The 57505-nt window shown below is 71.7% G+C and carries 50 protein-coding genes (2 of these 50 only partly in view); 31 read left to right on the top strand and 19 right to left on the bottom strand.

The annotated features are described in order from the left end of the window. The 10 genes from ACGFI9_RS30905 to ACGFI9_RS30860 form a co-directional block, all read right to left on the bottom strand. Positions 1-352 carry the 5' end (the start) of an ABC transporter substrate-binding protein gene (locus ACGFI9_RS30905; RefSeq protein ID WP_393183554.1) on the bottom strand. It extends 995 nt beyond the left edge of the window, so the window shows 352 of its 1347 coding nt (coding positions 1-352); the start codon lies at positions 350-352; its stop codon lies beyond the left edge, outside the window. Positions 353-492: 140 nt separating this feature from the next. Next, a complete protein-coding gene (locus ACGFI9_RS30900; protein WP_393183552.1) occupies positions 493-1512 on the bottom strand; it encodes an acyltransferase domain-containing protein in 1020 nt (339 codons plus the stop codon). Between the two features lie 123 nt (positions 1513-1635). Beyond that, positions 1636-2505 carry a discoidin domain-containing protein gene (locus ACGFI9_RS30895; RefSeq protein ID WP_393183551.1) on the bottom strand — a complete coding sequence of 290 codons (870 nt, stop codon included), beginning with the start codon at positions 2503-2505 and terminating at the stop codon, positions 1636-1638. A gap of 51 nt (positions 2506-2556) precedes the next feature. Next, the gene (locus tag ACGFI9_RS30890; protein WP_393183549.1) at positions 2557-4149 is read right to left on the bottom strand and encodes an alkaline phosphatase D family protein; all 1593 of its coding nucleotides are present in this window, start codon (positions 4147-4149) and stop codon (positions 2557-2559) included. Between the two features lie 413 nt (positions 4150-4562). Then, positions 4563-7691, bottom strand: coding sequence for a hypothetical protein (locus tag ACGFI9_RS30885; protein WP_393183548.1), 3129 nt, complete (start codon positions 7689-7691; stop codon positions 4563-4565). 36 nt (positions 7692-7727) lie between these two features. Continuing rightward, positions 7728-8384, bottom strand: coding sequence for a bifunctional 4-hydroxy-2-oxoglutarate aldolase/2-dehydro-3-deoxy-phosphogluconate aldolase (locus tag ACGFI9_RS30880; RefSeq protein ID WP_393183546.1), 657 nt, complete (start codon positions 8382-8384; stop codon positions 7728-7730). Next, positions 8381-9703 (bottom strand): ABC transporter substrate-binding protein, encoded by a 1323-nt coding sequence (locus ACGFI9_RS30875; protein ID WP_393183544.1) that lies wholly within the window; start codon positions 9701-9703, stop codon positions 8381-8383. The genes ACGFI9_RS30880 and ACGFI9_RS30875 overlap by 4 nt, the downstream gene beginning before the upstream one ends. A gap of 58 nt (positions 9704-9761) precedes the next feature. Next, the gene (locus tag ACGFI9_RS30870; protein ID WP_393183543.1) at positions 9762-10655 is read right to left on the bottom strand and encodes a carbohydrate ABC transporter permease; all 894 of its coding nucleotides are present in this window, start codon (positions 10653-10655) and stop codon (positions 9762-9764) included. Next, positions 10652-11560 carry a carbohydrate ABC transporter permease gene (locus ACGFI9_RS30865; protein WP_393183541.1) on the bottom strand — a complete coding sequence of 303 codons (909 nt, stop codon included), beginning with the start codon at positions 11558-11560 and terminating at the stop codon, positions 10652-10654. Before ACGFI9_RS30865 ends, ACGFI9_RS30870 begins: the two co-directional genes overlap by 4 nt. Beyond that, a complete protein-coding gene (locus ACGFI9_RS30860; RefSeq protein ID WP_393183539.1) occupies positions 11557-12378 on the bottom strand; it encodes an IclR family transcriptional regulator in 822 nt (273 codons plus the stop codon). Before ACGFI9_RS30860 ends, ACGFI9_RS30865 begins: the two co-directional genes overlap by 4 nt. Before the next feature lie 83 nt (positions 12379-12461). On the opposite strand from ACGFI9_RS30860, the gene ACGFI9_RS30855 reads away from it, so the two are divergent. The 4 genes from ACGFI9_RS30855 to ACGFI9_RS30840 are packed head-to-tail and all read left to right on the top strand — an operon-like array spanning position 12462 to position 16217. Beyond that, entirely contained in the window at positions 12462-13610 is a 1149-nt protein-coding gene (locus ACGFI9_RS30855; protein ID WP_393183537.1) for a mandelate racemase/muconate lactonizing enzyme family protein, read from the top strand. Then, complete coding sequence (locus ACGFI9_RS30850) at positions 13607-14503, top strand: dihydrodipicolinate synthase family protein (RefSeq protein ID WP_393183535.1); 897 nt, start codon at positions 13607-13609, stop codon at positions 14501-14503. The genes ACGFI9_RS30855 and ACGFI9_RS30850 overlap by 4 nt, the downstream gene beginning before the upstream one ends. Continuing rightward, positions 14500-15216, top strand: a complete 717-nt coding sequence (locus ACGFI9_RS30845) for an SDR family NAD(P)-dependent oxidoreductase (protein ID WP_393183533.1) — start codon at positions 14500-14502, stop codon at positions 15214-15216. The genes ACGFI9_RS30850 and ACGFI9_RS30845 overlap by 4 nt, the downstream gene beginning before the upstream one ends. Then, positions 15204-16217 carry a sugar kinase gene (locus tag ACGFI9_RS30840; protein WP_393183532.1) on the top strand — a complete coding sequence of 338 codons (1014 nt, stop codon included), beginning with the start codon at positions 15204-15206 and terminating at the stop codon, positions 16215-16217. Before ACGFI9_RS30845 ends, ACGFI9_RS30840 begins: the two co-directional genes overlap by 13 nt. 74 nt (positions 16218-16291) lie before the next feature. Here ACGFI9_RS30840 and ACGFI9_RS30835 read toward each other — a convergent pair whose 3' ends face one another. Beyond that, positions 16292-19165, bottom strand: coding sequence for a hypothetical protein (locus ACGFI9_RS30835; RefSeq protein ID WP_393183530.1), 2874 nt, complete (start codon positions 19163-19165; stop codon positions 16292-16294). A 378-nt stretch (positions 19166-19543) separates the two neighbouring features. Here ACGFI9_RS30835 and ACGFI9_RS30830 point away from each other — a divergent pair, with 378 nt between their 5' ends. Both ACGFI9_RS30830 and ACGFI9_RS30825 read left to right on the top strand, forming a co-directional pair. Then, the gene (locus tag ACGFI9_RS30830) at positions 19544-21691 is read left to right on the top strand and encodes a sialate O-acetylesterase (RefSeq protein WP_393183528.1); all 2148 of its coding nucleotides are present in this window, start codon (positions 19544-19546) and stop codon (positions 21689-21691) included. Positions 21692-21886: 195 nt separating this feature from the next. Continuing rightward, complete coding sequence (locus ACGFI9_RS30825) at positions 21887-22741, top strand: SMP-30/gluconolactonase/LRE family protein (RefSeq protein ID WP_393183526.1); 855 nt, start codon at positions 21887-21889, stop codon at positions 22739-22741. 58 nt (positions 22742-22799) lie between these two features. Here ACGFI9_RS30825 and ACGFI9_RS30820 read toward each other — a convergent pair whose 3' ends face one another. Further along, on the bottom strand, positions 22800-23621 hold the full coding sequence (locus tag ACGFI9_RS30820) for a hypothetical protein (RefSeq protein WP_393183524.1): 822 nt from the start codon (positions 23619-23621) through the stop codon (positions 22800-22802). A gap of 132 nt (positions 23622-23753) precedes the next feature. On the opposite strand from ACGFI9_RS30820, the gene ACGFI9_RS30815 reads away from it, so the two are divergent. Then, positions 23754-24164, top strand: a complete 411-nt coding sequence (locus ACGFI9_RS30815) for an NUDIX domain-containing protein (protein ID WP_393183522.1) — start codon at positions 23754-23756, stop codon at positions 24162-24164. 5 nt (positions 24165-24169) lie between these two features. Here ACGFI9_RS30815 and ACGFI9_RS30810 read toward each other — a convergent pair whose 3' ends face one another. Together ACGFI9_RS30810 and ACGFI9_RS30805 are read right to left on the bottom strand one after the other, a co-directional pair. Continuing rightward, positions 24170-25660: a CoA-acylating methylmalonate-semialdehyde dehydrogenase gene (locus ACGFI9_RS30810; RefSeq protein ID WP_393183521.1), complete on the bottom strand. Its 1491-nt coding sequence runs from the start codon at positions 25658-25660 to the stop codon at positions 24170-24172. Beyond that, positions 25657-26961 (bottom strand): aspartate aminotransferase family protein, encoded by a 1305-nt coding sequence (locus ACGFI9_RS30805; RefSeq protein ID WP_393183519.1) that lies wholly within the window; start codon positions 26959-26961, stop codon positions 25657-25659. The genes ACGFI9_RS30810 and ACGFI9_RS30805 overlap by 4 nt, the downstream gene beginning before the upstream one ends. Before the next feature lie 128 nt (positions 26962-27089). Between ACGFI9_RS30805 and ACGFI9_RS30800 the strand changes: the two genes are divergently transcribed. The 5 genes from ACGFI9_RS30800 (at position 27090) to ACGFI9_RS30780 (ending at position 33737) form a co-directional block, all read left to right on the top strand. Then, on the top strand, positions 27090-28694 hold the full coding sequence (locus ACGFI9_RS30800; RefSeq protein WP_393183517.1) for a PucR family transcriptional regulator: 1605 nt from the start codon (positions 27090-27092) through the stop codon (positions 28692-28694). 241 nt (positions 28695-28935) lie between these two features. Further along, the gene (locus tag ACGFI9_RS30795) at positions 28936-30489 is read left to right on the top strand and encodes an NCS1 family nucleobase:cation symporter-1 (RefSeq protein ID WP_393183516.1); all 1554 of its coding nucleotides are present in this window, start codon (positions 28936-28938) and stop codon (positions 30487-30489) included. After that, positions 30489-31331: a nitrilase-related carbon-nitrogen hydrolase gene (locus ACGFI9_RS30790; protein WP_393183515.1), complete on the top strand. Its 843-nt coding sequence runs from the start codon at positions 30489-30491 to the stop codon at positions 31329-31331. The genes ACGFI9_RS30795 and ACGFI9_RS30790 overlap by 1 nt, the downstream gene beginning before the upstream one ends. After that, the gene (gene hydA / locus ACGFI9_RS30785; RefSeq protein WP_393183514.1) at positions 31328-32731 is read left to right on the top strand and encodes a dihydropyrimidinase; all 1404 of its coding nucleotides are present in this window, start codon (positions 31328-31330) and stop codon (positions 32729-32731) included. The genes ACGFI9_RS30790 and hydA overlap by 4 nt, the downstream gene beginning before the upstream one ends. 13 nt (positions 32732-32744) lie before the next feature. Further along, a complete protein-coding gene (locus tag ACGFI9_RS30780; protein ID WP_393183512.1) occupies positions 32745-33737 on the top strand; it encodes a TIGR03842 family LLM class F420-dependent oxidoreductase in 993 nt (330 codons plus the stop codon). 99 nt (positions 33738-33836) lie between these two features. Here the strand turns inward: ACGFI9_RS30780 and ACGFI9_RS30775 are convergent, their stop codons facing one another. Then, positions 33837-34400 carry a CGNR zinc finger domain-containing protein gene (locus ACGFI9_RS30775; RefSeq protein ID WP_393183510.1) on the bottom strand — a complete coding sequence of 188 codons (564 nt, stop codon included), beginning with the start codon at positions 34398-34400 and terminating at the stop codon, positions 33837-33839. Between the two features lie 86 nt (positions 34401-34486). Here ACGFI9_RS30775 and ACGFI9_RS30770 point away from each other — a divergent pair, with 86 nt between their 5' ends. Together ACGFI9_RS30770 and ACGFI9_RS30765 are read left to right on the top strand one after the other, a co-directional pair. Then, complete coding sequence (locus ACGFI9_RS30770; RefSeq protein WP_393183508.1) at positions 34487-35410, top strand: ketopantoate reductase family protein; 924 nt, start codon at positions 34487-34489, stop codon at positions 35408-35410. Between the two features lie 208 nt (positions 35411-35618). Next, entirely contained in the window at positions 35619-36104 is a 486-nt protein-coding gene (locus tag ACGFI9_RS30765) for a carboxymuconolactone decarboxylase family protein (RefSeq protein WP_393183506.1), read from the top strand. Positions 36105-36186: 82 nt separating this feature from the next. On the opposite strand, the gene ACGFI9_RS30760 is transcribed toward ACGFI9_RS30765, so the two are convergent. Then, a complete protein-coding gene (locus tag ACGFI9_RS30760) occupies positions 36187-36630 on the bottom strand; it encodes an OsmC family protein (RefSeq protein ID WP_393183504.1) in 444 nt (147 codons plus the stop codon). A gap of 243 nt (positions 36631-36873) precedes the next feature. Here ACGFI9_RS30760 and ACGFI9_RS30755 point away from each other — a divergent pair, with 243 nt between their 5' ends. The 3 genes from ACGFI9_RS30755 to ACGFI9_RS30745 all read left to right on the top strand — a co-directional run bounded on the left by ACGFI9_RS30755 (position 36874) and on the right by ACGFI9_RS30745 (position 39769). Further along, positions 36874-37599 carry an SDR family oxidoreductase gene (locus tag ACGFI9_RS30755; RefSeq protein WP_393183502.1) on the top strand — a complete coding sequence of 242 codons (726 nt, stop codon included), beginning with the start codon at positions 36874-36876 and terminating at the stop codon, positions 37597-37599. A gap of 529 nt (positions 37600-38128) precedes the next feature. Continuing rightward, positions 38129-38953: an SAM-dependent methyltransferase gene (locus ACGFI9_RS30750; RefSeq protein WP_393183500.1), complete on the top strand. Its 825-nt coding sequence runs from the start codon at positions 38129-38131 to the stop codon at positions 38951-38953. Positions 38954-39364: 411 nt separating this feature from the next. Next, positions 39365-39769 (top strand): CGNR zinc finger domain-containing protein, encoded by a 405-nt coding sequence (locus ACGFI9_RS30745; protein WP_393183498.1) that lies wholly within the window; start codon positions 39365-39367, stop codon positions 39767-39769. A 142-nt stretch (positions 39770-39911) separates the two neighbouring features. Here the strand turns inward: ACGFI9_RS30745 and ACGFI9_RS30740 are convergent, their stop codons facing one another. Then, a complete protein-coding gene (locus tag ACGFI9_RS30740; RefSeq protein WP_393183497.1) occupies positions 39912-41270 on the bottom strand; it encodes a hypothetical protein in 1359 nt (452 codons plus the stop codon). Between the two features lie 399 nt (positions 41271-41669). Between ACGFI9_RS30740 and ACGFI9_RS30735 the strand changes: the two genes are divergently transcribed. Genes ACGFI9_RS30735 through ACGFI9_RS30700 form a run of 8 tightly spaced genes read left to right on the top strand, consistent with a single transcriptional unit; the run spans position 41670 to position 50709 of the window. Further along, complete coding sequence (locus ACGFI9_RS30735; protein WP_393183495.1) at positions 41670-42716, top strand: LacI family DNA-binding transcriptional regulator; 1047 nt, start codon at positions 41670-41672, stop codon at positions 42714-42716. 39 nt (positions 42717-42755) lie between these two features. After that, on the top strand, positions 42756-44351 hold the full coding sequence (locus ACGFI9_RS30730; RefSeq protein WP_393183494.1) for an FAD-dependent oxidoreductase: 1596 nt from the start codon (positions 42756-42758) through the stop codon (positions 44349-44351). A 22-nt stretch (positions 44352-44373) separates the two neighbouring features. Then, the gene (locus tag ACGFI9_RS30725) at positions 44374-45654 is read left to right on the top strand and encodes an ABC transporter substrate-binding protein (RefSeq protein ID WP_393183493.1); all 1281 of its coding nucleotides are present in this window, start codon (positions 44374-44376) and stop codon (positions 45652-45654) included. Positions 45655-45665: 11 nt separating this feature from the next. Then, positions 45666-46613, top strand: a complete 948-nt coding sequence (locus ACGFI9_RS30720) for a carbohydrate ABC transporter permease (protein ID WP_393183491.1) — start codon at positions 45666-45668, stop codon at positions 46611-46613. After that, positions 46603-47445: a carbohydrate ABC transporter permease gene (locus tag ACGFI9_RS30715; protein WP_393183490.1), complete on the top strand. Its 843-nt coding sequence runs from the start codon at positions 46603-46605 to the stop codon at positions 47443-47445. The genes ACGFI9_RS30720 and ACGFI9_RS30715 overlap by 11 nt, the downstream gene beginning before the upstream one ends. 8 nt (positions 47446-47453) lie before the next feature. After that, positions 47454-48362 (top strand): ROK family protein, encoded by a 909-nt coding sequence (locus tag ACGFI9_RS30710; protein ID WP_393183489.1) that lies wholly within the window; start codon positions 47454-47456, stop codon positions 48360-48362. Next, positions 48359-49072 (top strand): N-acetylmannosamine-6-phosphate 2-epimerase, encoded by a 714-nt coding sequence (locus ACGFI9_RS30705; RefSeq protein WP_393183487.1) that lies wholly within the window; start codon positions 48359-48361, stop codon positions 49070-49072. The genes ACGFI9_RS30710 and ACGFI9_RS30705 overlap by 4 nt, the downstream gene beginning before the upstream one ends. Continuing rightward, complete coding sequence (locus tag ACGFI9_RS30700) at positions 49069-50709, top strand: DUF4127 family protein (protein WP_393183485.1); 1641 nt, start codon at positions 49069-49071, stop codon at positions 50707-50709. The genes ACGFI9_RS30705 and ACGFI9_RS30700 overlap by 4 nt, the downstream gene beginning before the upstream one ends. Positions 50710-50751: 42 nt before the next feature. On the opposite strand, the gene ACGFI9_RS30695 is transcribed toward ACGFI9_RS30700, so the two are convergent. Further along, positions 50752-51417, bottom strand: a complete 666-nt coding sequence (locus tag ACGFI9_RS30695) for a response regulator (protein ID WP_393183483.1) — start codon at positions 51415-51417, stop codon at positions 50752-50754. Then, positions 51414-52757 (bottom strand): sensor histidine kinase, encoded by a 1344-nt coding sequence (locus tag ACGFI9_RS30690; RefSeq protein ID WP_393183481.1) that lies wholly within the window; start codon positions 52755-52757, stop codon positions 51414-51416. The genes ACGFI9_RS30695 and ACGFI9_RS30690 overlap by 4 nt, the downstream gene beginning before the upstream one ends. 128 nt (positions 52758-52885) lie before the next feature. Here ACGFI9_RS30690 and ACGFI9_RS30685 point away from each other — a divergent pair, with 128 nt between their 5' ends. The 6 genes from ACGFI9_RS30685 to ACGFI9_RS30660 all read left to right on the top strand — a co-directional run. Continuing rightward, positions 52886-53455 (top strand): hypothetical protein, encoded by a 570-nt coding sequence (locus ACGFI9_RS30685; RefSeq protein WP_393183480.1) that lies wholly within the window; start codon positions 52886-52888, stop codon positions 53453-53455. Positions 53456-53478: 23 nt separating this feature from the next. Beyond that, entirely contained in the window at positions 53479-54555 is a 1077-nt protein-coding gene (locus tag ACGFI9_RS30680; RefSeq protein WP_393183478.1) for an efflux RND transporter periplasmic adaptor subunit, read from the top strand. Continuing rightward, positions 54552-55238 carry an ABC transporter ATP-binding protein gene (locus ACGFI9_RS30675; protein WP_393183476.1) on the top strand — a complete coding sequence of 229 codons (687 nt, stop codon included), beginning with the start codon at positions 54552-54554 and terminating at the stop codon, positions 55236-55238. The genes ACGFI9_RS30680 and ACGFI9_RS30675 overlap by 4 nt, the downstream gene beginning before the upstream one ends. Next, complete coding sequence (locus ACGFI9_RS30670) at positions 55235-56419, top strand: ABC transporter permease (protein WP_393183474.1); 1185 nt, start codon at positions 55235-55237, stop codon at positions 56417-56419. The genes ACGFI9_RS30675 and ACGFI9_RS30670 overlap by 4 nt, the downstream gene beginning before the upstream one ends. A 164-nt stretch (positions 56420-56583) precedes the next feature. Continuing rightward, entirely contained in the window at positions 56584-57030 is a 447-nt protein-coding gene (locus tag ACGFI9_RS30665; RefSeq protein WP_393183472.1) for a hypothetical protein, read from the top strand. A gap of 61 nt (positions 57031-57091) precedes the next feature. Then, positions 57092-57505 carry the beginning of an MFS transporter gene (locus ACGFI9_RS30660; protein WP_393183471.1) on the top strand. 906 nt of this gene lie beyond the right edge of the window, so the window shows 414 of its 1320 coding nt (coding positions 1-414); its start codon is at positions 57092-57094; its stop codon lies off the right edge, out of view.

Genomic DNA, 57505 nt, shown 5'->3' with positions numbered 1-57505 from the left:
GCACGCCGGTGCTGCGCCACTTGTTCATCCACGGGATGATCTGGTACGTCACGTCGGGAGGGTTGCCGCCGGAGAAGGCCGCGGTGTATTTGGTGAGGGCGTCCTCCCAGGGCACCACCACGTTGTCCAGGGTGGTGCCGGAGTGAGCCTTCTGGAAGCCGGTCTTGACGTCGGCGAGGTACGCCTGCATCCGGGACAGTTCCGCGTTGGGTGGCACCCAGTAGGTGACCTTGCTCGACGAGGCGCCGCCGTCGCCACCGCAGCCTCCCAGCGCGGCCGCCCCGCCCAGCGCGCCGGCCAAGGCGAGGAACCGTCGACGGCTGATGGCCGCTTCCAGCCCATGTTGTCTCATGTCGACTCCTGTCCTGCATGCCGGTGATCCACTGCCATTGCCGGGTGGAGCGTTATCTACAGCATTTGAGAGAAAGAATCGCTCTACCGAAGATAGTAGGGGTGACGCCGGTCACGAAGCAAGGCTCGGCGGGGCCGCGATCAGCCCTCCCACGTGCTCGTCTGCAGAGGGAACCAGCCCGTGCGGAACGTCCACACCCGCCCCGCTCGAATGTGGTCGATCACCGCCCGTTGCAGCGTGGTGTCCCGGGGCAGCCGGCCGAGCTCGGACAGCGGCCGGCGGAACAGGAACTGCACCATCGTGGCGGAGTCGTCGGCACCGGAGGACGGCAGCAGCCGGAACCGGCGTTGGAACCGTAGGATGTTCGACTCCGCCGGCAGGTACTCCGTCAACTGCTCGTCGAGCAGCCAGCTGACGCAGGTGGCGAAGCGGTACGGCTCCTCGGGGAAGTGCCGGGGAAAGAAGTCGCGGGCCCTGGCCAGGGCGTCGTCGACCGACTCCGGAGGAAGGGTGCCGGCCGGGATGTGCAGGCCGAGCGAGTGGTCACCTCGACCAGGTAGCGGCCCCACGGTCGCGGTCTCCCCCGGCGCGGCGGCGTCGAACCAGATCCGCTGCCGCTCGATGTGCAGCCGACCGAGGGCGTAGATGGCTCCCCGGAAGTGCACCGTCAGCCAGTTCTCGGTGTGCAGGCCACCCTGCCCGTGCACGGCCCGGTGGTAGGCCATCTGCGCACCGAGGGCGGAGAGGATCTCCCACGACAGCTCCGACGGCACGCCACGACCGCGGTGATACCGACGGACGGCAGGCAGCGTCGCCACGAACACCCAGGGGTAGAGGTAGCGGGCGGTCGGTCCGAGGGCGGGCGGCAACTGCGGCCAGGACGGGACCGGCCCCGGTCGACCCAGCTGCGCGACGAGCTGGGCGTGGCATCGGGTGAGCAGCCACCACAGGGCCGGATGCCGTTCGGCGGACGGCCGGGCCGCCGCCATCTCCCGACGGTCCACCTCGGCCAGACCGAGCCGCCGGAGCACGGCATCCGTCCGACTCGGCGCGGGCAGGCCGACGGTCGCCGGGCCGGCGGCGCCGGCCAACCTCCGCACCGCTTCCCGGGCCGTCTCGGGGAGGCTCAGCTCCCGCATCACTGTCTCGACGTGGTCCATCACCAGCCCTCCCCTGCCGCCGGGGGACTCGTCAACGTCGATGATCGCTGATCTTCGGTCCCGGCGCTGCCCCGCACGGTGATGAGCGCCTCCGCCGCGCTCGATCACCGCGACAGCGCGGGCCTACCCCTCGTAGACCTCGACTTCGACGACCGTGGAGTAGGCGTAGCCGTTGGTGGCCAGCATGACGATGCGTACGGCGCTCGCGGTGACCGGCTCGAACCGCGCACTGAACAACCCGGCCGTGTGTCCCCTGACCTGCGCGACCGTCTGCCACCCGGCGCCGGTCAGGGCCTGCACGTCCCAGTCCCGCAGCGCGAACTGCCGCTGTGCGTGGGTGTAGAGGTCGACCCGGCCGATGCGGGCCGGCTCGGCCAGCGTCGTCTCGATCTGGTCGGGGAACACACCGGGGGTGTCGTCCGCCCACGCCGTGGCCGGCCGGTTGTAGCCCTGCGTGGTGTAGGTGCGGTTGCCGTCGACGACACCGCAGGGCGTCAGCAGGCCGTTGGTCGACGAGGCCGTCGTCTCCTGGCCGAGGACGAGATTCCGGGCGGGATCGCTCGGCGGCTCCGACACCACAACCGGCACCGACAGACGCTCGCGCCCGGCCTCCAGCAGCACCGTGTACTCACCGGGCGGTGTCAGCCGGGGTACGAGCACCTGGACCGGCACCGCGACGTCGTAGTCGGCGGGGACGTACGTCGTGACGGCCTCCCGGGAGACCCGCAGCGGAGCGTCCGGGCGGACGAAGGCGCTGGGGTACGCCCCCTCGCCGGACCCGTTGTGGAATGTCACGGTCAGCGTGGCGGGCAGGCAGGGGCGGGGCAGCAGATCCAGTTGCTGCGGCGTCACGGCCAGGGTGACGGGGGACTCCTTCTGCGCCTCGGGCCTCGGCTCGGCATGGTCGTAGAGGGCGATGCCCGCCAGCGGCGCGGCGACGAGCAGGGCCGCGGCCACAGCCTTGGTGGTCGCCATCACGGTGGAGTCCGGCATGAGCGCTACCTCCTTCATGCGACGGGGCGATGCCGCGGCGCCTCGATGGGGTCAGTCGAACTGCAGCCCGGGCCGCCCGTTCTCGACGACGAGGGTGGCGTCGGTCCGGATCGGCGCGCCGGGCCGGCTGACGTACGGAACGACCTTGAAGTCGGTGCGCCACAGGTCCGGCGTCAGGGTGCAGCGCACGTATCCGCGCTGGACGTTGTAGTACTTGATGTGCGGGAGCTGGTCGGCCAGCGCGTCGCGGGCCGGGTCGGTGTCCGAGCCGTCGCCGGAGCTGCTGATCGAGGTGCCCACCAGCTCGACGGCCACGGTGGCCGAGTCCGGGTCGTCGAAGTTGGCCTTCACGTCGCAGGCGTTGTTGGCGTGGATGTCGCCGGTGAGCACCACCGGGTTGCGCACCTGTCGTTCCTGCAGGAAGTCCACGATCCGGTTCCGGCTCGCCTCGTAGCCGTCCCACTGGTCCATGACGTACAGCTCCCTCGCGTCGTCCGGATCCAGGTCGAGCTGGGAGAAGAAGACCTGCTGCGCGAGCACGTTCCAGGTGGTCGGCGAGGTGGAGAGCCCGTCGAACAGCCACTGCTCCTGCGCGCCGCCGAGCATGGTGCGGTTGGGGTCGCGGGTCTGGTCGTTGGGCGGGCTGTTGCGGTCATTGTTGGCCTGGTCGCTGCGGTACTGGCGGGTGTCCAGCACGCTGAACTGCGCCATGTCGCCGTAGGTGAACCGGCGGTACAGGGGCATGTCCGGACCCTGCGGGAGCTGGGCGAGCCGCAACGGCATGTGCTCCCAGTACGCCCGGAAGGCGTTGGCGCGGCGCACGAGGAACTGCTCGATGCTCTCCTGTGGGTAGTAGAACGAGTGCTCCCCCGCCCAGTTGCTGAGGACCTCGTGGTCGTCGAGCGTCACGATCCACGGGAAGGCGGCGTGTGCGGCCTGCAGGTCGGGGTCGGTCTTGTACTGCGCGAGCCGGATCCGGTAGTCGTCGAGGGTCTCCAGGAAGCGGGCGGGCGCGTGGCCCCGGCCGAGCGTGCCCTGGTCGGGACCCTCGTAGATGTAGTCACCGAGATGGAGGACGACATCCAGGTCCTCCTGGCACATGTGCTGGTAGGCGGTGTAGTAGCCGACGACGCGATGCTGGCAGGAAGCGAACGCGAAGTTCAGCGCGGACACTGACGCTCCGGCCGCCGGCGCGGTCTTCGTGCGCCCGACCGGGGAGATCTCCGCACCCGCCATGAAGCGGTAGAAGTACTCGGCCGAGGGTCGCAGGCCCCTGACGTCGACGTGGACGGAGTGCGCGTACTCAGGGTCGGCGAGGGCCGTGCCCCGACGCACCACCCGGCGGAACCTCTCGTCCTCGGCCACCTCCCAGAGAACCGGAACGATCCTGTCGTAGGGCATGCCCCCGAACGGGTCCAGCGGCTCGGGTGCCAGACGAGTCCAGAGCACCACCCCGTCCGGCAGCGGATCGCCCGAGGCGACGCCGAGGGTGAACGGATAGCCGCGCGGACGTTCCGTGCTCGCCGTGGCGGCGGGCAGCCGCGCGCCGAGGGCGAGGGCTGCCGCAGCGCCCGTGACCGTCAGGAACCGTCGCCGAGCCAGCTTGGCCGCAAACAACGGCTCCGCAGGGAGTCGTTTCGCCATCGCGGTGAGGTTCACGCCTGTTCTCCCATCGGTCGCGGTACCCCGTATCGCCCGATTGCTCGCAGCCGGCGGCCCCGCGCACCCTGTCGGCCAGGGTGCACGCCCCCGATCGGCGCCAGGCCCCGGCTACGAGATCGGGCCCACCTACACCTCGGTATCTTCGAAATATTGGATATATCTTCGGCGATCGACGCTGCTCAGCATGTCAGGCGAAGGGACGGCATGTAAAGACTCCCGGCCGAGCGGAACGGCGGGATGAACCGCCGGCGACCCCCCGGAAAACGGAGCCGGGCCGCCACCCGGTCGGGCCCCCGCCGGCACCTGCCCGGCGGGCCGGGCGGGCACGGGCGCCGCGCTGCCCGGCAGGCCCTTCCCAGGTGGTGTGAAGGGCCTGCCGGGCACGCGCAGACGCGTCAGGTGACGTGCAGGTTGAGGTGGGCGAGCCGACGGCCGTCGGCTGCCTCGGCGACCATGACGTAGGTGCCGGGCGTCCCGGCCTGCGTCGTGAGCACGGCGTGGACCCGGTTCTGGTCGTCCGTCTCGAACGCCAGGTCCTGCTCGGTGCCGTCCGGTGTCGTCTGCACCAGGCGGGTGACGAGGCCCGACGCCGGCGCGCCCGCCTGGTCGACCAGGGCGAACTGCACCGGCAGCGCGCGGTCGGTCGCCACCGGTCCCGCCGTCTTGACGTCGGCGACCCTGACCCCCCACTCGGGGCTCCCGGCGTCCGAGACGACGTAGTCCAACCCGGCCCTGATCGGGAACCCGATCGCCCCGGTGACCGGGTCCTTCGTGGAGGGGACGTCGGCTCCGGTGGAGTCGCGGACCACGATGTCGTCAGCCGACCAGGAGGTGTTCTTCGCGGTGATCCGGCTCCGGGTGCTCCCGTCGCTCGCGATGTAGGAGAGGGTGGCGCCCGGGCCGGCGACCGGGTAGACGCTGGCCCGTACGTCGCCGGGGGCGTCGCGGTCACCCGGGTCGCGGGCTCCGGGGTCGTGGACGAGGATGCCCGTGCCGCCGACGAACGCCGGGATCTTGCCGAACGGCTGCTGGTAACTGGTCAGGGTGGTGGGACCGGAGAACTGCCTGCCGGTCTCGATGTTCATCCACTCGCCGGCCGGCAGGTAGACGTCCCGGGCCATCGCCGTGTCCGTGTCGCTGCCGTACAGCGGGGCGACGAGCAGTGACGGGCCGAGCATCCACTCGTACTGCTTCCGGGCGGCGGAGGCCAGGTCCCGGACCTGGGGATCGTCGGGGAACGCCACCGGGAGGGGCGTGGCCGTCGACGGGAAGCCGGTCTCGTACGCGCTGACGGCCGCCGAGTAGATGTAGGGCTGGTACTCCGCGTGCCACTGCGCGGCCTTCCGGGCGGCCGCCACCAGGACGGGGTCGTTCATCCGCCACGGCTCGTTGCCGAACGACATCGCGGGCGACATGGCGGCCATCATCGCGTTGCGGGTCAGATACCGCTGCTTGGCGGTGTTCGTCTCCAGGTCACCGATGATGCGACCACCGACGATGTCCGGATAGAAGTTGGGCTGGCCGCTGGCCGCGTAGGCGAGCCCGTTCACCACCGTGCGGTCGCGGTCACCCGGCCCCTGGTTGTAGTCGGTGTCGTTGATCCGCAGGATCGAGCCCGCCACCGAGTACGCGCTGTTGCGCACCATCATGAGCTTGCCGTCGCCGTCGAGACCCTCGTTGATCGGGTTCACCAGCGCGTTGTCGACGTACCGGTTCGCCGTGGCGTCGAACATGTGGTCTTCCTTGTAGCCGTCTGCTCCCCACTCCCGGCTGCGGGCCACGAACCACCGGACGGCCTCTTCGTTGTCCGGGTCGATCAGGTACATGGCGGTGTTGGGGAAGGAGACCGGCTTGAAGACCCGGGGCCTGCCGTTCGCGTCCTTGATGAAGTAGCCGCGCTCGATGCCCACGGCGGTGCCGTCGCCGTCGAGGGCCGGGTCGTAGGTGCCGCCGTCGGCCGGCAGCGCCCGGAAGGACTGACGTGCGCCGAGCAGCAGGCTGATGCCGTGGTCGTGGAAGAACTTCTTGTACGCGTCGGGGTCCGGGTACTTGGCGCCCCACAGGCCGAAGCTGGAGGTCGTGCCCTGGGCGCTGCCGGCACCGTACGGCCAGAAGCCGGAGCCGGTCACGACCCAGCTGATCGGGAAGCCCTTGTCCAGGTACTTCGTCACCGAGTCGGTGATGGTCTGCTGGTTGGTGTTGTAGCCGAGGGCGCCGTAGGACTCGTAGCCGACGCCGAAGAGCGCGTAGTCGGGCTTCGCGTCGGCGTAGCCGGCGCCCCGGCGGACCTCGGCGTAGCTCCGGTAGATCGTCGGCATGTCCCCGAAGAAGTAGTGCAGCCCCGACATGGCCGGGCCGTTGACCCCGAGCAGGGTCGCGGACTCGTCGACCTGGATCGCCAGTCGCCCGGTGGAGAGCGCGACCTGGGCGAGCTTCCTGCCGGGAAAGACCGTGAACGTGGAGACGAACCGCTGGCTCGTCGTGCCCGCACCGTTCTGGGCGTAGTAGTCCAGGTTCCTGATGCCGTAGACGTTCAGGTCGGTCCGGTATCCGCCGAGGTCACCCAGGCCGTAGGCGGGATTCATGCCGCCCGCGACCCGGGCCCGGACGCTGCCGGTGCCGGCCTCGGAGGCGGTGATCCGCAGGTTCACGGAGTGGTCCGCCGGCTCGACGGCGACGTCCGCCGTGCGCCCGTTGGAGAAGGTCACGGAGAACCGCACGCCGGAGGCGTCCGCGCCGGTGAGCCTCGCCGCGACGGCGTCGCACGCCGATCCGTCCACCGCGGCCAGTTGCAGGCCGGCCTGCGGGTGCGGGGTGGCGGCGGGCGAGCCGTCGACCTCGAAGCCGTACCGGAAGCCCCGCCGGTCGATCGGCATCGCCCAGCCGTCCCCGGCCACCGTGACCGTGGTCCCGTGCTGGGTCAGCCGGTAGGTGGGGAACCGCTGGTCCGGCGCGTCGACCTCCGGTGCCGGGGTGTCGTCGGTTCCGCAGTCGGCGGCCGGTTCGCCGCCGTCGCCGGCGACCTCGAGCAGCCGTACGGCGTTGGCCCGGGTGATGACGTTGAGGTTGGGTGTGGTGACCGCCGGCCCCGCGGTGGCGGTGACCGTCAGGGTGAAGGTCTGGCCGTGGTCGAGGTAGGTGGAGCCGATCGTGCGCCAGGCGTTGCCCCCGGTTGCCTGGTCGGCCACGGTGGGCGTGTCCGGCCCGCCGGTCCAGGCGTACTCCGCCTTGGCGTTGTCGACGCTCGCCGCGTAGTAGACGGCGAGGTCGTACCGGGCGGAGGCGGGTGCCACCAGGGTCCAGGTGGCCGTCGAGCCGGGCGTACGGCTGTAGCGGGACAGCGACCCGTCATATCCCGGATCCCGGGCGTTCGCCCAGGTTCCGGTCTCGGCGTAGGCGCCGGGGGTGGACGGGGTGACGATCAGCGTCTGGGCGGCCGTGGCCGGGGAGGGCGGCGCGGCGACGATCGCGAGCAGCGCCGCGACGAAGGCGAGGAAGAGTCTGGATCTGGGACGAGCAGCCATCAACTGCACTCCATCCTGAAGCAGCGTCCGGTGAGGTCACCCAGCGGGTGGGAGAGGGGGCTGTTCGGGCCACGGGGCGGAGGCGGCCGCGGCCAGGAAGGCCCGCGCGCGGCGGCGCAGCGCAGCCCAGTCGCCGGCGCCGATCTCCGTGGCGTCGACCAGGGAACCGCCGGCCCCGACCGCGACCGCCCCCGCCGCGGCCCAGCCGGGCACCGACTCGGCGGTCACGCCCCCGGTGGGCACCAGCGGTACGTCGGGCAGGGGGGCGCGCAGCTCGCGCAGGTACGCCGGGCCGCCGAGGCCGGCGGGGAAGAGCTTCACGAGGCTGGCGCCGGCGGACCAGGCGACATCGACCTCGGTCGGGGTGAGCGCGCCGCAGACGACGGGCAGCCCGGCCGTGACGGCCTCGGCGAGCACCGCTTCCCGCGTGGTCGGCGTCACCAGGAACTGGGCACCGGCGTCGCGTGCCCGCGTCACGTCCGTCGTGCTGCGTACGCTGCCGGCGCCGACGGCGCACGCCTCGCCGAGCTCGGCCCGCAGCGCCGCGATGGCGTCGAGCGCCCCCGGGGTGGTGAGGGTGACCTCCAGGGCGTCGAGGCCCGTCGCGGCCAGCTCCCGGCAGGCGCGGAGCACCGCGTCGGGGGCGGGCAACCGGACGATCGCGATCACCCGCGCCCCGCGCAGCACGGTCACTTCGCCAGCGCCTGCATCTGCTCCCGCGCGGTGGTCAGGGCGTCCTTGGGCGACGCCTTGCCGACCAGCGCGGCCTGCACCTGGGTGGCGAGTGCCTGCTCGATCTGGGCGAACTGGGGGTAGGCCCAGAACGGGTCGGGCTCGGCGTAGGCGCCGATGGCGGTGGTGAAGTCCTTGACGAACTGGTCGGCCTGCACCTCACCGGCGGCGAGACCGTTGGTGGTGGCGGGCGGCAAGCCGGCCTTGGCGAACCACTCGCCGGTGTACTTCGGGTCGCTGGTGACGGTGGCGGCGAACTTCGCGGCGGCCCCGGAACCGGCACCCGCCACGACGGCGATCGCGTGGCCCCAGGCGAGGTTGCGGGGCTTGTCCCCCGCCGTACGCACCGGGCGCGGGACCGGCTGCAGCTTCTCCCCGAGTTGCTTGTCGGGGGCGGTCTTGGTGACCGCGCCGCGGCCGGCGACCGCGTCCTCGTAGTAGCCGACCTTGCCCTGGGCGAAGAGGGCACGGGCGTCGAACCGGTTCACGTCGGGGGCGATGAGCTTCTCGTCGTAGAGCTTCTTGTACCAGGTGAGCGCCGCGACGCTGGCGTCGTCGCCCACGACGATCTTGCCGTCCTGCACCACCGGCGAGCCGAAGGCCCACATCCAGGCGATGAAGTCCTTGAGCTGGTCCACCTTGGTCATCGCCGCCCACGGCACGACGCCGCCGCCGAGGCCCTTGAGCGCCCGCAGGGCCTGCTCGAACTCCTCGATGGTCTTCGGCGGGGCGGTGACACCGGCCTTGCCGAGCAGCTCGGAGTTGCCGATCAGGCCGATCCCGGCCGTGGTCCAGGGCAGGCCGTACTGGGTGCCCTTCACCTTGCCCATGCCCAGCGCGGCCTCGGTGTAGCCGCCGCTGGTGGCCTGCGCGCCGAGGTCGACCAGCTTCCCGGTGGCGGCCAGCGTGGCCAGCCAGGCGACGTCGACCTGCACGGCGCCGGTGAGGGTGCCGCCGCGCACCTGCAGCAGGATCTGGTTGAGGTAATCGTTGTACGGGTACGACGCGGTGGTGATCTTCGCGCCGCTCGCCCCGGCGTAGCTGTCGAGCAGCGCCTGGAGCGAGTCCTTGGTGGACGCCTCGTTCAGCGACCAGCCGGTGAACGCGAAGTCCTTGGCGCCGTCGTCGGCCGCGGCGCCGGAGCTGCCGGAGGAGCCGGTGGACGGGGCGCATGCGGACAGCACGCCCGCGGTGAACATGGCGCCGCTCGTGGCGCCGAGCAGCTGGAGCAGGTTACGGCGGGACAGGTGGGCGGTGCGGAGACTGGGTCGCGTTGACATCTGTGATCCCCTGTCGGCAGTGGTGAGGTCCGGCCGGTGGCCGGGCGGTGGGTGGGGGTCAGCCCTTCACCGCGCCGCTGGTGAGACCGGCGACGAGGTAGCGCTGGAGCACGATGAAGCCGATGACGACGGGCAGCGACACGACGAGCGAGGCGGCCATGAGGTCCGGCCAGGCCGCCTGGAACTCGCCCAGGTAGGTGTTGACCAGACCCGGCGGCAGCGTCTGCTTCTCGGGTCCGGCGAGGGTGAGCGCGAAGATGAAGTCGTTCCAGCCGCGGATGAACGCGAACAGCCCGGTGGCGACGAGGCCGGGCAGGCTCACCGGCAGCAGGATGCGATGGATGATGGCGCCCTGGCCGGCGCCGTCCACCTTGGCCGCCTCGATCAGCTCGTCGGGGATGGTGTCGAAGAACCCCTTGAGCATCCAGACGCACAGCGGAAGGGTGAAGGTGGTGAACGACAGGACCAGCGCGAGGTAGGTGTTGAGCAGTCCGTAGGCGCTGAACACCAGATACAGCGTGATCAGCAGCAGTGCCTGCGGAAACATCTGCGAGGCCAGCACCAGGTACATCAGCGAGCGCCGGCCGCGGTACCGGAACTTGGCGAAGGAGTAGGCGGTGTAGGCCGAGACAACCACGGTGAGGATCGCGGTCAGCAGGGACACGATGAGGCTGTTGCCGAGGTAGCGGGCCAGCGCCGGGTTGTCGGCCAGGTTGGTGAAGTGCGCGAAGGTGACCGTCTTCGGCCACAGTCGGGGCGGGAACGCGAAGGCGTCGTCGTTCGGGGTGAGCGCGGTGACGAGCAGCCAGTAGACCGGGCCGAAGGCGAACACCCCGATCGCCGCCACGGTGGCGGCGGCGCCGAGCGGTCGCGGACGGCGTCGGCGGGGTGCCGGTCGCGGCGACGGGCGCTGTGCCGGAGCCGCGACGGTGGCGGTGTCCGTGAGGGTCACGACTTCTCCCCCCGTTCCGAGGCCCACACGTAGACCACGACGAGAATGGACAGGAGCACCATCCACAGGGCGCCGAGGGCGCCGGCCTTGCCGAGGTCGAAGCCCTTGAAGGCGGTGTCGTAGACGGAGACCGCGAAGGTGGTGGTGGCGCCCGCCGGGCCGCCGCCGGTCAGCACGTAGATGGTGTCGAAGTGCTGGAAGTTCCAGATCGTCTCCAGCAGCACGACCACGCCGATGATGCCGCGCAGGTGCGGCAGGGTGACGTGCCAGAACCGGCGCAGCGTGCCGGCCCCGTCGAGGGCGGCGGCCTCGTGCAGGGTACGGGGCACGGTCTGCAGCCCGGCCAGCAGCATGACCATCATCCAGGGGAAGCTGGCCCAGGACTTGGCCACGATCACCGCCGCCATCGCCGTCCCGGGCTGCCCGAGCCAGCTGACCGGCTCGTCGACCAGCCCGGCCCGTACCAGCAGCCCGTTGAGCACCCCGTAGTTGGCGTTGAAGATCCACATCCAGACGAACGAGACCACCACCCCGGGAATGACCCAGGGGAAGAGGAACAGGCCCCGCAGCACGGCCCGTCCGGGCAGCCGGGTGTGCAGCGCGAGGGCGAGGGCGAACCCGATCACGAACGGGATGAGGGTGCAGGCGACGGTGAACACGAGGGTGTGCTGGAGCACCGGCCAGAACTGGTCGGCGAGCACCGCCCGGAAGTTGTCCAGTCCGGCGAAGCTGCGCCCGGGCAGCACGAGGCTCTGCCGGAACAGGCTGGTCGACAGGGAGCCGACCAGGGGGTAGAGCACGATCGCCCCGAGGAGCACCAGCGCCGGCAGGGTGAGCAGGAAGCCGAAGGACCGGTCGGAGAGCCCGCGCCCCGGTCCGGGCGCGCGTGCCGTCGGGGTGGTCACGACACCACCTCCGGCATCGCGATCTGCTGCGGACTCACGTGGGCGGGGCCCACGTAGCCGAGGCCGATGCTGACCGAGTCGGCGGCCTCGATCACGGCGCGGGCGAGTGCGGCCTCGCGGGTGGCGAGGTCGATCGCGGACAGCGGGCCGGACACCGACAGCCCGGCGACCACCGCTCCCGACGCGTCGCGGATCGGGGCGGCGACACAGGCGCGACCGAGGGCCAGTTCCTCGATCTCGGTGGAGTAGCCGCGGGCGAGGGTACGGGCGATCTCCTCGTCGAGCTGCTCGTGGGTGGTGATCGTGCGGTGCGTGTAGGCGTGCAGGGTCGGGCCGGGCAGCAGGGCGCGCCGCTCCTCGGCGGCGAGCCCGGACAGCAGCGCCTTGCCGAGGCCGGTGGCGTGCAGGGGGTTGTACTGCCCGGCGAGGACGAACGCCCGCGGCGCCTGCCGCCCCTCGAAGTTGAGCAGGTAGAAGAGCCGGTCGCCGCGACGCACCGCCACGTTGGCGCCGAGCCCCAGCTCGGCGGCCAGGTTCTGCGCGGTCTGGCGTGCCTCCCGGTGCACCGGGTGGTTGTTGAGCACCGTTCCGCCGAGCGAGACCATGTCCAGGCCGAGCCGGTAGAGCCCGCTGACCGGGTCCCGGTCGACGAATCCGGCGGCCTCCAGCGTGGCCAGCAGCCGGGACGCGGTGGACAGGCCCAGCCCCGTCGCCTTGGCCACGTCGGACACCCGCAACTCGGATCGCCCGGCGGTGAGTGCCCGCAGCACGCCCAGTGCCCGCTCCACGCTCTGGTTGCTGCCCGCTTCCGCTGCCATGGGAAACCCTCTCTGGAAGTTGCTTGCGCGATACGGCAAGATATCCCGCATGTTGCATGTGGTCAATCGTATGCCGGAGGTTCGTGTTGCAGATTGAGCGCGTCGAGACGTACGTGGTGAAGCTGCGCCCTCCGGAGGCGTACCTCGGTGCCCGGCCGGACGGCGGCCACGGCGACGACTACTACCTACGACCGCCCTGGCGCAGCCTCTACTCGGACCGCTTCGAGACGCTGCTGGTCAAGCTGACCGCCGACGACGGCACCTACGGCTGGGGCGAGGCGCTCGCTCCCGTGGCGCCCGAGGTGCCGCAGGCGATCGTCGACCGGCTGCTCGCCCCCGCGCTGATCGGCCAGGACCCGCGGCGGGTACGTCCGCTGTGGACCCGGCTGACCGGGCTCATGCGGGAACGGGGCCACCTGGTCGGGCACCAGGCCGACGCGCTCGCCGCCGTGGACACCGCGCTGTGGGACCTCGCCGGCAAGGCGTACGGGATGCCCGTGCACGCGCTGCTCGGCGGCGCGTACCGCAGGGAGGTGCCCACCTACGTCTCCGGGCTGCCCCGCCCCACGGACACCGACCGGGCCGCACTCGCCGCCGACTGGGTGCGGCAGGGGGTACGCGCGATCAAACTGCACCTCGGCCACGGCGTCGACGCCGACCTGGCCACCTACGACGCGGTCGCCGCCACGCACCCGGACCTGCGCGTCGCCGTCGACGCGCACTGGGCGTACGACACCGCGGACGCCCTCCGGCTAGGCCGGGCGCTGGACGAGCGGCAGGCCTGGTTCCTGGAGGCGCCCCTGGTGCCCGAGGACGTCGACGGCCACCGGGAACTCGCCGCGGCGATCGCCACCCCGGTCGCCGTCGGCGAGGCCCTACGCAACCGGTACGAGTTCCGGGCCTGGCTGGCCGCCCGCGCGGTCGACCTGTGCCAGCCCGACGTCGCCCGCACCGGGATCACCGAGGCGATGGCGATCGCGGAGGTCGCCGCGGCGCACCACGTCCCGGTGGCCCCGCACCACTCCGTCGGCCTCGGCGTCGCGGTGGCCGCCGGCCTGCACGTTGCCGCCGCCATCGACGCGATGCCGGCGTTCGAGTTCCAACCCGGGACCATGCGGGTCGCCAGCCGCATCCTCACCGTCCCGCTGGCCGGCGGCCCGGTCAGCTTCCCCCTTCCCGACTCCCCCGGCCTCGGCGTGGACGTCGACCACTCTCTCCTGGAGGACCTGTGACCCGCTCATCCGACCTGCGCGGCCTGATCCCCGTGCTCGCCACCCCGTTCTCCGCGGACGGCGAGCTCGACCTCGACTCGCTGCGCCGGCTGGTCGACTTCCAGGTCGCCGCCGGGGTCGACGGCGTCGCGGTGTTCGGCTTCGCCAGCGAGGGATTCGCGCTCACCGCCGCCGAACGCGCCGCCATCCTCGACGCGGTGACCGCCGCCGTCGGCCCGGACCTGCCCGTCGTCGCCGGGGTCGCGGCCACCGGCACCGCCGACGCCGTCGAACAGTCGCGGCGCGCCGCCGACCACGGGGCCAGCGCCGTCATGGTCGTGCCGCCGTACATGGTCAAACCCGGCCCGGGGCAGATCGTGGACTTCTACGCCTCGGTCGCCCGCGACGGCGGCCTGCCGGTGATGGTGCAGGACGCTCCCGGGTCCACCGGAGTGACCATGCCGGTGTCGCTGATCGCCGACCTGTCGAAGCTGGACGGGGTCACGTCGGTCAAGGTCGAGGCGCCGCCGACCGCGCCGAAGCTCGGCGCGGTGGTCGACGCCGTCGCGCCGGACTTCCTGGTCCTCGGCGGACAGAACGCCCTGTTCCTGCTCGAGGAGTACCGTCTCGGCGCCGCCGGCACCATGCCCGCCTGCGAGTTCCCGGATCTGCTGCGGCCCGTGCTCGACGCCTGGGCGGCCGGAGACGCCGTCTCGGCCCGGGCCGGGTTCAACCGACTGCTGCCCCTGGTGCGTTTCGGCCTGCAACCCGGCATCGCCTGGTCGGTGCACAAGCACGTCCTGGTCCGGCGCGGCGTCATCGACAGCCCGGCCGTGCGGCCACCGGCGGTCGATGCCGGTGCGGGTACCCTCGCCGCGCTCGCCGACATCCTCGACGACCTGGGCATCCGATGAGCCGAGGCGTGCTCGTCGTCGGCGCCAGCTCGCCCATCGGACGGGCGATCGGCCGCGCGTTCGCCGCCGCCGGCGACACCGCCGTCGGCGTCGCACTGGACCGCCCGGGCGACTCGTCGTACGCCGTGGAACTGGTGCTGGACTGTGCCACCGTGGCCGGCGCCGAGGCGGCGGTGGCCGCCACCGTGGAGGCGGCCGGGCGGCTCGACGTCGTGGTGCTCGCCGCCGCCGTCATGCCGGTGGCCCCCGTCACCGCCACCACCGACGCGCAGTGGCACTCGGCGGTGGACGCCACCCTCGGCACCGCCTTCGCGGTCAGCCGCGCGGCGCTGCCGGTCCTGCCCCGGGGTGGCGCGATCGTGGCGGTGAGTTCGGTCAACGCGGTCCTCGCCGCACCGGGGCTGCCGGCGTACGCGGCGGCCAAGGCGGGCCTGGAGGGCCTGGTCCGCCAGCTCGCCCTGGAGTACGGGCCGGCCGGGGTGCGGGTGAACGCCGTCGCGCCGGGCATGATCGGCGGTGCGGACCTGCCGGACGCGGCGGCGGGCTACCCGCTGGGGCGCACCGGCACCCCCGAGGAGGTGGCCGCGGCCGTGCTGTTCCTGGCCGGGGCCGGGTTCGTCACCGGTGCGGTGCTCCCGGTCGACGGTGGACTCTCCATCGCCTCCCCCGCCGCGTTCCTCCGTAAGGACCTGCGGGCACGATGGCGGGCCTGACCACCGTGCCGGCACGGCTCGACCTCGTCGGGCTGGGCGAGGCGATGGTGCTCCTCCAGCCACCGTCGGGAGCCCTGCTGTCCGACACCGATGTCGTGGAGGTGCACGTGGCCGGGGCGGAACTCAACCTCTGCGTGGCCGCGGCCCGGCTCGGCACCAGCGCGGGTTTCTGCAGCCGGGTCGGCGCCGACCCGCTCGGCGCCCGGGTGCTGGCCGAGACCCGGGCCGCCGGCGTGGACACCACACTGCTGGCGGTCGATCCCGGGCATCCGACCGGCCTGTTCCTCAAGGACGCCCGGCCGGACGGGCGACGGCGGGTCTACTACTACCGGCGTGACTCGGCGGCGGCGCACCTCGACGCGGCCGACGCGGCCCGGCTGCTCGCCGCCCGCCCCCGGATGGTCGCCGTCTCCGGCGTCACGCTGGCGCTGGGCCCCGGCCCCCGCGCGGTCGTGACGTCGGTGCTGCGCGACGCCCGGCGGTGCGGCACGGCCGTGGCACTCGACCCGAACCTGCGCCCGGCCCTCGGGGCGGTCGAGCGGCAGGCCGCCGACGTGCGGGCGCTGCTTGGGCACGTGGACGTCCTGCTGCTCGGCACCGACGAGGCGGGGCCCGTCCTCGGCGTACGCGATCCGTCCGACCCGGACGAGGTGTTCGCGGCGGCGGCCGCCGCCGGCGTACGGGAAACGGTCCTCAAGGCCGGCGCGGACGGCTGCTACCACGCCGGCGGGCCGGGCGGCGGCGCGGTGCACCTGCCGAGCGCCGCGACGGTGGTGGTGGATCCGGTCGGCGCCGGGGACGCCTTCGCGGGCGGCTACCTGGCCGGCCGGTTGCGGGGGATCCCGCCGGCCGGTGCGGCGGAACTGGGTAACGCGCTGGCCGCCGCGGTGGTCGCCGCGCCCGGCGACACCGCGGGCCTGCCCGATCGGTCGGCGGCCGCCATGCTGCTGGACGGGGTGCGGTGCCGCTGGTCCGGGGAATCGTCACGGCCGTCCGGGTGAGCCGCCGGCGGTCCGGGCCGGCGCCGGCCCGCGGTGCCGGGTGACCCGCGCGGCCACCCGGCACCGCGGCCGCCTCACGCGTCCGGGCCGTCCTGCGCGATCAGGTCCTGTCCGCCGGCACCGGTGAGCACGTCGTGCCCGGTGCCGCCGTACAGCCGGTCGTCGCCCGGGCCGCCGGTCAGCACGTCGTCGCCGGCGCCGCCGAGCAGCACGTTGTCGCCCGGGCCACCGACCAGCCGGTCCGCGCCGGCACCGCCGCAGACGACGTCGTTCCCGCCCAGGCCGACGATCTCGTCCGCGCCATCCCTGCCGACGAAGACGTCGTCGCCGGCCGTGCCGACCAGCTGATCGGCCCCGTCGGTGCCGATGACGGTCGCCGGCACGCCGTGGCACAGCGGCGCGGTGACCGCCACCTCGGCCCGGTGCGTGAAGTTGCCGAATCCGTAGGAGACGGTCACGGTGTCACCGAAGGTCGCGCCGAGCGCGGTCAGGTCCAGGTCGGCGGCGTACGTGGTGGTGTTCTGGCCGGTCTGCACGACCGTGAGCCGCCGCGGGACCCGGTCGCCGACGCGGACCCACACCTCGGCCTGGTCCAGTGCCGTCGCGTCGAGGTTGAGCGGCGCGGTCAGGCGGATCGTGGCACGCGTCCCCTCGGGCATCCGGTCGAGCGTCGCACCCGTAGCGTCGACCACCTGCACGGCGGTGGTGTCGGTCGCGCGCCACGCCAGCGCCTCGTTCCACGCAGTGTTGAAGGTGACCCAGCCCTCGGAGTGGCCGATGTTCCCGGCGTCCGGGTGGTAGGGGTAGTGCGCGTTCTTCGGGCTGCCGTCGAGCACCCCGCGCGACCCCTGCAGGCGTCCCGCACCGCCCTGGTACTCCGAGTACCAGCCGCGTTCCACGCCCTCGAAGCCCCACTGGGTGGTCGCGGCCCGGTATGAGGCGTGCCGGCCGGTCGGGTTGCGGCCGAAGATGTCGTCCACCTGGGCGACCGCGATCTGCCGGAGCCGGGCGGCCATCGGGTCGTCGCCGAGCACCTGCGCGGCGGCGAGAGCGGGAGCGGCGAAGCCGGCGACGTTGCCGGTCTCGTTCGGGTCACTGGCCGAACCGCCGCCGGTGAACGGCGGGATGGTCCACCGGTCGGCGGAGTACCGGCGGAAGTCCCAGAGATTGTCGGAGCGCTCGATCACCACCCGGGCCCAGTCGCGGATGAAGTCCCGGATGCCGGACGGGGCCTGGTCGGGGTGTGCCGACAGCAGCCGGGCGAGGCCGGTGACGAGGTGGTACTCCCCCTGCCGCTGGCCCTTGGTGACGGTGGGGTCGGTGACGTCCAGATGGTCGATGAGCCAGGCCGCCTGGGCGCGGGCAGCCGCGAGGTAGCGGTCGGCGTCGGCGCGCCCCTCCCGCTTGGCGACCTCGTACATCATCACGTTCGGCCACACCGAGTGGCCCGGCGGCAGCTCACCCTTGCCCGTGCCGATCTGGGTGTAGACCTGGAAGAGGTCGGCGGTGTGCGGGGTGTTGTCGTACCAGGCGAACCGGTCCCTCGCCTCGTCGCCCCAGATCGGGAACAGGTAGTCGCGGGCCCGCTCGTAGACCTCCCGCGGGATGTACTCCTGCAGGTAGGGGTAGGCGTAGAGGAAGGCGGCGAGCTGTTCCTTGAGCAGGGTGTGGTTGACCCGCCCGCCGAGGTAGACCTCGACCGCCCAGTGGATCAGCCGGACGATCTCCGGCGTGTCCGGCGGCAACTGCACCGGCAGCCCGACGTACCGGGCGTCGGGATCCTTGATCTGCGCGAACGCCGACGGGTTCGCCAGGTACATGTCGATCAGCGAGGGAAGCTCGAACGACATCTGGTGCGAGTCCCGCCAGCCGACGCCGTTGGCGCAGTTCTGCGGGTCGGTGCCGCCGTGGACCATCCTGCTGAAGTCGCCGTAGTAGCACCGGACGTCGGTCATGAACTCGACGGCACGGCGGTAGGACACCCGCTCGATCCAGTCCGCCCCGACCCCGAACGGCACCGACGTGCCGGTGCCCGCCGGTCCCTCGACCACCACCGTGAACGGGCCGCTGTCCGCGGGATCGAAGCCGGTGAAGTCGCCCACCTGGCCGCGCAGCGTCCCCTCGTACCGGACGGCCCCGGCCGCGTCGGTCACCCGGAACCGGTCCCCGTCCACCGCCCGCGGCGCGGTGAACCGCTTCGCCTGACCGAGGTTGTAGCCGCTCTGGTTGACGAACACCGGCTGATCGGCGTCCGGCTCCCCGGGTTCGGTCCAGGCGCAACCCGTCGCGGCGGTGGGATGGTCGGCGGGCACGCCGTCCAGGGCGTGCACCACCACGCCCGCGAAGGACGCCCGGGCGTGGTAGACGCCCAGCCCGATCGTGCCGCCGGCCGCCGGCGCGTCGACGACCGCCACCGGCTGCGCGTCGATCTCCACCACCGAGATGTCGTCGGCCCGCCGGATGACCAGGTCGTGCCACTCGCCCTGGCGCACGGGGGCGGAACCCCGGCACACCGTTCTGGTCACCGGACGGGAGATCTGCACCCCGGACCAGCCGGACAGCTGCGCCGCCAGGTTGTTCTGGGTGACCGCGTACGGCTCGCGGAAGTCGGTCAGCAGGGAAACCGTGGGTGAGTCGGCCGTCGCCTCGACGCGCACCCGGGTGCGCAGCTCGTACGCCTCCGGCAGCCCGACCGGGGTGATCGGGGTGACGTACCGGCCGGCGGACTGGGTGCGGGTGTCGACGGTGACGTACGGGAACTCGGCCCTGGTGGTCGTCCATTCGCCGAGCGATCCGGTCAGGGCACGCCACCCGGTGAGCCCCGTGGTGAAGTCGTCGAAGAAGAGCTGCTGGGCCGGGGCGGCGGCCGCCCCGGATGACAGGGCGACGGCCGCCACCAGGACGGGCGCCAGGGCCGCGGCGGCCCGTCGGCGGGTACGTGGGGTCACGGAGAGCTCCTCGCGGGACGGTGGGCGGTGGGTCGATCGGTGCGATTCGTCGTAGTCGAGCCTCTTCTGCAGCAAGCGGGCTGCCAGTGAGCGCGGTCCATGACCCTGGAATCGGCGATAGGCTTGCAACATGTGAGAAACTAGTGCGCGTATTGCATGCCGTCAATCAGTTCTCGGCGCACACGCACCCGCCGCACGGCCCGGCTCGGGGCGAGTGTGGACAGCACCGGTCACCCGCTCGTCGCCGCTCAGCGCGCCTCCATCGCGAAGATCCCGCCGCTCACCGCAAGGAGATTGCAGTTGGTGAATGTCCGTTGCTAGTCATGGGGCACGTCGTTCCGACGGACGCGAACTACGACCTTGCTGGAGGTACGAGTCATGCCCCGTCCACATTTCTCCCCCGGGCTGCGCGCCGCGGCGCCACGACGGCCCGGCGTCGCTCTCGCCACGGCCGGCCTGCTGCTACTGACGTCGATCGCGGTGGTCTCCGCGCCGGCCGCGGCCAGCCCCACACTCGACACCGACCGGGCCGTCGATGACACGGCCTGCTCGGCGAACGTCGACGGCACGGCCGATTTCACCCCCGTCCTGTCGCTCGACCTCCCGACTCAGGCACAGTGGCTCAACCAGACCCCGCCGTACGCCTTCGACCACACCGACACGGTGGCCGCCGGCTTCGACCGGGTGGGCTACTGTCTCGAACTGAACGGCCCGGCCGGCCCGCAGTGGGTCTGGACGGCCATGGAGCCCTTCACCACGGACGCGCACCGGCTCGGCCTGCCGACCCGCACCGGCGAGATCACCCGCCAGCGGGTCAACGACCTGGACGTCGCCTCCAACGTGCCGGGCGTGACCACCGGCACCGGCCTGGCGGGCTACCTGGAGATGTGGCCCAACACCTACAGCGCGGGCTCGTCCCGGCAGATCTCCGGGGCCTCGCCCGCGGTCTACGACGCCGACGACACCGTCAACGCCTCCGGCGGGTACGGCTCGTTCCAGGTGCACCAGGTCGGCGCCGGCCGGCCGTCGCCGGTCGCGCCGCGCACCGTGTTCGCGGTCAACACCTTCACGTCGAACGGCGCGGCACTCTCGCTGGGCATCGGCTCCGCGCCGACCGGCCATCCGGACTGGACGTTCGCCGGGAACGCCGGCACGTTCACCCAACGGCGGCTGACCGTGTACGCCCGGTCCTCCGTGCTGACTCTCGACCAGCACCCACAGGACCGTCAGTTGTACCCCCGGGACACCGCGAACGGCGCCACCGTGCCGGTGTCCGGCGTGATCACCGATTCGCAGGTCAAGGCGGTTCAGCTCCACGTCACCAGCGGCGACGACGAGTGGACCGAGACGGCCGAGGTGACCGACCGGCGTGACTTCTCGTTCCACCCCCGGATCGACGCCGCCCTGCGGGAGTACCGGTTCGAGCTACGCGCGCTGGGTGCCCAGGTGACCCGCCGGGTAGGCGTCTGGGAAGGCATCGTGGCCGGCGACGTCTACGTCATCCAGGGCCAGTCCAACGCCGTGTCGGCCACCTACAACGGCTCCTCCGCCGGCGAGGAGTCGCCGTTCATCCGCAGCTACGGGTCCCCGACGGCGGATCCCGTCCTGTCCGCGGCGGACCGGCACTGGAACTACGCCGGCAGCGAGGTCACCAACCAGCCGGGCTCGATCGGGCAGTGGGGCATCCGGATGGCCCGGCGCATCACGGACACGTACCAGGTGCCGGTGGCCATCGTCAACGGCGCGCACGGCGGCCGGCCGATCTCGTTCTTCCAGCGCAATGACGCGAATCCGGATGACATCACCACCAACTACGGCCGACTGCGCCAACGCCTGGCGGGCGCCGGGGTGCTGGGCGACGTCCGCGGCCTGCTCTGGTACCAGGGCGAGTCCGACAACGACAACGCGGCCGTCCACGTCACCGGCTTCACCGCGCTCCTCGACGACTGGCGAGGTGAGCTGGGCGCCGACGTCGCCGAGGGCACCCGGTACTTCGTCTACCAGGTGCGCACCTCGCCGTGCGGCAACAGCACCACCGGCGCGCTGCGCGAGGCGCAGCGGCAGATGGGCGACACGCTCGGCGTGACCCTGCTGTCGACCAACGGCCTCTCGGGACACGACGGCTGCCACTACGCCTGGGCACAGGGCTACCGGGAGATGGGCGATCACACGTTCGCGGTGGTGGCCCGCGACCTCTACCACGGGTCCGCTGTGGGGGTCGCCCCGCCGAACCCGAGCACCGCGGCGTTCTCGAACGCCGACCGCACGGAGATCACCATCCAGCTGCGCAGCGATGACCCGCTGACGGTGGAGCCGGGTTCGGCGGCCGACTTCCGGGTCAACGGGACCACGGTCACCGTGACGGCGGTCGAGTACCTCGCGGGCGGCCGGTTGAGGCTGACCCTCTCCGCGCCCGCCGACGGGGCGACAGGAGTCAGCTACCTCAGCCATCTGCGGGCCGGACCCTGGATCGTCAACGCGACCGGCACGGGTCTGCTGACCTTCTACAACCTGCCGATCGCCTGACCGGCCCAGGGCAGTGAGGGCGCGGTCGCCACCGGCGGCCGCGCCCTCACGAGCATCACCAGGATGATCGCCGGCCCGAGGCGGGGTCCGGGTGTTGGACCACGGCGAGCGTCACCGCATCGGTCGGGCACGGACGGTGTGCGATGTGGTGGGTCTGAGTAGCCCACCGCGTCGCACGGTCGCCAGGGAGGTTTGATGGGTAGGGCGGAACAGGTCACCCCGCCGCTCGCCGGACACGGCGAAGGGCCGGTGTGGTGCCCGGCCGACCAGCGGCTGCGCTGGGTCGACATGCTGGTCGGGGACATTCTGGCGCTGGACCCGGCCACCGGGGTGATCGTCCGCCGGCACGTCGCCCCGCTGGTCGCGGCGCTACGTCCACGATCCGGCGGCGGGCTGGTCGCCGCCGTCGAGCGGGGCTTCGCGCTGCTGACCGAGGACTCGGTGGAGCTGCTGCCCGAGATCTGGTCGAACCCGGCGATCCGGATGAACGACGGCGGGTGCGACCCGCTCGGGCGCTTCTACTGCGGCTCGATGGCGTACGACGGTGCACCCGGTCGGGGCGCGCTGCACCGGCTCGGCCCGGACGGCGCGGTCGAGACCGTGCTGACCGGGATCAGCGTCTCCAACGGGCTGGCCTGGACCCGGGACGGCACGACCGCCTGGTACGTGGACTCGGCCACCCGCCGGATCGACACCTTCGCCTTCGACCTGGCCACGGGCGAGTTGCACGACCGGCGGCCGGTGGTAGCGGTGCCGCCCGACCGGGGCACGCCGGACGGACTGTGCGTCGACGCCGAGGGCGGTGTATGGGTCGCCCTGTGGGACGGTGCAGCCGTCCACCGGTACGCCCCGGACGGCCGCCTCACGGCCGTGGTCGAGCTGCCCGTCCGGCGCCCCACCGCGTGCGCGTTCGGCGGCCCCGACCACGCCGACCTCTACATCACGACGTCCCGCCAGGGCCTGCCGGCCCACGACCGCTCCCCGGCGGGAGCATTGTTCCGGATCCGACCCGGGGTGCCCGGCTTCCCCGCCTACCCGTTCGTGGCCTAGACGTGTCCGGCCGATCATCCGCTGGCTGCTGCCTGCTGGCTGACGACGGTTCGCCGACCTACGAGGGCGGCAGGTGGGTGCAGTGGGCAACCGTGGCATCGTCAGGGACCCGGGCATCGGGGCCGCCGGCGGCGCGGGCTTCGGCCTGCCGGACGCGGCGGATGACGTCAGCCGGCCCGTGCGCGCCGAGCAGTTCCAGCACGCCGGGCCAGTCGGTCAGGCCGTACGGGCTGACGATGCGGCTGGCGCCGTTGCTGAGCAGCGCGACGCTGTTCAGGTCACGGAGGGGCAGGCTGCCGGTCACCGCTTCCTCCGCCGCGTGCGGATCATCCTTCGCGATCCAGTAGCCGCCCGGCTGGTTCCGGCGGGCACGCAGCGCCTCGACGCAGGAGTCCCGGATGCGGTCGTACGCCGGGGTTCCCCTGGGCACGCCGTCCAGGGGCGCGGCGCAGATGCGCCTGGCGGTGACCTCACGCTCGTCGGTGATGACCTGCGGGCCACCGCGGACCTGGTCGAGGACGAGGTAGGAGTCCGCGAGCAGGAGATGGTCCAGGCGGCCCCGGTGGGCGCGGACGATCAGCACGGTTGCCTGCGGGCTGCCGGGGTTCGTGATGTCGCAGGTGCGGCGGTGATCGGCGGCTACCTCGTCGATCGTGGCGGCGAGGATCGCCGCGAGGTCCCGCCCGTCGTCACGCGACAGCCGGCCGAGCAGCGCACCGCCGAGGCGGTGCGTATACCAGGCGACACCGTGGGAGCAGATGGACTCGGTGCCCGGGATGCCGGCGCCGTCCAGCAGCACGGCAGCGCCGGGAACGGCCCCGGCGAAGTCCTCGTTCGGCTGGCCGGCCTTGCCGGCGCTGGTCGCCATGCTGACGCGCACTCATCTGCTCCCGGGTCAGGGACGGCAGGGATGACGATCGACGATTCCGGTGAATCCCGCAACAGGTCGCTGCCCACGATAAGAAGGGTTCTGATCCCCTCCCGCGGGTGTCGGGCATGGCATGCTCTCGCCGTGGCCACCTATGACGTCGCCCTCGTGCTGCTTGTCGATCCGTCAGGAGCGGTGCTCCTGCAGCACCGCGACGGAGATGCGGCCGCGTCGCCGAACCAGTGGAGCCTGCCGGGCGGCCATGTCGAGCTCGGCGAGTCGCCTGAGGAGGCGGCCCGCCGCGAACTGCGGGAAGAGACCGGTTTGGCGGCGGGCGAGCTGCGCCCGCTGTGGAGCGGTCCGCGTCCGTACGAGGCTGGTTTCCCGCACGCGGTGACGGTCCACGTGTTCGGTGGCACCACCGGGGCCCGGCAGGAGGACGTGGTGCTCGGCGAGGGACGGGCCATGGTGTTCGTCCCCCGGGACGAGGTGTTCGACCGTGAGCTGGCGGTTTCCTCCGCGCTGGTGCTGGCGCGGCATCTCAAGGGCAGGTGAGCTGGTCAGCTGTTCCGTGGGAAGCCGAGGTTCACTCCGGCGTGGGACGGGTCGAGCCATCGGCTGGTGACCACCTTGGATCTGACGAAGAAGTTCACTCCCTCCGGCCCGTACGCGTGGGCGTCGCCGAACAGTGAGTCCTTCCAGCCGCCGAACGAGTAGTAGGAGACCGGGACCGGAATCGGCACGTTCACGCCGACCATGCCGACCTCGATCTCGTTCTGGTACCGGCGGGCCGCGCCGCCGTCGTTGGTGAAGATCGCCGTGCCGTTGCCGTACGGGTTGGCGTTGACCACCTCCACGGCGGCGTCGTAGCTGGGCAACCGCAGCACCGAGAGCACCGGCCCGAAGATCTCGTCGGTGTAGATGGACATGTCGGTGTCGACGTGGTCGAAGAGGGTGGGCCCGAGCCAGAAGCCGGCCTGCTCACCGTCGATCGGGTGGTTCCGTCCGTCGACCACCAGACGCGCCCCCGCCGACTGGCCGGCGTCCAGGTAGGACACGACCCGGTCGCGGTGGGCGCCGGTGACCAGCGGTCCCATCTCGCAGCCCGGGCGACGGCCGTCGCCGACGTGGAGGGCCGCCATCCGTTCCCGGATCTTGCCGACCAGTTCGTCACCGACCGGGTCGACAGCCACCACGACGGAGATGGCCATGCAGCGCTCGCCGGCCGAGCCGAAGCCGGCCGAGACGGCGGCGTCGGCGGCGAGGTCGAGATCGGCGTCGGGCAGGACGACCATGTGGTTCTTCGCGCCACCGAGCGCCTGCACCCGCTTGCCGTGACGGGTGCCCGTCTCGTAGACGTAGCGGGCGATCGGAGTGGAGCCGACGAAGGAGACCGCCTTGACCGTCGGGTGCGCCAGGATCCGGTCGACCGCCTCCTTGTCGCCGTGCACCACGTTGAACACCCCGTCCGGCAGCCCGGCCTCCGCGAACAGCTCCGCGAGGAAGTTCGCCGCGGACGGGTCCTTCTCGCTCGGCTTGAGCACCACGGTGTTGCCGCACGCGATGGCGTTCGGCACGAACCACAGCGGCACCATGGCCGGGAAGTTGAACGGGGAGATCACGCCGACCACGCCGAGCGGCTGCCGGATGGAGTACACGTCGACCTGGGTCGAGGCGTTCTCGCTGTACCCGCCCTTCAGCAGTGACGGGATCCCGCACGCGAACTCGACGGCTTCCAACCCGCGCTGGATCTCCCCCGCGGCATCGGACAGCACCTTGCCGTGCTCCGCAGTGATGATCTCGGCAAGGTCGGCCCGGCGGGCGTTGAGGAGTTCCCGAAATGCGAACATCAGGCTCGTCCGCTGCGCGAGGGACACGGCACGCCACCGGGTGAACGCCTCGCACGCGGCGGCGACGGCCTCGTCGACAACGGCGGCGGCCGCGAAGTCGACCTGGCCGACGACCTGACCGGTGGCGGGATCGTAGATGTGGCCGCTCCGCTCGGCGACACCGTGCCACGGCTTGCCGCCGATCCAGTGCGTGGTCCTCATGGTCCCTGCACCTCCTTGGCCACCGCTTCGATCGACTGGGTGAGGATCTCGAGCGCCTCGTCCGCCTCGGCCGGGGTCAGCGTCATCGGCGGTGCCAGGCGGATGACGTTGCCGTACAGGCCGCCCTTGCCGACGAGCAGTCCCCGTTCCCGCGTCTCTTCCAGCAGGGCGACGGCAGCCGCCGGGTTGGGCGCGCCGTCGGGCCCGACGAGCTCCAGCGCGATCATCAGGCCCTTGCCGCGGACGTCGCCGACCACGGGATGCGCCGCGGCGACCGCACGCAGGCCGTCGAGCAGGCGGCTGCCCAGCCGCCCGGCGTTGGCCTGGAGGTCGTGCTCCAGCAGGTAGGTCAGCGACGCCAGCGCGCCGGTGGTGGCGAGCGGGTTGCCGCCGAAGGTGGAGATCGAGTTGGCCCCCAGGCAGTCCATGAGGCCCGCGCGGGCGACCACGCCGCCGATCGCGAGACCGTTGCCCAGTCCCTTGGCGAAGGTGATGGCGTCGGGTACGACGTCGTGCGCCTGGATCCCCCAGAAGTGCTCGCCGGTGCGGCCCCAGCCGGTCTGCACCTCGTCGGAGACGAGGAGGATGCCGTACTCGTCGAGCACCTTCTTGAACTCGCCGAACAAACCGTCCGGAGGGGTGGTGAAGCCGCCGACCCCCTGGATCGGCTCGACGATCATGCAGGCGACGTCGCCCGCCGTCGTCGTCTCGATGATGTCGCGGAGGTCGGCGACGCAGGCCTTGATGTAGTCGGCGTCGGACAGGTCGCGGAACGGGCTTCGGTAGCGGTAGCCGCCATGCACCCAGCTGACCTTGATCGGGCTGAGCGCGCTGGCCGACCAGCCGCGGATGCCGGTGATCGCCACGGTGGCGAAGGCACGGCCGTGGTAGGAGTTGCGCAGCGCCAGCACCTGTTCGCTGCGGCGGTGCTGTGTGGCGAGCATCAGCGCCGTCTCGTTCGCCTCGGTGCCGGAGTTGGTGAAGAACACCTTGGCGTCCGGGATGCCGGAGAGCTCGGCGATCTTCTCCGCGAGCTCGACCTGCGACTTGATCAGGTAGAGCGTGGAGGAGTGCAACACCCCGGTGTCTATCTGCGCGCGGAGGGCGTCGCTGATCTCGGCCACGTCGTAGCCGATGGCGTTGGTGAGGATGCCGGCGAAGAAGTCGAGATAGGTCCGTCCCTCGCGATCGGTCACCCGGCGACCGTGGGCGGTGGCGATCTCGATCGGCTGGTCGTAGTACAACGCCAGCCAGTTCGGCAGTACGGACCGGTGTCTGGCCAGCAGCTCGCGGTGCGCCATCGCGTCCTCCCGTAACTCGTCCCCAGGGCGAGTGTGGCGGCAATCGTTGTCCAACCGCTACGCACAACCTGTACCGCTGTGGTCGCCGCCCCATTACGTTGTGTGCAATCCCACCGTCGGGAGGCGCGATGTATCCCTCCGTCGCAGAAGCCATCGCACTGCCGGTGATGCGGCGCGCGAAGCCGCAGGTGGTGGCCGGCTCCGCCGGCATGCAGGGCCGGGTCCGCTGGGTGCACGTGGCGGAGGTCGCCGACATCGCGCACCTGCTGCGCGGCGGGGAGCTGGTGCTGACCACCGGCATCGCCCTGCCGGACGAGCCGGCGGAGCTGACCAGGTACGTGGACGACCTCGCCGCGGTCCGCGCCGCGGGGCTGGTGATCGAGCTGGTCCGGCGGTGGCACGACCGGCTACCGGAGGCGCTGGTGGCAGCGGCCAACCGGCAACGGCTCCCCCTGATCACGCTCGCCCAGGAGACACCGTTCGTGTCGGTCACCGAGGCGGTGGTGGCGCTGATCGTCGACGCGCAGCTGGCCGAGCTGCGGGCGGCCGAGCAGGTGCACGAGACGTTCACGTCGCTGACCGTGGCCGGCGCGGAGCCGGCCGAGGTGCTGCGCGAGGTGGCCCGGATCTCCGGCCTTCCGGTCGTGCTGGAGACGCTGGGGCACGAGGTGCTCGCGTACGACGCGGCCGGCAAGGATCCGACGGAGCTGCTGGCCGACTGGGGTCAGCGGTCCCGGTCGGTGGCGGCGCCCGAGCGGACCGCCTACGACGAGGAGGCGGGCTGGTTGGTCACCATGGTCGGCGCGCAGGGCGCCGACTGGGGACGTCTGGTGCTGCTGTCGCCGGATCCGCCGCCGCATCGGCACGTGGTGGTCGCGGAACGGGCCGCATCGGCGCTGGCGGTGCACCGGCTCGTCGCGCGTGACCGGGAAAGTCTGGAGCGGCAGACGCACCGCATGTTGCTGGCGCAACTGCTCGGTCAGGCGGTGCCGCCTCCGGACCTGGCCGCCCGGGCGGCGGCCCTGGGGGTCAGCCTCGAGCGGCGGCAGCTGGTCGGAATGGCGGTCCGGCCCGCCACCGTGACGCCACGCGCCCCCGCGCTGGCCACCCAGGAGGTGTTGCGCGACCTCGCGGAGGCGACCGCACTGGCGGCCCGGCGGGTGGCCGTGCCGGCCCTGGTGGGCGTGGTGGACGACACGAGCGTACGCGCGTTGTTGTCACTGCCCGCGCAGGCCGGGGTCGACGCGGTCCTGCGCCGGTTGGCCCGGGAGGTGCACCGCTCCGCGGCCGGTCCGGTGCTGGTGGCGGTCGGCACCACCGTGTCGCACGTCGCCGAGGTACGCCGCAGCCTGGGCGAGGCCGCCCATGTGGCGGGGGCGGCGCTCCGCTCTCCCGGCACGCAGCTCTACCACCGGCTGGACAACGTCCGCCTGCGCGGCCTGCTGCACCTGTTGCGCGACGACGAGCGGGTCCGGGCGTTCGCGGACCGTGAGCTGGGACCGCTGCTGGCCCGGGACGCCAACCATCGCAGCCGGCTCGTGGAGCTGTTGCGTTGCTTCTGCGAGCAGGGCGGGAACAAGTCGGCGGCGGCTGCCGCCGCGCACGTGTCGCGTACGGCGTACTACCAGCAGCTGTCGCGGATCGCGCAGGTGCTCGGGGTGTCGCTGGAGGACCCGGAGTCGATGCTCTCCCTGTACGTGGCGCTGCTCGTCCACGAACTCGACGACGCCTGACGCCGTTCCGGCCCTGGTAGGCGGCCGGAATCGATCCACCGCGCCGATTGACAGGTTCGGGCGGGCATGCCCGTGGACAGAGTGTGCCACGGCCCTCGCAAGCGTGGACACTTTGCCACTGCCATGGCGGGTCCGCGACACCCACCATTCCGAGATAAAGATCGTGCTGATCCGCCCTCATCCGCAGCACGCGCGCCGGTTGCCCGGGCACTGTTGCGGCAGTGCAACAGGGAGGTGACCGATGGCCGTTGAACCCCTGCCCTCCGAAACCACCGCCGTCGAGCCGGGCACACAGATCACCCATCCGGATGGCCGAGTCGAGCTACGCGATTTCTCCACCATCGCCGACAGCCCGTACTTCAACGAAGAGCTCGCTCCGGTGCCGATCGAGAAACGCACCTGGACCACGTACAACTTCGCGGCGCTGTGGATCGGCATGGCGCACAACATCCCCAGCTATCTGCTCGCCGCCGGGCTCATCCAGCTCGGCATGAACTGGGTGCAGGCGTTCCTCACGATCACGCTGGGCAACCTGCTCGTCCTGATCCCGATGCTGTTGAACAGCCACGCGGGCACGAAGTACGGGATCCCCTTCCCGGTCTTCGCCCGCGCGTTCTACGGGGTCCGGGGCGCCAACCTCGCGGCCCTGCTGCGCGCCTTCATCGCGTGCGGCTGGTTCGGCATCCAGACCTGGATCGGCGGCGAGGCCATCTACGCGATCGCCGGCAAGCTGCTGGGTTCCTGGTGGGTCGACGCGGCCACGGTGATGGACTACCCGTGGACGCTGTGGGCCTCGTTCTTCCTGTTCTGGGTGATCGAGATGGCGATCATCTGGCGGGGCATGGACACCCTGCGACGCTTCGAGAACTGGGCCGCGCCGTTCGTCATCGCGGTCGCGGTCGCCCTGCTGATCTGGGTGCTGGTCGAGGCGGGCGGGTTCGGCCCGATCCTGTCCGAGCCGTCGAAACTGGGCTGGGGCGCCGACTTCTGGAAGCTGTTCGCGCCGTCGCTGATGGCGATGGTCGCGTTCTGGTCGACCCTGTCGCTGAACATCCCCGACTTCACCCGGTTCGGCGGCAGCCAGCGGCAGCAGGCGTACGGCCAGATCCTCGGCCTGCCCACCACGATGTCGTTCTTCGCCATCCTGTCGATCATGATCACGTCGGGCACGGCGGTGATCTACGGCGAGGCGATCTGGGACCCCATCCAGCTCGCGGCGAAGTTCGAGAACCCGCTGGTCGTCGCGCTCGGCCTGTTCACCGTGGTGGTGGCGACGCTGTCGGTGAACGTGGCGGCGAACACGGTCAGCCCGGCGTACGACTTCTCCAACGCCGTCCCCCGGTTGATCAGCTTCCGGACCGGCGGCCTGATCACCGGCGTGCTCGGCATCCTGATCCAGCCCTGGCGCCTGGTGCAGGACCCCAACATCTACATCTTCGTCTGGCTCGGGTTCTACGGCGGTCTGCTCGGGGCGGTCGCCGGGGTGCTCATCGCCGGATACTGGGTCCGCAACTCCACCCGCCTCAAACTGCCCGCCCTCTACCGCCCCGAGGGGCGGTACTGGTTCTCCGGTGGCTGGAACTGGGCCGCCCTCGTCGCCACGCTCGTCGGTGCCCTCCTCGCGGTCGGTGGCGCCTATTCCGCGCCCGGCAAGGGGCCGTTCCCGTCCGACGGGCTCATCCCCTTCCTCAAACCGCTCTACGACTACAGCTGGGCCGCCGGTCTGATCGGCGCCTTCCTCGTCTACCTGGCGCTGACCATGTCGCGCGCCGGCCACGCAAAGGGGGAGCAGTGATGAGCAGCATCGTCCGAGCCGGGCTGGTGCAGCAGAAGTGGACCGGCGACAAGGAGTCGATGATCGCGAACGCCGTCGACGCGATCCGGCGCGCCGCCTCGCAGGGCGCGCAGGTGGTCTGCCTGCAGGAGCTGTTCTACGGCCCGTACTTCTGCCAGATCCAGGACGCCGACTACTACTCGTACACCGAGGCGATCCCGGACGGGCCGACGACCGTGTTGATGCAGGAGATCGCCGAGCAGCACGGCGTGGTCCTGATCGTGCCGATGTACGAGCAGGAGCAGCCGGGCGTCTACTACAACACCGCCGCGGTGATCGACGCCGACGGCACCTACCTCGGCAAGCACCGCAAGAACCACATTCCGCAGGTGAAGGGTTTCTGGGAGAAGTTCTACTTCCGGCCCGGGAACCTGGGCTATCCGGTGTTCGACACCGCCGTGGGCCGCATCGGCGTCTACATCTGCTACGAACGGCACTTCCCGGAGGGCTGGCGGGCGCTGGGCCTGGCCGGCGCGAAGATCGTGTTCAACCCCTCCGCCACCAGCCGCGGCCTGTCCGAGTACCTCTGGCGCTTGGAGCAGCCGGCCGCCGCCGTGGCCAACGAGTACTACGTCGGCACGATCAACCGGGTCGGCGTGGAGCCGTTGGGCGACAACGACTTCTACGGGCAGTCGTACTTCGTGGACCCGCGCGGGCAACTGGTCGGCGACGCGGCGTCGGACACCGAGGAGGAGGTCGTCGTGCGCGACCTGGACATGGACAAGCTGGCCGAGGTCCGTGACCTGTGGGCGTTCTACCGCGACCGCCGGCCCGAGACGTACGAATCGCTGGTGAAGCCGTGAGCATCGTCATCCGGAACGGAACAGTGGTCAACGCCACCGGTGCGTACCCGGCGGACGTGCTGGTGGAGGGTGAGCGGATCGCGGCGCTCGCGGCGCCGGACTCGGGCCTGGCCGAGCAGTGGGCCTCGGGTGCCGACCGGGTGATCGACGCGGCCGGGAAGTACGTGGTGCCGGGCGGCATCGACGGCCACACCCACATGGAGATGCCGTTCGGCGGCACGTTCTCGGCCGACACCTTCGAGACCGGGACGACCGCGGCCGCCTGGGGCGGCACGACGACGATCGTGGACTTCGCCGTACAGGCGAAGGGCACGTCGCTGCTGTCCGCGCTCGACAAGTGGCACGGCAAGGCCGGCGGCAACTGCGCCATCGACTACGCGTTCCACATGATCATCTCGGACGTCAACGACACGTCGCTGAAGGAGATGGAGGCCTGCATCGACGCGGGCGTCAACACGTTCAAGATGTTCATGGCGTACCCGGGGGTCTTCTACGCCACCGACGGAGAGATCCTGCGGGCGATGCAGAAGGCCCGCGACACCGGGTCGATGATCATGATGCACGCGGAGAACGGCATCGCCATCGACCAGCTCATCCTCCAGGCGCTGGCCAACGGCCAGACGGACCCGGTCCAGCACGGGCTGACCCGGCCGCCCGAACTGGAGGGCGAGGCCACCTCGCGGGCGATCACACTGGCGAAGGTCACCGGCTCGCCGCTGTACATCGTGCACCTGTCCGCCGCGCACGCCCTCGACGCGGTCACCCAGGCCCGCGACACGGGCCAGAACGTGTTCGCCGAGACCTGCCCGCAGTACCTGTTCCTGTCCTTGGACGACCTGGCCAGGCCCGACTTCGAGGGCGCGAAGTACGTCGCCTCTCCCCCGCTGCGTCCGAAGGAGCACCAGGCGGAGCTGTGGCGGGGGCTGCGCACCAACGACCTGTCCCTGGTGTCCACCGACCACTGCCCCTTCTGCTTCAAGGACCAGAAGGAGTTGGGCCGGGGCGACTTCTCCAAGATCCCGAACGGGATGCCCGGCGTCGAGCACCGGATGGACCTGCTCCACCAGGGCGTCGTACGCGGCGAGATCACCCTGGCGCGCTGGGTGGAGATCAGCTCCACCACGCCCGCCCGGATGTTCGGCCTCTACCCGCGCAAGGGCGTCATCGCCCCCGGCGCGGACGCGGACATCACGGTGTACGACCCGACGGCGCGGCAGACCATCTCCGCGCGCAGCCACCACATGAACGTGGACTATTCGGCGTACGAGGGCATGGAGCTGACCGGGAAGGTCTCCACCGTGCTGTCCCGCGGTCAGGTCGTCGTCGACGACGACACCTTCCATGGCGCCGCCGGGCACGGCCGGTTCCTGAAGCGCGACCTCTGTCAATACCTGGTCTGACCAAGGAGTAGCCGTGGACTTCGGTGTCGTACTGCAGACCGACCCGCCCGCGCGCGACGTCGTGGCGGGCCTCACCGCGGCCGAGGACAACGGGTTCCGATACGGGTGGACGTTCGACTCCTGCGTGCTGTGGCAGGAGCCGTTCGTCATCTACTCGCAGGTCCTCGCCGCGACCAAGCACCTGATGGTCGGGCCGATGGTGACCAACCCGAGCACCCGCGACTGGTCGGTCACCGCGTCGCTGTTCGCCACCCTCAACGACATGTTCGGCAACCGCACCGTGTGCGGGATCGGCCGCGGCGACTCGGCCCGCCGGGTCATCGGCCAGCCGCCGGCGAGCCTCGCCACCCTCAAACAGGCCATGCACGTGATCAAGGAGCTGGCCGAGGGCCGCGAGGCGGAACACCACGGCACGCCGGTGCGCATCCCGTGGGTGCGGGACGGCCGGCTGGAGATCTGGATGGCCGCCTACGGACCGAAGGCGCTGCGCCTGGTCGGCGAGCAGGCCGACGGCTTCATCCTGCAGACCGCCGATCCCGACATCGCCCGCTGGACGATCGGCTCGGTACGCGACGCGGCCACCGCCGCCGGCCGCGATCCCGACTCGATCACCATGTGCGTGGCCGCGCCCGCCTACGTGGGCACGAACCTCGCGCACCAACGGAACCAGCTGCGCTGGTTCGGCGGTATGGTCGGCAACCACGTGGCCGACCTCGTCGCCCGCTACGGCGACTCCGGGGTGGTGCCGAAGGCGCTGACCGACTACATCAAGGGCCGCGAGGGCTACGACTACGCGCACCACGGCCGCGCCGGCAACCCGTCGACCGACTTCGTGCCCGACGAGATCGTCGACCGGTTCTGCCTGCTCGGCCCCGAGTCGGCACACGTGGACCGGCTGCAGGAGCTCAAGGAGATCGGGGTGCACCACTTCGCCCTCTACCTCATGCACGACGACAAGGAGAAGACCCTCTCCTCGTACGGCAAGGACGTGATCACACAGGTCTGATTCCCCGGCCTCACTCTGCCCGTCATCGGCGAGGTACGCGGACCGGGCCGTCATGCCGGCCGCGGGACAGCCACGCCGCGAGCTTGCGACGAGGCCGGGTCAGACGGCGCCGCGCCGGCGGTAGCGGGCCATCTTGTCGCGGCTGCCGCAGACCTCCATGGCGCACCAGCGGCGGCTGCCGGCCCGCGTGGTGTCCAGGTAGAGCAGCGTGCACGTGTCGCTGGAGCACTCGCGCAGGCGGTCGGCGTGGGGGTCGCCGAGCAGGTCGACGCCGTCGCGGGCCACGAGCGCCAGCAGCGAGCCGGCGCTGGGCTCCACGAGACGTTTCGCCGAGCCGTCGGCCGTGAGCTGGACCGCGGGTGGCGCCTTGGCCGCCCAGCGGTTCACCACCTCGATGGCGCGCCGGTCCGGCGGCTCCTGGCAGACTCGGCCACGCATCAGCCGGTAGAGGGCCTCGCGCAGCGCACGGGCGCCGCGGAGGGTCGGGGCGGACACCGGCACGGTGAGGTCGGTCAGCCCCGCCGCGATGAACCAGCGCGCGAGATCGGCCGGGGCGGGGATGCGTTCGACGCTGGGGTCGCGCCACCGCAGGCCGTGGGTCGCGGTGAAGTCGACCGAGACCCGGCCGCCGACGAACCGGAACGCCGCCGCATCCTGAAACACCACTCGATGATACCGGTTCAACCGGTAACCCAGATCACTCCATCGACGCTGTCGCGTTACCGGCTCGACTAGTAACGTCTCGGCGCATGAGGATTCTTGTCGTCGGGGCGGGCGCGACCGGAGGCTACTTCGGCGCCCAGCTCCAGCAGGCCGGCCGGGACGTCACCTTCCTCGTCCGCCCGAAGCGCGCCGACGTGCTCCGCGAGCGTGGGCTGCGAATCACCGGTCTGGGGCCCGAGACCGTGCTCACGCCCCGGCTGCTCACCGCCGACGAACTCGACGGGCACTACGACATCGTGCTCGTCTCGGTGAAGGCCACCGCGCTACCGGCGGCGATCGACGACGTCGCCGCGGCGGTCGGCCCGCGAACCACGGTGATCCCGTTCCTGAACGGCATGGCGCACATGGACGCGCTGAACGAGCGGTTCGCCGTGGACGCCGTGCTCGGCGGCGTGGTCCGCGTCCTCACCACGCTCGACGCCGAGGGTGACATCGTCCGGCTGGGCACCCTGGCCGAGATCGTCATCGGTGAACAGCAGGGCGGCACGTCGCAGCGCGTCGAGCAGGTCGCCGAGGTGCTGTCCGGCGCGGGCTTCGACTTCGCCGTCTCGCCGGACATCCGCCGTGCCATGTGGCACAAGTGGGTCTTCATCAGCACGGTCGGTGCCCTCAACACCCTGGTACGCGGTTCGGTCGGCGACGCCGTGGCGGTCCCCGGAGGCGAGCGCCTCGGCCCGCAGATCGCCGCCGAGGCCGCGGCCGTGGCGGCAGCGGCCGGCTATCCGGTGCCGCAGCAGGCCCTCGACAACGTCCAGGCCTTCGTGACCCGGCCCGGCTCGGCCGACACCGCCTCGCTCTACCGGGACCTGATCGCCGGGCAGCCGACCGAGGCCGAGCAGATCTTCGGCGACCTCACGGCGCGGGCCCGTGCGCTCGGCGTACCCACTCCCCTGCTGGATGCCACGACGGTGGCGTTGCGCGTGCACGAGCAGCGCGTCGCCGGCGGATAGCCTGCCGCCATCCAGGCTCGGCCGCCGCCCGGCCACGTCGGTCACCCCCACGCGGCGGAAGACGCTGCGGAAGGGCCTCGTCTTCGACCAATCCGGTTACCGCGCTCCGCGTGATTGTGGCTGCCGTCACCTGGCCACGCTGTCACAGGGATCGGGTTGCCGGCATCTCGTGTTCGTCCACCGCAACACGACGAGAGAGGACGGGGTCATGGACGCCCGGTTCAACCTGCTCGACAACGAGATCGCCGTCAAGTTCGCCAAGCGGTTCGCCAACGCCGGCCTGGTGATCCACCAGTCGCCGCTGCCGAGGTCCACGCAGGAACTGGTGTCGCTGCGCGCCAGCCAGATCAACGGCTGCGGTTGGTGCATCGACATGCACACCAAGGACGCCGCGGCCGCCGGCGAAACCGCGGTCCGGCTCAACCTGGTCGCCGCCTGGCGCGAGTCCACCGTGTTCACCGAGGCCGAGCAGGCCGCGCTGGCGCTCGCCGAAGAGGGCACCCGGCTCGCCGACGCCCACCAGGGCGTGTCCGACGAGACCTGGGCCCAGGTGCGCAAGCACTACGACGACGACCAGATCGCCGCGCTGGTCGCCCTGGTCGCTCTGATCAACGCGGCCAACCGGCTCGCCGTGATCGTGCACCAGAAGGGCGGTTCGTACGAGCCCGGCATGTTCGCCAGCATGACGAACTGATCGGCAGGCATTTTCGGGCCCGGCCCGGGATCATTCGATCCGGGCCGGGCCCGCGCATGCCCGGGCGCAGTCCCGGAAAACCTCAGTCCCCGGCGGGACCGGCAGCCGTGACGATCGAGACGGGCGTGCCAAGTTCGACGGTACGGGAGACGGTGCAGAGCCGGTCGTGCGACTGCTGCAGCGACCGGGGCAGCGCCTCGCGCGCCCGGTCGCCGTCCGCGCCCGCCGGGAACGTCACGGTGAACTCGACCTTGAGGTTCTGCATCCGGTTTCCGCCGGCCTCGTCCCGGATCTTGTCGCCGGTGACCTCGACGGAGAACTGGGTCGGCTCGGCGCGGCGGCTCGTGATGTGGTCGACGTCGATCGAGGTGCAGCCTCCGATGGCCGCCAGGAGGAGTTCCACCGGCGTGAAGCTGGCGTCCTCGCCCGCGCCCATCGACATCGAACCGCCGCGGGCATTCCGCACGACGTACTTTCCCACGCTGGTGCGCTCGATCTCGACCGAGCGGAAGGTGTCCTCACTCATGACAGGGAAGCTACCCAGGTCGTCCGGTCCCCGCGCCGGCGGCCCTGGCCGGCGGTGGGTGGGCGGAGTCTCCCGCGATGACCGGTCACGGAGCCGTCCGAGTCCGCGACCAGGCGGGGCTCGTCGTCGGCGACCTGGGAGAAGTCCCCACACCGTAGGTTGTGACCGTGATCGGCGACCACATTGCCATGCGTGATTCCGCCCTCGTACGCTCGCGATCCACGCTCAAGTCGGGGGAACGACATGCGGCGAGTCCTCGTCACCAACGTCACGCAGTATGCCGGGCCGGGTGCGGTGGGCAGCCTGTTGCGCGCGGGATGTGAGGTGCTCTGTCACGATCCGTTGTTCTCCGACCCGGCCCAGCGGACCCGGTACGAGAGCGAGCACGCCGGCGCGCGGTGCCTCGCCGCGGTGGACCCGGAGGAGATCCACGCGGCCGTGACGCGAGACGGTGGAACGGTCGACGCGCTGGTGTCCAACGACGTCCATCCGATCACCCGTCATGCCGTCGAAGACCTGCCACTCGACGACCTGCGGGCCACCTTCGAGGCCGTCCTGGTCTTTCCGGTACGGCTGGCGCAACTGTTCCTGCCGGTGATGAGGGCACGCGGCACCGGCGCGTTCGTCTTCGTCACCTCGGCACGTCCCCGACGGCCGGAGCCCGGCTTCGCGACTCCGACGGCGATCCGGGCCGGCACCACCGCGTTCGCCCTGGCGCTGGCCAGGGAGGCGGCCCCTGACGGCATCCAGGTCAATGTCGTGGCTCCGAACTACCTGTACAGCGAGATGTACTACCCCCGGGCCAGGTTCGTCGACGATCCGGCCGGCCGGGAACTGATCGTGCGGACCGTGCCGGCCGGGCGGCTCGGCGAGCCCGAGGAAGTCGGGGAGCTCATCGCCTTCCTGGCCTCCGGACGTTCGCCGTTCACCACCGGCCAGGTCATCGATTTCACCGGGGGCTGGCCGTAGGCCGTTCGCCCGACGGCGGGGTCCATGCCTTGATCATCCTGGACGCCAGGGTCCGATAGCGGTCACGGAGACGGCGTGAAACCGACGCACTGGATTTTTCCCCTGAGGTCCGGGTTCAGTAGTCGAACGTCCGTAGCCACCAGGGGAGTTGGGGATGGGTCCGGCCAGCCGTGGAGGCGATCGAGCACGCGTAGCTGTCGCATTGTCGAGGCGGACAAGCGACGCACATCGAGCCGAGCCTTGACTCTGTGTGCGGGCCAGGGAGCCTGCGGTCGTCGCCGGTGGTGACGTTGGAGGGTGGCTCGGACGGCGGCAGGAGGCCGACGGGGCATGCGCACTTCCCGAAACGCGGTCGCCGTCCATCATGTGGGTTCAACCACCCCGTGTCCAGGCCGCCCTGGTGCACTGTTTGGGCGCTGCTTCATCGCGTGGTCAGAGCTATTCACGGCCTAGAAGCTCCCTCCGGTCACCGAGCGCCGGCTGAACCGTCTATCGTGGAGGCCCGAACCGCCGCCGAGGGGAGACCGTTGTGTCGGGTAGTGGTGCGCAGACCGAGGAGGTCGCGCCGCCAACCGTGGATACCACCATCCCCCACTCCGCCCGGGTCTATGACTGGTGGCTCGGCGGCAAGGACAACTTCGCGGTCGACCGGGCCATGGGCGAGGCCATGATCAAGGCGATCCCGACGCTGCGGCAGATGGCCTCGGAGAACCGCCGCTTCGTGCACCGGGTAGCGCGTCATCTTGTTGCCGACCGGGGCATCCGGCAGTTCCTCGACATCGGCACAGGTATCCCCACCCGCCCCAACCTGCACGAGATCGCCCAGTCGATCGCACCCGACACCCGGGTGGTGTACGTCGACAACGATCCCATCGTGCTGGCCCATGCCCGGGCGTTGATGATCAGCACGAAGGAGGGTCGCAGCAGCTACATTCACGCTGATCTCCGCACGCCGGAAGCGATCCTCGCGGACGCCACCCTCGTGGACACCCTCGACCTCACGAAGCCGGTGGCGCTCACCCTCATCGCCGTCCTCATGCTGCTCAGCGACGACGACGCTCCGCAGGCCAGGCTGCGGACCCTGATGGACGCCCTGCCGTCCGGCAGCTATCTCGCGATCAGCCACCCCACCCAGGACTTCAATCCGGAGGAGATGAGCGCCGCGGTCGCGGCGGCCACCCACGGCGGCATGACCCTGGTTCCGCGTACGCGGGAAGAGATCGAGCGGTTCTTCGACGGCTGGGAGCTCATCGAGCCGGGGATGGCGCCCGTGATGGCCTGGCGGCCCGACGGTGAAGCTCCCGCCGATCCCTACGCCGCGTACTACTGGGCCGGGGTGGCGCGCAAACCGTAGACCCCTCGGAATGCGCCACCCGCGACCGTCTCACCGACGGGAGCCGCCTACGAGCTGGCGCTGGCCTCACCGGCGCGGCAATCCCCGGCATCGCTGAGCGTCAGACCGCGTCGCCGAGCGCCAGGCAGACGTTCTCCTCCTCGCCCACGGCAACGGCCATCCGGCGGGTGCCGGAGCCGTCGAACGCGATCACGTGCAGCCCGTTGAGGATGTAGTAGCCCCGCGGATAGCGGTCCTCGGCCCGGAAGCCGAAACCGGCCGGGCCGACGATGGAGTAGCGCAGCCAGCTGCCGTCCGGACGGTAGTCAGCGGCTCCCGAGCCGCCGGCGTCCCGCCGCGCGGTCTCTCCGGTGTCGGCGTTGACGAAGTCACGTCGGGCTGCTCGACCCCTCCACCGTGGAGCGGCTACGCATGGCGGCCCGCGAGGACCCGGCCGCCGCCGAGGGCGCCCTCGCGGAGACCAGAGCCCTGCGAACCGCACTGTACGACGCGCTTCTGACACCCGGCGACACCGCCGCGTTCCGCGCCGTTGCGGAGGCGGCGCAACGCGCCGCCGCCACCGCGACACTGCACGCCGACGGGTCCGGGATCGCCCGCTGGGTCCTCCCCCGGGACGCCGGCCTCACCCTGCCGTTCCTCGCCTGCGCTCAGGCCGCCGCCGACCTGCTCTGCACGGCGCAACGCACCAAGGTCCGCGCCTGCCCCGGCGACGACTGCGGATGGCTCTTCCTCGATCCCCGCGGCCGGAGGCGTTGGTGCAGCATGGCGGTCTGCGGCAACCGCGCCAAGGTCCGCGCGTACGCCAACCGCCGGTAGGCTGTGCCGCCACGTCGGCCATCAGATCGGCAGCCCACCCGGGACCTACCGCCGGACCTTCCGCCCGTGACCCGCCGCCGGCTGCTCCCGGCGGCGGGTGTACACCTCGGCGTCGTACCGGGTGGCCGGGGCTCGTGCCGGTCTAGTTGACGCCCTCGTCGTGCGGGACGGTGACGGTGACCGTGCAGCCCACCGGCCGTCCGATCTCGTCGTGGCCGGCGTAGGTCAGGTGGTACACCCGATCCCCGCCGTTGCCGGCCCGTTCGGCCCGGAGCTGGCCGCTGGTGTCCGGTGTCCCGGTGGCGAAGCCGCTGACGTCCGCGGCGTCACCGCCGGTCACGGCGGTCAGCGCGAACGCGTTCGGGCCGAGCACGCCGTCGCGCAGGTCCACGGTGACGTTGACGTCGACCAGTTCGTGGTTCGGTGGCCACAGGACCGGCCGGTCCGCCGCGCAGTCCAGCTGCCGTACCGGCAAGGGGTCGGCCAGGGCGGCGGTGGCGTGTCCGATGGTCGCGGTGAGCCGGCCGCCGGCCTCGTAGTACATGTGCGCGGTACGCCCGTCGAAGTAGAACGTCGGCGCGGCCGACCGGCCGAGGTCGGGCGCGACGGACATCGAGTCGTGCACGATGCCGAGGTGGATCTCCTGGTCGAAGTCCTCCCCGACGTCCACCGCGTGCATGTTGCCGTCGGCGGCGTGGTAGATCACCAGGTTGCGGTCGTTCCAGCGGAGGAAGAACGGCCCGGAGGCGTTCGGGCCCTCGTCGCCCTCCGGGGTGACGATCGGTGCGGGCTGCATGCTCCAGTTGCGCGCGTCGTTCGAGACGGCCCAACGGATGCGGCGGGACACCGGTCCGGTGGGGCCGGGCGCCCCGCCGGTGGGGTTGTCCATGAAGAGCATCAGGTAGCGCGTGCCCAGGCGGGGCACGGACTGCTCGAACACCCGGGCGTAGGAGGTTTCGCCGCCGGTGGTCTCGTTGCGGCTGACGGCGGTGCCCCCGTAGCTGAAGTGGATACCGTCGTCGGAGGTCGCGTACCGGGTGATCGAGTTCTCGCCGTGGAAGTAGAGGAAGAGCTTGTGCTCGTCCTCGATCCACACGGCGTGGGGTGAGGAGATGTGGCTGACCGTGGAGTAGTGCGGCAGCCAGGTGTTGCTGATCAGCGGGTTGGCGTCGTACTCGGTCCACGGACCGTCGATCGAGTCGGCGTACGCGAGGGCGATCCCGCCGGGACGCTCGTGCGGCGCGTAGTAGAGGTAGTAGGTGCCGAGCGGGTTCGGGAAGTAGTCGGCGGCCCGGATGACGCTCGGGAAGATGAACTCGTTCGTCGGGTTGTAGGCGAGCGTGCTCTTGTCGAACGCGGTGCCCGCGTAGGTGAACCGGGGGAAGTCGAGGCCGGGATCGGCGGCGGCCGGTGCGGCGCCGGCCATGGCGACGACGAGCAGGCCGGCACCGGCGGTCGCCGCGACAGCGCGTCGGGTTGAGGGGGCGGGTGCTCTGGTCATGCGTCTTCCTCTGCTGTCGGTGGGATCGGGCGCTGCGCCGGCCTCGCACGGACGGTGCCGAGCGACGCGCGGTGACTCTCGGTAAGAGCGCAGGGGTCATCGACCGCCGGGGTCAGTCCGAGCCGGCTTGCTAATACGTATTAGCATCGACGTTTCTCGAATGTTGCGCGTCCGGGGAGCCCCCTGTCAAGAGGCCGCCCGATTCGTCCGGCGTCCCACCCGCCTCTGTGGACCCGCACCCCGGCCCCACCGGGGCCGGCTGTCGCTAATGCGCATTACTCCAGGAAGTTCACTCCCCCGAAATCTTCGTCATCCTCTTGACACGGGGTTGGTCCACCCGCCAGGCTCCTTCCCAACCCAGAGCGCTAATACGCATTAGCCGCACCGGAAGGACCCGCCGTGACCGCTCCCCCCAGACGCGTCACCCAACGTGACATCGCGCGGATGGCCGGCGTCAGTCAGGCGACGGTGTCGCTGGTCCTCAACAACCGGACCGACGCCGAGGTCCGCATTGCCCCGGAGACCCGGGACCGGGTGTTGCGGGTCATCGCCGAGACCGGGTACGCCGCCGACCCGGTGGCCCGCCGCCTCGCCTCACGGTTCAACCGGATCATCGGCGTCTTCACGTACGAGCCGGCCTTCCCCAGCGGCAGCCGGGACTTCTTCCACCCGTTCCTGCTCGGCATCGAGGAGTACGCCGAGCGGGTCGGCTGCGACCTGCTGCTGTTCACCAGCGCCCCGGTGGTGGACGGCCGGCGGCGCATCTTCCACCAGGACAACCGGCTGCGGCTGGCCGACGGGTGCATCCTGCTCGGACGCGAGATCGACGGCGCGGAGCTGCACCGGCTCAACCGCGACGGATTTCCGTACGTCGCTGTCGGACGCCGCGACGACGCCGGCGGACCGGTGCCCTATGTCGGCGCCGACTACGCCGCGGCGGTGGCCCGGCTGGTCGAGCTGGCGTTGCGGCGCGGTCACCGGCGCCTGACGTACGTGGGCATGGGCATGACCGCCGAATCCTCCGAGGACCGGCGCCGTGGCTTCCTGGCCGCCGCGACGACCGCGGCGAGCGCCCGCCAGGTGTCCGCGGTGGCCGGAGAGGCCGACGCGTGCCTCGACGACCTGCTGGCCGACGGGACCACCGCCGCCTTCGTGGAGGACTTCGCCACGGCGGTGGCGCTGGAGTCGGCCGCTCGTCGGCGTGGGCTGACCGTGCCCGGCGACCTGTCGATCGTGACCCTCGGCGACCCGACGTCCCCGGTCCCCACCGACAGCGCGTTCACCGGGTTCCGCATTCCCCGCGAGGAGATGGGCCGGCAGGCGGTCGAGGTGCTGACCGGCGTCATCGACGGCAGCGGAGCCGGCCTCCAGCAGCGACTTCTTCCCTGCGAACTCGTCGAGGGCGACACCCTCGGCACCCCTGATCCGGCGGTCGACCGGCGCTGAACGGTCGCCCGCGCAACTGGAAGGAAGCAAGTGGTACAGATGCGTGCGGACGTCCTCGTCGTCGGGGGCGGACTGGGCGGGGTCGCCGCGGCGCTCGCCGCGGCCCGGGCCGGCCGGTCCGTCATCCTGACCGAGGAGTTCGACTGGCTCGGCGGGCAGCTCACCAGCCAGGCGGTGCCGCCGGACGAGCACTCCTGGATCGAGCAGTTCGGCGCCACCGCCAGCTACCGGGCCCTGCGCAACGGCATCCGCGACTACTACCGTCGCCACTACCCCCTGACCGAGCGCTCCCGGGCCTGGACCGACCTCAACCCGGGGGCCGGCTGGGTGAGCCGGATCTGCCATGAGCCCCGCGTCGCCGTCGCCGTCCTCGAGGAGATGCTCGCGCCGTATCGGGGATCGGGACGGCTGACCGTGCTCCAGCCGTACCGGCCGGTCGCCGCCGAGACCGACGGGGACCGGGTCACCGGTGTCACCCTCGCGCACCGGGACCGGGACGACCGGATCGACGTGGTGGCGCCGTACATCCTGGACGCCACCGAGACCGGTGAGCTGCTACCGCTGACCGGCACCGAGTACGTCACCGGGTTCGAGTCGCAGGCCGAGACCGGTGAGCCGAGCGCACCGGCCGAGGCGCAGCCGATGAACATGCAGGCCGTCTCGGTCTGCTTCGCCCTCGACCACGTCGACGGCGACCACACCATCGACCGCCCCGCCGGGTACGACTTCTGGCGCGACTACAAGCCCGACTTCTGGGGTGACCGGCTGCTGTCCTGGAAGTCGCCGCACCCGCGCACGCTGGAGATCGTCGAGCGCAGCTTCACCCCCAACCCCGACGACGACCCGTTGAGCGTCAACGCCGACCAGCGCGTCAACCCGGGTGACGGCAATCTGTGGACGTTCCGGCGGATCGCCGCCCGGCGCAACTTCACCGACGGGGCGTACGGCAGCGACATCACGCTGGTCAACTGGCCGATGATCGACTACTTCGAGGGGCCGGTCATCGACGTGCCCAACGCGTCGTGGCACCTGGCCAAGGCCCGCGAGCTGTCGTACTCGGTGCTCTACTGGCTGCAGACGGAGGCGCCCCGGCCGGACGGCGGCACCGGCTTCCCCGGCCTGCGGCTGCGCGGCGACGTGACCGGCAGCCGGGACGGCCTGGCGCAGGCCCCCTACATCCGGGAATCACGCCGGATCCGCGCCGAGTACACGGTGGTGGAGCAGGACCTCTCCCTCGCGGTGCGGGGCGAGCACGGTGCGGTGCACTACCCCGACTCCGTCGGCGTGGGGATGTACCGCATCGACCTGCATCCGTCCACCGGTGGCGACAACTACATCGACGTCGGCTCCTGCCCGTTCGAGATTCCGCTCGGGGCGCTGATCCCGCGGCGGATGGAGAACCTGCTGCCGGCCGGAAAGAACATCGGTACCACGCACATCACCAACGGCAGCTACCGGCTGCACCCCGTCGAATGGAACGTCGGCGAGGTGGCCGGCCTGCTGGCCGACTTCTGTCTGGCGCGGGGCGAGTCTCCGCGCGCGGTCCGCGGCACCCCCCGCCTGCTGGCCGAGTTCACCGACCGCGTCTCGGCCGCCGGCGTGGAACGCCGCTGGCCGCAGATCGCGGGCTACTGAAACCCCCGGTGAGGAGAAGATAGTGAAACCACGAAAGGGTTTGGCTGTTGCCGCCGCGGCACTGGCCGGCGTCCTCGCCCTGTCCGCCTGCGGTGGCGGCGAGGCGGAGGACAAGGGCCCGGCCAGTCTGCGGATGACCGTCTGGTCGGCCAACGAGGCGCACCTGAAGCTGTTCAACGAGATCGCCGACGAGTACCGCAAGAGCCACCCGGACGTCGCGGAGATCAAGTTCGATCCGCTGCCGTTCGAGAACTACACCACCACCCTGACCACCCAGATCGCCGGCGGGAACGCGCCCGACCTCGCGTGGGTGTTCGAGAACTCCGCCCCCGACTTCGTCGCCTCGGGCGCGCTGCTGCCCCTCGACGAGACGCTCAAGAAGACCGAGGGATACCAGTACGACGACCTCTCCCCCGCCACCCTCAAGCTCTGGCAGACCGACGGGAAGCTGTACGCGTACCCCTTCTCCACCTCGCCGTTCGGGGTCTTCGTCAACACCGACATGGTCAAGAAGGCCGGGCAGAAGACCCCCGCCGAACTGATCGCGGCCGGGCAGTGGACCTGGGACAACGCCCTGGCCACCGCCGCGGCGACGGCGGCGAAGTCCGGCAAGGCCGGCCTGGTCATCCGGGACTTCGACTACAAGGGCTGGGACAACCTGTCCACCTTCTGGACCGGGTGGGGCGCCCGGGCATGGAGCGAGGACGGCAGGACCTGCGGCTTCAACAGCCCCGAGATGGTCGACGCGATGACCACCCTGCACAAGGCCACCTTCACCCAGAAGGCGCTGCCCGGCCCGGGTACGACCGCCGACTTCTTCGCCGGTGACGCCGCCATGACGATCACCCAGATCTCCCGCGCCTCGTTGCTGAAGGACGACGGCTTCGCCTGGGACCTGGTCCCCCTGCCGGCGGGCCCGAAGGGACCGTACGCGGTGGTCGGCCAGGCCGGCATCGGGGTGATGAAGAAGAGCCCGCACGCCCAGCAGGCGGCCGACTTCCTGGCCTTCCTCACCAACCCCACCAACTCGGCGAAGCTCGCGCAGTTCTTCCCGCCGCCCCGCCAGTCCCAGCTGAACGCCGAGACCCTGGCCAAGACGAACCCCAAGCTGAAGCCGGAGCAGCTGCAGAAGGTGGTCATCGACGGCATCACCAGCGGCGTGGTCAAGCCCAGCCACGCCGGGCAGGCCGAGCTGAGCCAGCAGGTCCGCGCCGGCCTGGACCCGCTGTGGCAGCCGAACGCGGACGTCAAGGCCGTACTCGACAGCCTCTGCGCCAAGATCCAGCCGCTGCTGGCGAAGTAAGGCCAACGATCATGACCCAGACGGACACCAGGGTGGGCCCGGCAGCCGCCGGGCCCGCCCCGGGCCCGGCCCGGCCGTTCTGGACCAGCCGCCGCCGGGACCAGCTCACCGGTTACCTGTTCATCGCCCCGCAGCTGCTCGGCAGCGCCGTCTTCGTGATCCTGCCGCTGGTCCTCGTGGTCTGGTACAGCCTGCACGAGTGGAACGTGCTCGCCGGGACGTTCGACTTCGTCGGGACCGACAACTACGCGGCGCTCGCCGATGATCCCAACCTGGGCGCGGTGCTGCGGGCCACCGGGCTGTTCTCCGTCGGCCTGGTGGTGCTCAACCTCGGCCTGGCGTTGCTGCTGGCCGTCCTGCTCAACCAGAAGCTGCGGGGCACGATCCTGTTTCGTACCCTGTTCTTCTCCCCCGTGGTGGTCTCGCTGGTGGCCTGGACCATCGTCTGGGGCTTCCTGCTGCAGGACAACGGCGGGATCAACGGCCTGCTCGACACGGTCGGCGTGGACGGGCCGAACTGGCTGCGCGGCGAGGGCACCGCGATGGTGTCGGTCATCGTCGTGCAGGTGTTCAAGAACGTCGGCCTGAACATGGTGCTGTTCCTGGCCGCGCTGCAGGGCGTGCCGGCGGAGCTGTACGAGGCCGCGGAGGTGGACGGGGCGAGCCGGATGCGCCAGTTCTGGCGGATCACCGTACCGCTGATCAGCCCGACGATCCTGCTCACGTCGATCATCACGGTGGTCGGGTCGCTGCAGGTCTTCGCGCAGATCGCGGTGCTCACCCAGGGCGGACCCGGCACCTCGACCACGGTGCTCGTCTACTACCTCTACCAGCAGGCCTTCCAGTTCCATCACTTCGGCTACGGCGCGACGCTGTCGATCCTGCTGTTCGGCATCGTGCTCGCGCTGACCGTGCTGCAGTGGCAGATGCGCAAGAGGTGGGTCTTCCATGAGTCGTGACCTGTCGCGACGGGCCAAGCTGGTGCTCTACGGGGCGCTGCTGGTCCTGGCCATCCCGTTCGTCTTCCCGACCTGGTGGATGGTCACCTCGTCGCTGAAGCCGGTGGCGGACATCTTCTCCTTCCCGCCGCAGCTGCTGCCGACCAACCCGCGGCTCGACGCGTACCGGCGGGTGTTCGAGTTGCAGCCGTTCGGGCAGCAGTACCTGAACAGCCTCTACATCGCGCTGGTGGTCACGGTCGGCACGCTGGCCGTGTCGGCGCTGGCCGGGTACGCGTTCGCGCGGATCCGGTTCCGGGGCCAGAACCTGTTGTTCCTGGTCGTCCTCGCGGGCCTGCTCATCCCCAGCGAGGTGACGATCGTGCCGCTGTTCCAGATGTTCTTCAAGCTCGGGCTGATCAACACCCACTGGCCGCTGATCCTGGTGCCGATCTTCGGCGCGCCGAGCGTGCTGGCGACGTTCATCATGCGGCAGTTCTTCATCAGCCTCCCCGGTGAGCTGGAGGAGGCGGCTCGGGTCGACGGGCTGGGTCGCTTCGCCACCTTCTGGCGGATCGCGCTGCCGCTGTCGCGGCCCGCACTGGGCGCGGTGGCCATCTTCACCTTCCTGCACAGCTGGAACCTCTACCTGGAACCGGTCGTGTTCCTCTCCTCGCCGGAGAAGTTCACCCTGCCGCAGGCGCTCACCCAGTTCGTCGACGCGTACGGCGGCCCGATGTGGGACGTGCAGCTGGCCGCGGCCTCGATGACCGCACTGCCGGTCCTGCTGGTCTTCGTCATCGCGCAGAAGCAGTTCGTCGAGGGCCTCGCGCACACGGGCCTCAAGGGATGACGGCACCGGTGATCGGTGTCGATATCGGCGGCACCAAGACGGCCGCCGCGCTGGTCGGCCCGGGCGGACAGGTGCTGGAGCGCCGGGAGGCGCCCACCCCCGCCCGGTCCGGTCCCGACGCGGTGCTGGACACCGCCGCCCGGCTGGCCGCCGACCTGCTCGGCGGGGCCGGCACCGGGCCGGTGGGGGTGGGCACCGCCGGCACGGTCGACCCGGCGACCGGCAGCATCCGGTACGCCACCGACAGCCTGCCCGGCTGGACCGGCACCCCGGTCGCCGACGCGCTGGCCGTACGGCTGGATCGACCGGTGCGGGTCACCAACGACGTGAACGCCGCGGCGCTGGGCGAGTGCTGGGCCGGCGCCGGCCGGGACCGTGCGCATGTGCTGCTGGTCGCCGTCGGCACCGGGCTGGGCGGGACGGTCGTCCGGAACGGCCGCGTCGAGGCCGGTGCGCGCGGCGCCGCCGGCGAGGTCGGGCACCTGCCGGCCCCGGGTGCCGAACGGCTGCGCTGCGGGTGCGGCCGGTACGGGCACCTGGAGGCCATCGCCTCGGGCACCGGGCTGGCCGCGGCGTACGCCATCGCGACCGGTGCCCGGATCACCGGGCGGGCCGTGGCGGACCGGGCGGCGGCCGGGGACCGGGTCGCCCGGCAGGTCGTGGACCGGGCCGGCACCATCCTCGGCGCGACCCTGGCGGGACTGGTGGCCCTGCTCGACCCGGAGGTCGTCCTGGTGGCCGGCGGGGCGGCCGGCGCCCTGCTGCCCGCCGCGTCGGCCGCCTACTGGGCGGAGCTGCCCGCGGGCTGGGCCGACGTGCCGCTGCTGGCCGCCACGCTGGGCGCCGACGCCGTCGTCGTCGGCGCGGCGCGGCTCGCCATGGATGGACCCGACATCGATGGAGGGATCAGCGGGTGAGTGTGCTCGACGACCTGGCCGGCGGGCTGGTGGTGTCCTGCCAGCCGCTGCCCGACGAGCCGGACGACCCGATGCGCGACCCGTACGTCCAGGCCCGGGTGGCGGCCGCCGTGGTCCGCGGCGGCGCGGTCGCGGTCCGCGTCAACGGACCCGACGACGTCGCGGCGGTACGCGCCGCGGTCGACGTGCCGGTGATCGGGCTGTACAAGCACGGCACGCAGGACGTGTTCATCACCCCGACCGCGGCCCACGCGCTGGAGGTGGCGCGGGCCGGGTCGCACATCGTCGCGGTCGACGCCACCGACCGTCCCCGGCCGGACGGGCGCACCTTCGCCGACACGGTGCGGGCGATCCGGGAACGGACCGACGCGCTGGTCCTGGCCGACGTCTCCACCGCGGCCGAGGGCGTCGCCGCCGTCGAGGCCGGCGCGGACGCGGTCGCCACCACGCTGTCCGGTTACACCCCGGCCAGCCCACCGACTGACGGGCCCGACCTCGGGCTCGTGGCGCGACTCGCCGCACTGCTGCCCGTGCCGGTGCTCGCCGAAGGGCGGTACCGCACCACGGAACAGATCGGCCGCGCCTTCGCGGCCGGTGCGCACGCGGTGGTGATGGGCAACGCCGTCACCTCACCGCTGTGGATCACCCGCCGGCTCGTGCCGGCCACCCCCCGCGCGGCGAGCGCCCCGGAAGAGAGGAAGTGCAGATGAGACGACGTACCCTGCTGGCCGCCGGCGTGGCCGGCTTGGCGGCCACGGCCGTCGGCCGGCCCGCCTTCGCCGGGCCCGGCGCCCGGCAGCTGACCGTGGCGCTGGTGCCGTTGGACGACCGGCCGGTCAACACCTACTGCCCGCAGATGACCGCGGCGAGCGCCGGCGCCCGGGTGCAGCTGCCGCCCCGGGACCTGCTGGGCCGCTTCTTCACGCCCGGCGACGGGGCCGCCATCGCCCGCTGGCTCGGCGCCACCGACGGCGTCGACGGGTACGTGATCTCGGTCAGCATGCTGGCCTACGGCGGTCTGATCGCCTCCCGCACCGCCGCCCCGACCCTGGCCGCCGCGCTGGCGAACCTGGCCGCGATCCGGGACCTGCGCGCGGCCCGGCCCGGGGTGGTGATCGAGGTGCACGACACCATCCAGCGGCTGGCCGTCACCAGCACCGGCACCGACCTGGACAAGTATCGCGACCTGCTGGTCCAGTGGGCGAAGCTCTACGACCAGGTGGTCAACCTGGGACAGGAGGAGCTGCGGGCCCAGCTCGACGCCGTCCGGGCGCGGATCCCGGACCAGGTCGTCGAGGACTACCTGGCCGCACGCGCGCGCAACCACCAGGTCAACCGGCTGATGGTCGAGTGGGTCGCCGACGGCACGATCAGCCACCTGGTGCTCTCCGAGGACGACACCGCGCCGGTCGGCCTGGCCCGGGCGGAGCGGGTGGAGCTGGAGGCGCTGGTGGCCCGGCTCGGCGTCGGCGACCGGGTGGAGATCTTCCCCGGCGCCGACGAGGTCGACGCGCTGCTGGTCGCGCGGGTGATCGCGGCCGGCACCGCGCCCACGTACCGGGTGGAGTACGCCGGCGTCTCGGGCGAGGGCTGGACCGCCCAGCTGGAGGGCATCCCGTTCGCGGAGAACATCCGTCGGCACGTGGCCACGGTGGGCGGACGGGTGGTGGACGGCGACGCCGACATCGTGCTCGCCGTGAACACCCCCTCGGCGGCGTCCGGACAGCGGGCGGCTGACCTGGACGCCTTCGTCGGGCGGATCGGCGACCTGCTGGCCGCCGGCACGCCGGTGATCGTGGTGGACCCGCTGATCGTGAACAAGGCGGACCACGAACTGGTCGCGCGGATGGAGAACCGGCTGGACCTCGCGGTGCTGCTGTCGTACTCGGCGTGGAACACCGGCGGCAACGCGCTCGGTCTGGCGCTCGGGCACGGCACCGCCCGCTGGGCGTACCTTCGCTCCGCCGGACGCGGTTTCGGCGTGCCGGACCTGCGCGGACCCGGCCTAGCGCACGCCGAGTACCTGCTCTACCGGTTCGTCAAGGACGACCCGTGGAAGAACATCGTGCAGGTCGAGGCGTACGCGCACGCCCGGGCGCAGGGCTGGGACCCGCTCGCGCTCACCGCCGCGCAGAAGAGCTACTTCGACGGCTGGGTACGCGACCGGCTGGTGCCGTTGACCGAGCGGTACTTCGCCGACCATTTCGCCGGGCACCGCGTCGTCCTGGGCGCGCGGGGCGAGCAGACGTTCACCGCGACGCTGGCGCGCGTCGAGTCGGTGCGTGTGGAGTTGCCGTGGGACCGGCTCTTCGAGGTGATCCTGGAGCCGCGGCTGCAGCTGTCCTGACAAGCTGGCTCAGCCGTCGACCTAACAGGTGGTGACGCTTACCTATCGGTCGTTGCCGACTTCCACCAGGCCGCATTCGTAGCCGAGGATGACCGCCTGCACCCGGTCCCGCAGCCCCAGCTTCGCCAGGATCCGGCCGAGGTGGGTCTTGACCGTGCTCTCGGAGACGAAGAGCGCCACCGCGATTTCCGCGTTCGACAGCCCTCGCGCGACCAGGGTCAGCACCTCGCGCTCGCGCTCGGTCAGCGCCGCCAGCCGGGCGTTCGCCTCCGGCCGGGGCGGGGTCTTGCCGAGGAAGTGCGCGAAGAGGCGGCGGGTGACGCTGGGGGCGGCCACCGCCTCACCGGCGGCCACCACCCGTACGGCGGAGATCAGGTCGGCGGCGAGCGCGTCCTTGAGCAGGAAGCCACTGGCTCCGGCGCGAAGCCCGGCCAGCACGTACTCGTCCAGGTCGAAGGTGGTCAGGATGAGCACGCGGGCCGCGTGGGGGCCGAGGCGGATGCGGCGGGTGGCCTCGATGCCGTTCAGGCCCGGCATCCGCACGTCCATCAGGACCACGTCGGGCCGGCTGCGGGCCACCACGGCCAAGGCCTGCGACCCATCGGCGGCCTCCCCGACCACCTCTATGTCGCCGGTCTCCTCCAGCACCAGCCGGAACCCGGTGCGCACCAGCGTCTGATCGTCGACCAGCACGACCCGAATGCTCATCGCGGTACCGACGGAAGCTCGCGCGCTTGCAGCGGCAACGTCGCGCACAGCCGGAACCCGCCGCCGTCGCCCCGGCCGGTCTCCAGGTTGCCCCCCAGCATGGCGACGCGCTCGGCGATGCCGCGCAACCCGTTGCCGCGTCCGTCCGCCCCGTCCGCCACGCCGGTGCCGTCGTCGGTCACCTCCAGCCGGAGCCGTCCGGGTTCGAATGCCAGCCGCAGCACCGCGCCGGCGCCGGGGCCCGCGTGCTTCAGCGTGTTCGTCAGGGCCTCCTGCACGATCCGGTACGCGGACAGGTCGACCGCTGCGGGCACCGCGGCGGGCGCCCCGCCGACGTGCAGCTCGATCCGCATTCCGGTGGACCGCAGCTGATCGATCAGCGCGGGCAGCGCGCCGAGGCCCGGCAGCGGGGTGAGTCGCGCGTCCTCGGCCGGGTCGGTGCGCCCGGCGGCGAGCAGCCGGCGCATCTCGGCCAGCGAGGCCCGTCCGGTGGTGATCACGTGCTGCAGCGCGGTGGCGGCGAGGTCCGGATGCCGGTCCAGCGCGGCGGACGCGCCCTGTGCCTGCACCACCATCACAGAAATCCCGTGGGCCACCACGTCGTGCAGCTCCCGGGTGATCCGGGCGCGCTCAGCCGCGACCGCCAGCGCCGCCCGTTGCCGCTCCTCCCGGGCCAGGTCGGCGGTCCGCTGCTCGACCGCGGCGAGGTGCGCGCGCCGGCTGCGCATCGCGTCACCGACCGCGTACGCCGCGACCAGCAGCAGCCACAGCTCCATGACTCCCTGGCCCACATCGGCCAGTCTGTCGACCGAGATCACCGAAGCCGGTGCCGGTGCCAGCGCCGGCTTGACCACCTTCCCCGAAGCCCTCTCGACCTGCTCCTGCACGACCTGCTTGTTGGCGAACTCCTGCCGTTCGGCATAGATCCGGCCGCTCAGCATCGTCGCGTAGGTCAGGAGCATGGCGAGCGCCAGCACGGCGAGCGAGAGCCGCCGGTTCCGGGCCATCGCGGCCACGGTGTACAGCACCAGCGGAAGCGCCAGATCGAGCAGCCGGAACTTGGCGTCGATGAACAGGTGGCCGAACGCCCCGGCGCCGGCAAAAACCAGGGCCAGTGGCGGGTGGTGTTGTCTGATCAGCAGGCCGACAATGATCAGTGCGGCGAACATCCACCACAGTTGGCCCGCCGGGAGATCATTCTTCTTCAGGTACTCCGCCGCGGCGTCCGGGTTCGTCCTGGCGAGGAACTCCGTCACCAACCCGGGACCGACGGTCAGCACGACCAGCACCAGCGCCAGGGCGGCGTCGGTCAGGAAGTGGCGCGGCACGAACCGGGGCACTCTCCCATGGTAGGGAGCGGAGGCCCCGGCAGCGTCCGACTCAGGTGCTACGTCCGCGGTACCGGCGGCGCGCGAATGACCGACTCCGGTCCGACGAGTTGAGTCGCTGCGACGGCCACCGTTGAGCCATGACCAGAACAATGTCCACAGTGTTCCTCACCGTACTGCTCGCGGTCGGGGCCGCCGGATGCGACACCGGCGGTGCTGCCTCCGGGGCGTCGAGCCCGTCGGCCTCCCCCTCGGTGAGCCGGCAGCAGCTCCTCGCCCTCGGCCAGGAGTGGGTCCAGTGCATCCGCGACCACGGCCTGACCCGGATGCCGGACGCGGACCTCAGCCCGGACGGATACCTCCAATTTCCGCCACAGGGCGGATACAACTGGAAGGCGGACCTGCGAAACCATCCGGGGGCCATCGAGGCGTGCCAGTCGATCGAGGAGCGTTACCCCCCAACGGCGTTCCGCCCCAAGCAACAGTTCTCGGCCGACGACCTACGCAAGCTCGGCGAGTACGCCAAGTGCATCCGTGAGCATGGCGTCCCTGAGTTCCCCGACCCGAACGCCGCCGGCGAATTCGACTTCGCCGGAACCCCGCTGGCGAACGCCGAGCCGCCGCAGATGAGGGCTGCTACCGAGGCGTGCCGGCAGATCTGGAGCGGCGATGTCCGCATCCAGAACGGCCCCGGCGGAGGCAAGAAGTGAACCGCCGGCGCGGGACCGGCACGGTGCTTGCGGTTGTGGTGGCCGCGCCGCTCGCCGCCGGAGTGGCCTACGCCGCCCGCCCGAAGGGGAACGCCCCCGACACACCCGCCGCCGCGGTTGCCGTCGGAACGGCCAAGGTTACCCGGGGCACGCTCACCGAACGCGTCCAGGTCAGCGGCGTCCTCGGCTACGCCGGCGCCTACACGATCGACCATCACGGCGCGCCGGGCGTACTGACTGCGGGGCCCGACTCGGGCGACACGATCGGCCGCGGCGGCATCCTCTACCGCGTCGCCAACGCGCCGGTCCGTCTCCTGCTGGGGAGCGTCCCTGCCTACCGCGACTTCGGGTCCGGGATGAGCAACGGCCCCGACGTGCTCCAACTCGAACGCAACCTGGTCGCCATGGGCTTCGACCCGCACCACCGGATCACCGTCGACCGGCATTTCTCCGCCGCCACCGCCGCGGCGATCCGTCGCTGGGAGGCGTCCTGGGGACGGCCGGCGTACCAGCGCACGGGGCGGCTCAGCGAGGGTGAGATCGTCTTCCTGCCCACCCCGCTGCGCGTGACCCAGCCGCAGATCCGGGTCGGCGGGACCGTCGGGCCCGGGACGACGGTGCTCACCGGAACATCGACGAGCCGGGCGGTGACGGCACAACTGGACACCGGGCAGCGCAGCAGCGTACACACCGGCGACCAGGTCGAGGTCGGCCTGCCGGACGCCGACCCGATCCCCGGTCGGGTCACCGCCGTCGGCGACGTGGCGACGGCGCCGTCGGGTGACGCGGGCAACGGCCCGCAGCAGCCGGGGAACCCGGACACGGCGACCGTCCCGCTCACCATCGCGGTCCGCCTGCCCCGCGGCTCCGGCCTGGACCAGGCACCGGTGACCGTCACCATCACCACCGGCACCCGCCGCGACGTCCTGCTCGTCCCGATCGCCGCACTGCTCGCCCGGCCCGGCGGCGGCTACCAGGTCCGCCTGGCCGGCGGGGGCGCGGTCCGGGTGGAACCGGGCAGCTTCGACGAGAGCACCGGCCAGGTGGAGATCGTCCGCGGCCTCACCGCCGGCCAGACCGTGGAGGTGCCGGCGCAATGACCGCCGTCCTGGAGCTGATCGACACGCGCAAGGTCTACCCCGGCAGGCCGCCGGTCGAATCGCTGCGCGGCGTCACCCTCACCGTGCACAGCGGCGAGCTGGTCGCCGTCGCGGGCCCGTCGGGCTCCGGCAAGACCACGCTGCTCAACCTCGCCGCCGGCCTGGACCGCCCGTCCAGCGGCTCGGTACGCATCGCCGGCCACCCGGTCGAGAAGCTGCGCGACGCGCAGCTCTCCGGCGTGCGTGCGCACCTCCTCGGGGTCGTCTTCCAGCAGTTCTTCCTGCTGGAACGGTTGAGCGCGGCAGAGAACGTGGCGACCGGCCTGCTCTACCGCGGGGTGCCGGCCGCCGAACGCCGGCGGGCGGCCCACGCCGCATGCGAGCGGGTCGGCCTCGCCCACCGCGCCGACTTCCCCGCCGCACATCTGTCCGGCGGCGAACGGCAACGGGTGGCGATCGCCCGCGCGCTGGTCGGCCGCCCTGCCGTGGTGCTCGCCGACGAGCCCACCGGCAACCTCGACTCGGTCACCGGCACCGAGATCGTCGAACTGCTGCGCGAGCTCAACGACGACGGAGTCACCATCGTGGTGATCACGCACGACGAGCGGATCGCCGCAGCGATGCGGCGCCGCATCCGGTTGCGGGACGGCCTGGTGGTCGCGGACAGCGGGGGTGCGTCGTGAGGTCCCGCCTGCGCGTCGCCGACCTGCTGCCGGTGAGCACCACAGGCCTTCGGTCGCGGCCCGGCCGGGCGGCCCTGTCCATCCTCGGGGTGGCGATCGGGATCGCGGCCATGGTGGCCGTGCTCGGCGTCACCCGGTCCAGCCAGGCCGACGTGCTCGCCCGCATCGACCGGGTCGGCACCAACCTGCTCACCGTGGCCAACGGCAAGACCATCCGCGGGGACGAGGCCGAGCTGCCGGTCACCGCGGGCACGGCGGTGGCGCGTACCGATGGCGTGCTCACCTCGGCGGCGACCGCGACCCTCGACGTACGGGTCTACCGCAACGACCGGATGCCGCCCGGGCGGACCGGCGGGCTGTCGGTGCGGGTCGCCGACCCGGCGCTGCTCGCCACGCTGGACGGCACCCTGGTGGACGGCCGCTTCCTGGACGCGGCGCTGGCCCGTTATCCGGCGGTGGTGCTCGGCCACTACGCCGCCACGACGCTGGGCATCCGCGACGTCACCGGCCACCCGCAGGTCTACCTCGGCCACCGCTGGTACACCGTGGTGGGCATCATGACGCCGGTCGAACTGGCGCCCGAGCTGGACGCGTCGGCGCTGATCGGCGCACCGGTGGCGGCCACCCAGTTCGGGTACGACGGCAGACCGACCCGGATCTTCGTGCGGGCACGGACCGAGCGCACCGACGAGGTGGCCGGCCTGCTGGGGCGGGCGGCCAACCCGGCCCACCCCGAGGAGGTCGCCGTGAGCCGGCCGTCGGAGGCGCTCACCGCCCGGCTCGCGGTCACCGGCGGAGCGACCGTTCTGCTGCTCGGTCTCGGCGCGGTGGCTCTGCTGGTGGGCGGCATCGGCATCGCCAACGTACTGGTGATCTCGGTCCTGGAACGGCGCGGCGAGATCGGGCTACGCCGGGCGCTCGGCGCCACCCGGCGGCACGTCGCGGCCCAGTTCCTGGTCGAGTCGCTGCTGCTGGGCGCGGGCGGTGGCGGGGCGGGGGTGTTGCTGGGCACCGCGGTCACGTACGTGATGGCCGTTGTCCGCGGCTGGCAGACGCTCGTGCCGGTTGCCGCGATCGGCGCGGGGCTGGCCTCGGCCATCCTCATCGGCGGGCTGGCGGGCGTCTACCCGGCTCTGCGAGCCGCCCGTCTCTCCCCGGCCACGGCGCTGCGCACGGCATGAGTGCGAGCGCCCTGGCCGGCCGGGGCAGCACGGATCCGGGCCGCCAGTGCCCGAAAGGCAACGCGACGGTCCGGATCCGCAGAGCACCGCTCCTCATCAGTCCCCGACCGGCCCTCCCGACCGCCGTCCGAGCACCATCGGCGGGTACGCGCTAGCGTCCGGGTATGAGTGACACACCGCTGTCCGATGTCATGGCGGAGCATGCGGAGACCAGGACCCCGGAGAGCTACGAGCGTTTCCTCACCCTGTTCCGGGCTTCTGTCATCGGCATCGTGGCCACCGGGACAGCCTCGCAGGATCCGCAGGGCCAGCTCAGGACCGACGGCAACTTTGGGGCGGGCGGGACCACTCACGGCGACGGTCGTCGACGCATACTGGCCTACGCGGACCCCGAGGCAGCCCTACGCAACTTCGGTCCCCGATTCAACGCCGGCCTGTCCGGCGAGGTTCTCCTGCAGATGGCCGCGGCCGACCCCGAGTGTGAAGGCATCCTTGTCAACAGCGCCACCCAGGAAATCAGCCTGATCATCGGCAAACCAACCGTCCGCTCCCTCCTGGCGCCCACCACGACGGAAGCGCCGGGCCGCCGGCGCTGGTGGAATCGGCGTTAGCCGCGCCTGTACTGCATCGGCCCCTCGCGGCTGGAGCGAACGTCGGACGGGAGGTGTCGTGGTGGCGGAGACCGACGTCCGGCGTGCCGCCCGCGGTGTTGACCGGTTCGGGATCGCCTGGCGTGCCACCGCGCCGTACCGGCCGTTGATGGTGCTGATGCTGGTCAGCTCGACGGCGTCGTTCGCGGCGCTCGGCGCTCTGTCATTGTTCGCCCGGGACGAGCTGGGCGCCTCGGACACCATGGTGACGGTCAATTTCGTCGTCGTCGCGCTGGCGAGCATGGCGGTGATGCTCGCAACGGGGCACGTCTCGGACCGTGGTGGCGTCCGGCGAGTGATCATTCCAGCGAGCCTGGCGTGGCTGGGCATCGGCTACGCGATCCTGGCGAGCGTGCGCTCGTACCCGGCGATGCTCGCCGTCGGGGTCGTCTTCTTCTGCGCGGTCGGCGTGCCCAACGCGCAGTTGATGGCCTAC

It is taken from the genome of Micromonospora sp. NPDC048930 (genome assembly GCF_043197935.1).
In the GTDB taxonomy this organism is placed as follows: Bacteria; Actinomycetota; Actinomycetes; order Mycobacteriales; family Micromonosporaceae; genus Micromonospora.
Note: the sequence above shows the minus strand (reverse complement) of the source record. Positions and strands in the feature narration are given on the sequence as shown.

Coding starts and splice junctions, on each gene's coding strand:
- ACGFI9_RS30745 (WP_393183498.1), top strand. CDS start 39,365: ATGGCGGCCCGCGAGGACCCGGCCGCCGCCGAGGGCGCCCTCGCGGAG.
- ACGFI9_RS30790 (WP_393183515.1), top strand. CDS start 30,489: ATGAGCAGCATCGTCCGAGCCGGGCTGGTGCAGCAGAAGTGGACCGGC.
- ACGFI9_RS30665 (WP_393183472.1), top strand. CDS start 56,584: ATGAGTGACACACCGCTGTCCGATGTCATGGCGGAGCATGCGGAGACC.
- ACGFI9_RS30720 (WP_393183491.1), top strand. CDS start 45,666: ATGACCCAGACGGACACCAGGGTGGGCCCGGCAGCCGCCGGGCCCGCC.
- ACGFI9_RS30685 (WP_393183480.1), top strand. CDS start 52,886: ATGACCAGAACAATGTCCACAGTGTTCCTCACCGTACTGCTCGCGGTC.
- ACGFI9_RS30675 (WP_393183476.1), top strand. CDS start 54,552: ATGACCGCCGTCCTGGAGCTGATCGACACGCGCAAGGTCTACCCCGGC.
- ACGFI9_RS30700 (WP_393183485.1), top strand. CDS start 49,069: ATGAGACGACGTACCCTGCTGGCCGCCGGCGTGGCCGGCTTGGCGGCC.
- ACGFI9_RS30770 (WP_393183508.1), top strand. CDS start 34,487: ATGAGGATTCTTGTCGTCGGGGCGGGCGCGACCGGAGGCTACTTCGGC.
- ACGFI9_RS30900 (WP_393183552.1), bottom strand. CDS start 1,512: ATGGACCACGTCGAGACAGTGATGCGGGAGCTGAGCCTCCCCGAGACG.
- ACGFI9_RS30830 (WP_393183528.1), top strand. CDS start 19,544: ATGCCCCGTCCACATTTCTCCCCCGGGCTGCGCGCCGCGGCGCCACGA.
- ACGFI9_RS30895 (WP_393183551.1), bottom strand. CDS start 2,505: ATGCCGGACTCCACCGTGATGGCGACCACCAAGGCTGTGGCCGCGGCC.
- ACGFI9_RS30695 (WP_393183483.1), bottom strand. CDS start 51,417: ATGAGCATTCGGGTCGTGCTGGTCGACGATCAGACGCTGGTGCGCACC.
- ACGFI9_RS30800 (WP_393183517.1), top strand. CDS start 27,090: ATGTATCCCTCCGTCGCAGAAGCCATCGCACTGCCGGTGATGCGGCGC.
- ACGFI9_RS30760 (WP_393183504.1), bottom strand. CDS start 36,630: ATGAGTGAGGACACCTTCCGCTCGGTCGAGATCGAGCGCACCAGCGTG.
- ACGFI9_RS30885 (WP_393183548.1), bottom strand. CDS start 7,691: ATGGCTGCTCGTCCCAGATCCAGACTCTTCCTCGCCTTCGTCGCGGCG.
- ACGFI9_RS30890 (WP_393183549.1), bottom strand. CDS start 4,149: ATGGCGAAACGACTCCCTGCGGAGCCGTTGTTTGCGGCCAAGCTGGCT.
- ACGFI9_RS30810 (WP_393183521.1), bottom strand. CDS start 25,660: ATGAGGACCACGCACTGGATCGGCGGCAAGCCGTGGCACGGTGTCGCC.
- ACGFI9_RS30795 (WP_393183516.1), top strand. CDS start 28,936: ATGGCCGTTGAACCCCTGCCCTCCGAAACCACCGCCGTCGAGCCGGGC.
- ACGFI9_RS30805 (WP_393183519.1), bottom strand. CDS start 26,961: ATGGCGCACCGCGAGCTGCTGGCCAGACACCGGTCCGTACTGCCGAAC.
- ACGFI9_RS30755 (WP_393183502.1), top strand. CDS start 36,874: ATGCGGCGAGTCCTCGTCACCAACGTCACGCAGTATGCCGGGCCGGGT.
- ACGFI9_RS30860 (WP_393183539.1), bottom strand. CDS start 12,378: ATGGCAGCGGAAGCGGGCAGCAACCAGAGCGTGGAGCGGGCACTGGGC.
- ACGFI9_RS30825 (WP_393183526.1), top strand. CDS start 21,887: ATGGGTAGGGCGGAACAGGTCACCCCGCCGCTCGCCGGACACGGCGAA.
- ACGFI9_RS30840 (WP_393183532.1), top strand. CDS start 15,204: ATGGCGGGCCTGACCACCGTGCCGGCACGGCTCGACCTCGTCGGGCTG.
- ACGFI9_RS30875 (WP_393183544.1), bottom strand. CDS start 9,703: ATGTCAACGCGACCCAGTCTCCGCACCGCCCACCTGTCCCGCCGTAAC.
- ACGFI9_RS30765 (WP_393183506.1), top strand. CDS start 35,619: ATGGACGCCCGGTTCAACCTGCTCGACAACGAGATCGCCGTCAAGTTC.
- ACGFI9_RS30715 (WP_393183490.1), top strand. CDS start 46,603: ATGAGTCGTGACCTGTCGCGACGGGCCAAGCTGGTGCTCTACGGGGCG.
- ACGFI9_RS30845 (WP_393183533.1), top strand. CDS start 14,500: ATGAGCCGAGGCGTGCTCGTCGTCGGCGCCAGCTCGCCCATCGGACGG.
- ACGFI9_RS30730 (WP_393183494.1), top strand. CDS start 42,756: ATGCGTGCGGACGTCCTCGTCGTCGGGGGCGGACTGGGCGGGGTCGCC.
- ACGFI9_RS30740 (WP_393183497.1), bottom strand. CDS start 41,270: ATGACCAGAGCACCCGCCCCCTCAACCCGACGCGCTGTCGCGGCGACC.